Raw genomic sequence first — 57671 nt, forward strand, 5'->3', positions numbered from 1 at the left:
TGCTGCGGCAGGCCCGCGCGTACATCGACCTGGAGGACCTGCCGTCGGCGATCGCGGCGTTGGACGAGGCTGCCGAGGACGTGCCGGGGGACTGGCGGGTCAGCTGGTACCGGGGGCTGGTGGCGATCGCCCAGTCCAAGCCGAAGGAGGCCAAGGTCGCCTTCAACGCCGTGTACGACATCCTGCCCGGGGAGCCCGCCGCGAAGCTGGCGCTGGCCGTCAGCGCCGAGCTGTGCGGCGATCACGGCGCTGCCGCCCGGTATTACGAGCTGGTGTGGCGCACCGACCACGGTTACGTCAGCGCCGCGTTCGGGCTGGCGCGGACCCGGCTCGCGCAGGGACACCGGTCGTGGGCGGTGGAGATCCTCGACAGCGTGCCGGACAGTTCGAGCCAGTACCTGTCGGCGCAGATCGGGGCGCTGAAGGTGCGGATCCGGGACCGGCGGCCGGCCGAGCTGACCGTCGCCGACCTGATGGAGGCCGGCAACCGGCTCGACCACCTGACGCTGGACGTGCAGAAACGCACCAAGCTCACCGCCGACGTGCTCGGCGCCGCGTTCGACTGGGTGCTGGCCGGCAAGCCCGGCGGCGACCACGGCGTGACGACCGTGCTGGGGGCGGAGCTGACCGAGCGGGGGCTGCGGTTCGGGCTGGAGGAGTGCTACCGGACCCTGGCGCGGCTGGCCAGCAGCGTGACGGAGCGGGTGGCGTTGGTCGACCGCGCCAACGCCGTCCGCCCCCGCACTTTGCGCTAGCGTCTCAGGGGCTGCCCACCAGCATCGGGATGATCAAGGCGATCAGCACCGTGAAGACCCACATCGCCGGCGCGGCGCCGCGGATCTGCTCGCGGCGGGCCACGGTCCGCTCCGCCACCGCCTTGCTCCGCGTCTGCCACCACGGGTTGGCGCGCTTCTCGAGGAGGTGGTACACCGCCCCGAGCGCGGCTCCGTAGGCCAGATGTCCCACCAGCGAAGGGAATCCGGCGGCGATGCCGGCCGCGCTCCAGTCGATCGGGGTGCCGGTGAACAGCGGCAGCAGCGTGAGGTTGCCCAGCACCCACCACAAGAAGCCGTACGACAGGCCCCAGCCGATGCCGGAGGTCAGGTCGAAGCTGCGGCGGCGGAACAGCACCGCGTACGACACGCCGAGGAGTTGGGCGATCACCATGTGCACGACGAAGCCGGCGATCGCGGAGTGCGAGCCGATCATCTGCGCCACCAAGGAGAATTCCCCGACGGCCGCCATCACGACCGTGAACACCAAACCGCCGGCGATCCCCGACAGCGCGCCGTAGCCCAGCGCCCGCAGCCCGCGCTTGCCGGCCGCCTCGGTTCGTACCAATCGGATGTCGTCGGTGAACAGGACCTTCGCCAGCAACCCGAGCCACGTGTACAGCACCGCGATGCCCGCCCCGAGCAGCACGTACGCCGGCATCAGATGCGCGTCCGCGGCGGCGGCCTTCTGTGACCAGTCCAGGGTTACGTTGAACAGCAACGGTTCCACCGTCAGCGCCGCGAACACCCACCATGCGAAGCCGTACACCGTGCCGCGCACCAGCGCCGGGCCGGTGCTCTCCTCCGACGCCAGCAACGCGTACCCGGCCCCGGCCAGCAGCCCCTCCCACGGCAGCCCCAGCAGCAGTCCCAGGGCGAGCCCGGCGATCAGCCCACGCACGATCTCGCTACGAGAAGGCCGGCGCCACAACGGATCCGTGTCCTGCTGCAACACCACGAACGCGATGCCGGTCACGGCCCCGTACAGCAGATGCCCCATCAGGCTCGGCAACAACGCCTGTGCGCCGGCGAGATCCCACGCCACCGGCTTGCCCAGCAACAGCGGCAGCAGCGTCTGCGGCCCGAGGAACCACCAGAACGCCCCGTAGATCAGGCCCCAGAACACCGTCTCGCCGGCTCGCGCCCGCTGCCGGGAGATCAGCAGCCCGAAGCCGACCCCGAGGATCGTGGCGATCACCATGTGCACGGCCAGACCGGCGACCACGTTGTCGGTGTGCACAATGGACGCGACGGTGGCCAGCTGGCCCTGGATCGCCATGGTGGCGCCGAAGGCGGCGCCGCCCGCCAGCCCCGCCAACGCGCCGGAAACGGCGGCATCTCGCGCCTTCATCACGCCGACGCCGGTCGTGTCTTCGCCTTCCGTCATCGGCTTTTCACCTTCGACCTCCGGGGCGTCGGCGACGTGACCACGATGTCCCGTGGGAACACCAGATCCAGCGCCCAGTCGAACAACACCCGCAACCGCTTCTCCGCGCCCGGCAGCTTCGACAGGTAGATCCCCCGCCACAGCAGCCACGCCACCAGCCCGGCGAACCGCCGCCCACGGATCTCCGCCGCCGCGGTCCGGTGCCCCAGAGCCACCAGCACCCCGATGGTCCGGAACCGGAACTCGGCCGGAGCCCGGCCCGCGACCACGGCCGCGATGTTGTCGGCGGCGGCCTTGCCCTGGCGCAGGGCGTGCTGGGCCGTCGGTGGGTGGAACGTCCCGTCCGCCAAGGGGATTCGCGCGCAGTCGCCCACGGCCCACACGTCCTCCATGCCGACGGCGCGGAGCATCGGATCCGTGGTCAGGGAGCCGAGCAGCGGGGTGGGCCGGTTGCCGGCGGTCCACACGAAGGTGCGGGTGGGAATCAGCTCGTCGTTCTCCAGCCGCACGAGGTCCTCGGCCGCCTCGGTGACGCGCAGCTTCAACCGGTGCTCGATGCCGCGCGCCCGCAGGTGTTCCATCGCGTACGCGGCGAGCTCCGGCCCCAGCTCGGGCAGGATGCGCTCGCCGGCGTGCACGAGCACGAACCGAGGCTCGTCGGGCGCGATGCCGGGGTAGTAGTGCGAGACGCCGTGCACGAGGTCGAACAACTCGGCGATCATCTCGGTGCCGGCGAAACCGGCGCCCGCGACCACGAACGTCAGCAGCTCGCGCCGGGTCCGCGGATCGGCCTCCCGGTCGGCGGCCTCCAGCATGCGCAGCACGTGATTGCGCAGCGCGACGGCGTCGGCGAGATTCTTCAACGGGAACGAATGCTCGGCGATGCCGGGCAGCCCGAACGTGTGCGGCACGGAGCCGACGGCCAGCACGAGATGGTCGTAGACCAGCGTTTCCCCGGATTCCAGCACGACTTCGCGCACGATCGGATCGACGCGATCGACCCGGCCGTAGAGAAACGTGGTGTGCGGCGCGGCGGAACGGATCGGGGCGCTGATGTGCGCCGGCTCCAACGCCCCCGACGCCACCTCGGCCAGCATCGGCGTGAACAGCAGGAAGTTCGAATCGCTGACGAGAGTCACGTCCAGCTTCGCGCCCCGCAGCACCAACCGCTCGAATCGCTGCGCGGCGGCGACGCCGGCGAATCCGCCGCCCACCACGACAACTTTCGCCCGTGGCGACGGTCCGCGCTCAGGACGCTCCCTCGCCGCCCAGGAACCGGCGACAAAATGCAGGAGCAGCCCGGTTATCGCCCCGTGCAACACGTTGCCGACCAGTTCCGGATACGTCTTCGCGGCGGCCACCGCCGACCAGGTCGGCAGCGCGCCGTGCACCAGCGGTTCCAGCGTCAGCGAGAACACCAGCCAGCCCAGCGTCCCCAGCAGCACGCCCGCCGACGTCGTCATCGCCAGGCCCTGCCGGGTGCCGTGAGCCACCGCCGCCAACACCACGCCGATGATCAGCGCATACGCCGCGAACGCGAGCCAGCCGGGGAACGCGGTGACCATGTGCTGCGTGGCCATCAGGATCCCGACCGGCAGCGCGGCCGCCAGGCCGGCGACCGCGCCCCACCCCAGCTGCGCCATCAGCTCTGCGGAACCGGCTGGGTCGACGGCTTCGCCGACGAGCCGATCGTGACCAGCCCGATCCCGCCGCCCAGCAGCAGCGACACCGTGGACAGGTCGCCGCCGAGCGTGTTCTGGCCGCCGACGACCAGTTCGAACAGCTGGAACAGGGCCGCCACCAGCAGCCCGTAGCCGGCGATCAGCACCAGCGGCCGCCGCTCGTGCCAGCCACCGGTGATCGCCGCCGCGGCCAGCGCGAGCACCACGAGGTAGCCGGGGACGCCGAGGCCGATCATGTGCCACGGCAGGCCCTGCGGGATCGCCAGCAGCGTGGCCAGGGCGAGGCCGACGCCGATTCCGACGGCGAGTTTCATGCCCACTCCAAGGTGTACGCGAGGGAAATGCGAATGGTTCGGGGGAGCGCCGGGATTCAGGACGCCAGCAGCAGGAAGCGGCCCGGCCGGCTGCCACTGGCCTGCCAACGCGGGCGCAGCACGGCGTCCACCCCGCCGAATCGGCCGGCGGCGGTGGCCAGCACCGCGAAATGCGCGACGAACATCAGCGCGTAGGACCAGAACCATTCGCCGGGCACGTACAAAGCCGACAGGGTGATGACCAGGGTCTGGCCGATTCCGACCACGGCCCAGAACCGGGTCGCGAGCCCGACGGTCAGGAATGCGCCGAGCAGGATCTCCACGGCCAGCGCGAGGGCCCCGAACAGAGGAAACCCCGGCAGCACGACGTGCTGGACGAGCCAGGAGAAGGGCGGGAACACCGGATGGTCGACGGCGTCCCGGGTCCACATCCGCAAACCGCCGTAGTTCGGCGGCTGCGGAGTCTTCCACGAGACGTTCTGCACCCACAGCATTCCCGTGACCACCCGAACGCCCGTGATGACCCAGCGGACGCCGCGGGTGGACGCCTGAACTTCATGCGCCACCGATATCGCCATGGAAGAATTCCACCGCGCACCGGTGGCGCCGACAAGGCAATGGGTGCTTACGAACCGCGAACGGCCTTGGTCAGCAATTCGTAAGAACGGAGCCGGTCGTTGTGGTCGTGCACCATGGTGGTGACCATGAGCTCGTCGGCCTGGGTCGCCTCCAGCAGTTCGGCCACGCCCTTGGCCACGGTGTCCGGCCCGCCGATGATCATCGACCGGGCCCGGTCCTCGATGAACAGCCGCTCCAGGTCCGTGTACGGGTACGCGGCCGCCTCCTCCGGCGACGGGAACAGCCCCGGCCGGCCGCTGCGCAGCCGCAGGAACGACAGCCCGCTCGGCCCGGCCAGATACCGGGCGTGCTCGTCGTCGTCGGCGGCGACGACCGCGGCCGCGACCATCGCGTACGGCTTGTCCAGCACCGCCGACGGCCGGAACGCCTCGCGGTACAGCGCCAGCGCCGGCAGCGTGTTCTCGGCGCTGAAGTGGTGCGCGAAGGCGAACGGAATGCCCATCAGGCCGGCGACCTGGGCGCTGTAGCCGGAGGAACCCAGCAGCCACAGCGGCGGCTTGTTGCCGGGCGCGTTCACCGCGACGACCTTCTGGTCCGGCGTCGGCTCCTCGAAGTAGCGCAGCAGTTCCGCCAGCTGCTGCGGGAAGTCGTCCGCCGACAGCGGCCCCGTGCTGCGGCGCAGCGCCTGCGCGGTGACACCGTCCGTGCCCGGGGCGCGGCCGATGCCCAGGTCGATGCGGCCCGGGTGGAACGCCTCCAGCGTGCCGAACTGCTCGGCCACCACCAGCGGCGGGTGGTTCGGCAGCATCACGCCGCCCGAACCGACCCGGATCCGCTCCGTCGCCGCCGCCACGTGCCCGATCAGCACCGCCGGCGCCGAGCTGGCGATGCCCGGCATGTTGTGGTGCTCGGCCAGCCAATACCGGTGATAGCCGAGCCGTTCCACGTGCCGCGCGAGGTCCAGGGTGTTCTGCAGCGCCTGCGCGCTGGTCGAGCCCTGCGCCACCGGGGCGAGGTCGAGCACGGACAGGGGCACTTCGCGGGCATCGGTCACGTACCTGTGCAACGCGGCGGCAACTTCGCGGAATTCCCGCGCGTCGCACGTCACAGCCTGCTGTAATCCCGCCGTGTCCTCCAGACGCTGGGCCATCGCTGCCCTACTGACCGTGACAATGGGCGCGGTGCCGGTCGTGGCGCAGGCCGCACCGACAGCACCGACGCCCCATACGGCCTTACCGAGCCAGCCGACGCTGGCCGGCAAGTTCGTGCCGGTGAAGCCGGCCCGCCTGCTCGACACCCGCGACGGCACCGGCGCGCACGGCATCGTCGCGCCGCTCGGCCCGAACTCCGGGCTGCCGCTGGATGTCGCCGACATCACCGGCAATCCCTCGGTCACGCCGACCGCCGTGGTGCTCAACGTCACCGTCACCAACGGCTCCCAGGACAGCTTCCTGTCGGTGAGCCCGACGAGTTTCACGCCGCCCAGCTCCAACGTCAACTTCCGGGCCGGCCAGACCGTGCCGAACCTGGTCACCGTGCAGGTGGACAGCGACAGCCCGGTGTACCTGTTCAACCATGCCGGCACGGCCGACGTGATCGCCGACGTGTTCGGCTACTACACGCTCGACCGCGCCGGCAGCAGTTTCAACACAGTGTCGCCGACCCGCCTGCTGGACACCCGCGAGGGCACCGGAGCGATCGGGCCGGGGGCCACGCTGCCGCTTCAGGTGACCGGCCGGAACTCGATTCCGGCCAGCGGCGTCACGGCGGTGCAGCTCAACGTCACCGTCACCGATCCGACCGCGACCGGCTTCCTGTCGGTGTTCCCGAGCGGTACCCCGCTGCCGAACGTGTCGAACCTGAACTTCGCGGCGGGCGACACCGTCGCCAACTCGGTGCTGGTGCCGGTCGGCCCGGACGGCAGGATCGACCTGTACAACCGGTTCGGCCGGGTCGACGTGGTGGTGGACATCTCCGGCTACTACACCGGAAACCCGCCGGGCACGGTGCCGCAGGGCGGCGTCTACGAGTCGACGGACTCGCCGACCCGGGTGCTGGACACCCGCTCCGACGGCGGCCCGCTCGGCGTGGGCGAGTCGCGGGCGCTGACCGTCAGCGGCCTGCGCAGCATGGCCATCGGCCGCCCGATCGCCGTTGTGCTCAACGTGACGGTCGTCAACCCGACGGCGAGCGGCTTCGTCACCGTGTACCCGACCGGCTCGCCGGTGCCGACCGCGTCGAACATCGACTTCGGGCCGGGGCAGACGCTGTCCAACCTGGTCGTGGTGCCGGTCGGCGCGGACGGCAGGATCAACCTGTACAACCGGTTCGGCCAGGTCGACCTGGTGGTCGACATGTTCGGCTACTTCCAGGCCGGCCCCGACCTGTCCGTCGAGTCCGTCGGCTTCGCACAGTCCACAGTGGACGCCACTGCCGGCGGCGCCGCGGTCGACGTGAACTGGACCGTGGCCAACCGCAACACGAACGCGACCTACGTCGGCGGCAGCATCATCCTGCGCCGCCTCGGCGCCCAGCCCGACACCTACTTCGGCCAGCCGGTCATCGAGAGCTTCGGGCCGAACACCTGCTGCGGCTCCGCGACCAAGGTCTCCGGCGACGCGCACCGCTCCAGCTACACCTACCGGCTGCCTGTGCCGGCGGTGTCGAACTCGACGACCACACGCTGGGTCGTGTCGGCCGTCGAGTTCCGGGACGAGTTGGGCAACCTGCTCGTCGCCAGCGGCCACGATCTCGACGACTTCCACCCGGTGCTGACCGCCACCACCACGGTCGGCGGCAAGGCCCCCACCTACCAGCGCATCACCTACCAGACGCAGGGCCGGCCCTATCTCTACGCCGGCAGCACGACCTACGCCGTCTTCCAGTTCGACGCGCAGGACGAGTCCGAGGGGTTCTGGCAAGGGGCGATCACGCTGACCGGCCCGGCCGGACAGACGCTGACCCGGACCTTCGGCCAGGTCGCGGTCGACGGCAACGAGCTCTCCAGTCCGTGCCAGGGCTGGAAGACCTCGCAGCAGTGCTCGGTGCCGGTGGTGTTCCCCAAGGGCATCGGGACCGGGCAGTGGGCGGTGTCCAAGCTCGTGCTGACCAGCGACGCCGGCACCACCGCCGTCTACGACCACCTCAGCACCGCCGTGATCACGGTGACCGACAACAGTTCCGTGCAGGCCTCCGGGTTCGCTGTGACGCCCAATCCCGTGGACACCTGGCGGTCCGATGTGGACCTGACGTTGTGGACGCACATCAGCGGGGCCCGGCAGGGGGTCAGCCAGATCTTCGTGGACGCGGATTGCGCCGTGCTGACCAGCACGCCGACGGTCGGTCCCGACAGCTACTCCATCCCGCTCCGGATCTACCGGGGCAGCAGCTACTGCGGCGTCAACGGCATCGCCGTGGTCGACGGGGCCGGCAACGTGGCCCTGTACGGCAAGCGCTACCTCGGCGCGCCCGATCCCGGCCTGGTCGTCAACCGGGTCCCCGACACCACGCCGCCGTCGGTCAGCTCGGTGTCGGTCAGTCCCGCGACCGTCCCGGCCAGCCAGGTGGCCAGCACCCGCTGTTTCGTCACGGCCCACGCCGCCATCGGCATGGCCGCGATCAACGGCTACAGCCAGGCCGTCTACAACGCCACCGGCCAGATCGTCGGCCAGTCCTTCGGCGGCATCGGCCAAGCGGCCGACGGCACCGTGACGTTCGAGGTCTACCTGAACAGCCCGGCGCCGCCCGGCGTCTACACGATCGGCTTCTCGCTGACCGACGAGGGCCACCTGACCACGGCCTACGGTCCGCCCAACGGCCAGCCGATGCCCGGCGGCCCGCTGACGATCACCGTGACCGACGGTTAGCCCATGTGGTGGTGGTCGGTGTGCCCGCCAGCGTCGGGCGCGCCGCCCATCATCTTCAGCATGTCCCGGCCGCCGGTGCGGAAGAACCGGACCACCAGCACCAGGCCGATGACCAGGAACACGATGTTGAGCCAGGTGGTGTAGTTCCACGAGATGCCGGCCTCGACGACGCGGGCCGAGCGGTCGGTCGGGGTCAGGCCGGTGACGCCGAACAGCAGCTCCACCAGGTAGCCGGCGCCGACCGTGGCGGCGAAGAACGTGCCGAGGACGAACAGCGCCATCCGGGTGCCGTAGTACTTCCGGTAGATGGTCAGGATCGGCACGATCATCAGGTCGGCGAACACGAACGCGACCACGCCGCCGAAGCTGATGCCGCCGGTCCACAGCACGGCGGCCAGCGGCACGTTGCCGATCGAGCAGACGAAGCTGAGGACGGCCACGACCGGACCGACGATCGGCCCCCAGATGGCGCTCAGCACCGGGTGGTCGGCCAGGAAGAAGCCCTGCCAGAACGAGTCGGGCACCCAGGCGGCGACCGCGCCGGCGATCAGCAGGCCGATCACCAGGTCCCGGAGGATGGCCGCCCACTCCATCACGAACACGTGCGCGACGGCGGTGAAACCGTCGCGGGACAACAACTTCCGGCCGTTGAGAGACATGTCCATCGCGGCGTGGCCCTCCATCGAGCCGGCGATGCCCTTGTCCGCCTGCTCGCGGGCCTTGGCCACCAGCCGTTCACGCAGGAAGAGGCGGAACAGCAGCGCCAGCAGCACGATCATGATCGGTCCGCCGACGAACTCGGCCACGGTGAACTGCCAGCCCAGCAGCAGCGCCAGGATCACGCCGAGCTCCACCACCAGGTTGGTGGAGGCGATCTCGAAGGCCATCGCCGCGGTGAAGTTCGCGCCCTTGCGGAACAGCGCCCGGGCCAGCGCCACCGCCGCGTACGAACACGAGGAGGACGCGGCGCCGAGGCCGGCCGCGATGGTCAGCGAGCGGGGCGAGTCGGTGCCCAGCAGTCTGACCACTGTGGACCGTCGGACGACCGCCTGCACCACCGCCGACAGGGCAAAACCCAGGATCAGCGCCCAGAGGATCTCCCACGTCATCGAGCCCGCCATGGCCAACGCATCCACGATGAACATGGAGGGAGCATACCCCCTGGGGGTAATTCTGCCAGTCCGCTCACCCGTAGGGTGGCGTTCATGAACGATCCAGTGCTGCTGATCACCGGCGGCTCCAGCGGACTGGGCGCCGCCACCGCGGCCGCCGCCGCGCGGGCGGGCTACCGCCTGGTCCTGACCGCCCGCGGCGTCGATCGGCTGGCCGCGTTCGCCGCCGGCCTCGGCGGCCCCGAGCGGGTGCTCACGCTGCCGTGCGATGTCGGCGACTGGTCCCAGATCAGCGGCGTCGTCGCCAAGACGGAGGAGACCTTCGGGCGGCTGGACGCCGTTTTCGCCAACGCCGGCAGCAGCGTCGGCACCTCCTTCCTCGGCCGCTCCGGCGAGGATCCCGAGCTGTGGCGGGAGATGGTCGTCACCAACGTCTGCGGCCCCGCCTACACCGCCCGCGCCGCCTTGCCGGCGCTGATGCGATCCCGCGGCCACCTGGTGCTCACCGGCTCCGCCTCCGGCCGGGGCGTGCGGCCCGGCAGTCTCTACTCGGCGACGAAGTGGGCCGTCACCGGCCTGGCGCAGGCCATCCGCGCCGAATGCGTCGGCACCGGTGTCCGCGTGACGATCGTCCAGCCGGGACTGGTGGACACCGAGGCGATTCCCGCCGACCGCAAGGACGATCCCAAGCTGGATCCGGCGGACGTGGCCCGGGCGGTGCTGTACGCGCTGGAACAGCCGTCCACTGTGGACGTCAACGAGATCGTGATCCGGCCGGTGGGACAGGACGCCTACAAGTAGGGGCTGGCCGCCCGCTTCGCACTGAAGCTTCGCCGGTACGCCAGCGGCGCCACCCCGACCGCGGCGTTGAGGTGCTGCCGCAGCGACGCCGTTGTGCCGAAGCCGGCGTCGCGGGCGATGCGCTCCACCGACAGATCCGTCGACTCCAGCAGGTGCCGGGCTCGCTCCACTCGTTCCCGCAGCAGCCACTGGCCGGGGCTGAGGCCGGTCTCCTCGCGGAAGCGGCGGGTGAACGTCCGTACGCTCATCCGGGCGTGGGCGGCGAGCCGGCGCAGGTCGAGGGGCTGGTCGAGGCGCTCGGTCATCCACTGCCGGGTGGCGGAGGTGCCGGCGTCGGTGACCTCGGGCACGGGACGTTCGATGAACTGCCGCTGGCCGCCGTCCCGCCACGCCGGCACGACCACCCGTCGGGCGGCGTGGTTGGCGACCTCGCTGCCGTGGTCCGTGCGCACGATGTGCAGGCACAGGTCGATGCCGGCGGCAGCGCCGGCCGACGTCAGCACCTTGCCGTCGTCGACGAACAGCACATCCGGGGTCACCCGGACCTGGGGATGCAGCGCCGCCAGCTCGTCGGCGTGACACCAGTGGGTGGTGGCCTCGCGGCCGTCGAGCAGCCCGGCGGCGGCCAGCACGAACGCGCCCGTGCAGATCGACACCCAGCGGGCGTGGGCCGGCACCGTGTCCAAGGCGGCCTTGAGCTGCGGCGACAGCTCGGGTTCGGACATCAGCGGCCCCTCGTACGGGCCAGGAATGACGACAGTGTCCGCGGTGGCGAGGATCTCCGGCCCGTGGTCGGGCATCAGCCGGAAGCCGGCCGTCGTCCGCACCGGCCCGCCGTCGAGCGTGCAGGTCAGCGTCTCGTACAGCGGGCGACCGGCGGCCAACGATGCGGAGGTGAACACCCGGGAGGCGATGCTCAGGTCGAACGCCACCACGTTCTCCAGCGCCAGCACCACCACGCGATGAGCCACCTGCTTCATCGCCGCCACCTCCACCGCTCGGATCGCCGCCGCCTTGGCCCGATTCTTGCACATAGTGGCTTCCGGGCCACTCGTTCAAGCCGGCCACGCTTGTCAGGATCTCCGACGTGGTGAAGCTGCATCGGGCCTGGTGGGTGGCCGCCGTCACATTCGTCGCGCTGGTCGGCGCGGCCGGTTTCCGGGCGACGCCCGGTGTTCTGATGAACCCGTTGCACGCCGAGTTCGGCTGGTCGATGGGCACGATCTCGGCCGCCGTCTCCGTCAACCTCGCGCTCTACGGGCTGACCTCGCCGTTCGCCGCCGCGCTGATGGAACGCTTCGGCATCCGCCGGGTGGTGTCGGTGGCGCTGCTGGTGGTCGCCGCCGGCAGCGGATTGACGGTGTTCATGACCGCCAGCTGGGAGCTCATCCTCTGCTGGGGTGTGCTGGTCGGCCTCGGCACGGGATCGATGGCGCTGGCGTTCGTCGCCACCGTCACCAGTGCGTGGTTCGTCAAGCACCGCGGCATCGTCACCGGCGTGCTCACCGCCGGCGGCGCCGCCGGGCAGTTGGTGTTCCTGCCGGCGCTGGCATCCATCGCCGACTCCGTGGGCTGGCGGATCGCCGCGCTGACGGTCGCCGCCGCGGCATTGGTCGTCGTGCCGCTGGTGGCGTGGCTGCTGCGCGACCGTCCCGAGGACATCGGCCTGCTCGCCTACGGCGCGACCAAACCGCAGCCGCGACCCGTGATCACGGTCAGCGCCGGCCGGCGGGCGATCCAGGTCCTGGCGTCAGCCGCCCGTACCCGCAACTTCTGGCTGCTCGCCGCCGGGTTCGCCATCTGCGGCGCCACCACCAACGGCCTCGTCGGCACGCACTTCATCCCCGCCGCGATGGACCACGGCATGGGGGAGACTGCCGCCGCGAGCCTGCTGGCGCTGGTCGGCGTGTTCGACATCGCCGGCACGATCTTCTCCGGCTGGCTCACCGACCGCCTCGACTCCCGGGTGCTGCTCGGGGCCTACTACGGCCTGCGCGGGCTGTCCCTGTTCGCGCTGCCCAGCCTGTTCGCCGGCACCACCCAGCCCAGCATGCTGGTGTTCATCGTCTTCTACGGCCTGGACTGGGTCGCCACCGTGCCGCCGACCGTCGCCCTGTGCCGCCGCTACTACGGCACCGCCGGGCCCATCGTCTTCGGCTGGGTGTTCGCCTCCCACCAGGTCGGCGCCGCCTTCGCCGCGGTGGCCGCCGGCATCGTCCGCGACCAGCTCGGCAACTACGACCTGGCCTGGTACATCGCCGGCCTGCTCAGCTGCGCCGCCGCCGCGCTGTCCCTGCTCATGCTGGCCACCCGCCGCCGCGCCGCCACCCCCGAACCCGCCATGGCCGCTTGAACCCCCGCGAGTCCCGTTCTGCGGCATACCGAAATGTCAGATCCGGGCAGATCTTGGACTCGGTCCAAGATCTGCCGGAAACCGACATTCGGTGTGCCTGAGAGCGGGACTCGCGGGGGGAACAAGCTCAGGACTGGTGGCGGACCCGGTACGGCGGCACGGAGTTGCCGGCGAGGGCCTCGGCGTCGATGGAGACGGGGCGGTAGCCGAGACCGGGCAGCCGGGACTGCATCAGCGCCGTCGGGTCCGCGACTTCGTCGGCGCGGCCGAACAGGTACGCCCACTCGTGCTCGTCGGAGCCGTAGTACGCGGTGGTGGCGAAGACCTCGTTGAACCGCCGCCACGAGGTGAGCAAAGTCTGGTTGCGCCACATGGTCTGGCAGCCGGCCTGGGTGACGACAACTCCGCCGGGGGCGAGCACGGCCTTGCACATCGTCAGGAACTCGACGCCGTAGAGCCGGTTGTGCTGCGCCTCCTCCTCCCGCTCGTCGGGGAGGTCGACCAGCACGATGTCGTAGCGCTGGTCACCGTCGGCGGCGTCGACCAGGTACTGCCAGCCGTCGGCGTAGTGCACCTTCACCGGGCCCTCGCCGCGCTCGGCGCGGGCCAGCTCCTCGGGGGTGTAGCCGTACGGCAGGTGCTCGGCGCAGAGCTTGACGGCCTCGGTGTCGATGTCCACGTGGTCGACGCGGGTCGCGCCGGCGGCGACGGCCATCTGGCAGACGACGCCCTCGCTGGAGCCGACGACCAGCACCGACTCGATCCTGTCGGCCAGCAGCAGCGCCGGCACCATCAGCGCCTCGTGATAGGTCAGCTGGCTGAACTCGGTGCTCTGCCGGTCGTTGTCGCAGAACAGCGACACGCCCTGCTCGGTGCGGGCGATGACGACGTGCTGGAAGGCGGTGTCGCCCTCGTGGATCACCTCGTGCAGGTCCCAGATCCGGGTCAGGCCGTGGCCCACCGGCTCGTGGATCTGGGTGGTTCGTTCCAACGTGGTCACTTGCTTCTCACAATCTGCTTGGGTGGCAAGGGAAAGTCAGTCGTCCTTGCCGCGGCGGATGGTCTTCGCGTGCACGACGGGCGTGCGCAGCGCCTCGGCGAGCAGCTGCACGGCGACCTCCGGCTTGGCCCGGTGGCCACAGGTGAAGACGTCGACGAAGACCGACCCGATCTCTGGGTAGGTGTGCAGCGAGGCGTGCGACTCCGACAGCAGCGCCAGCACGGTGACACCCTGCGGCTCGAACCGCTTGGAGGTCACGTCCAACACGGTCGCCCCGGCCTGATCCAGCACGCTGGTCAGGATGTCGCGCAGCAACGCCTCGTCGTTGAGCAGATCGGCGTCGATGCCCTCCATCTCCGCGAGGACGTGCTGTCCGGTGAACGACCCGACGGTCTGCACCGAGCCCAGTACTCCGGTCATCTATCACTCCCTACTGTTCCAGGTGAAGACAGACCTCCGGTGAGGCCTGTGCGCAAAACTCGGGTGGAGTGCTCAGACGCAGTGCGTCGGGAGCGGTGCGAAACCGTTGAACGCTATGGAGGAGTAGCTCGCCGTGTAGGCGCCGGTATTGAGGAAGTCGACGTGGTCGCCGGCGCGCAGCTCCATCGGCAGCCGGTAGACGTTGTGCTGGTACAACACGTCGTCACCGTCGCAGGTGGGGCCCGCGAGACACACGGGTCCCGTCTCGCCGTCGCGGCCAGGCGTCGAGAGCAGGTACGTGATGTACTCGTTCTCGGTCTCGGCCAAGCCGTTGTACCGGCCCACGTCCAGGTAAACCCAGCGCTTGTCGTCCACAGTGGACTTACGGGAGACCAGGACGACCTCGGAGCGCAGCAGACCGGCGTCGGAGACCAGGAACCGGCCCGGTTCCAGCACCAGCCGCGGCTGGGCGGCGAAGTGCTTCGTCACGGAGGCCGTGATCGCCGCGGCGAAGTCGGCCAGCGGCGGCGCGGGACGGCTGTAGCGGCCGGGCAGTCCGCCGCCGATGTTGAGCATGGTCAGCTCAACGCCCTCGGCGGCGAGCTTGGCCGTGATCTCCCCGGCCTGTTCGATCGCCGCGTCCCAGGCCCGTGGGTCCAACTGCTGCGAGCCCACGTGGAAGGACACCCCGGCCGGCGTCAGGCCCAGCTCGGCGGCCTTGGCCAGCAGTTGGGTGGCCATGTCCGGGGCGCAGCCGAACTTGTGGCCGAACGGCGTCAGCGAACCGGTGTCGGCCAGCACGATCCGGCAGAACACCGTCGAGCCCGGCGCCGCCTCGGCGATGGCCTCCAGATCGGCGTCGCTGTCGGTGGTGAACAGCCGCACACCGCGCTGGTAGGCGTAGCCGATGTCGGCTCGTTTCTTGATCGTGTTGCCGTACGAGATCTGCTCCGGACGGGCGCCTTCGGCCAGGCACAGGTCGATCTCCGGCGGGCTCGCCACGTCGAAGTGCGCGCCCAGTTCGACCAGCAGGCGCACGACCTCGCGGGCCGGATTCGCCTTGACGGCGTAGTAGAGCTTCGCCCCGGCGAACGCCTGGGACAGCTCCTCGTAGCGCTCGCGGATCGTCGCCAGATCGACGACCAGGCAGGGGGTTGCGGGCTTGCACCGCTCGAGGTACTCGCGGATACGGGCTATCGCCCCGGTCAGCTCCACCGCTGTCGGCGGAGGTGTCGCCGTGTCGACTGTTTCCGTCGGCTGCGGCGCCATGACGGCGAGGCTCTGTCCCATTCCGCTACGTACCTACCATTCTCGGGTCAGTGTGTGCGTCGACCCGTTCGCCGCTTGGGTGGTCACGATGCGCTGCGCATCGCGGCGAGTCATGGTAAGGCCTCGATGGCCCTGTTGGCGACCATCACCCCCTGTTGGGGCAATCGGACCGGGGTGGCACCCCTCACACTCCGGGCCCGCTCGGTGAACGTCAGGTGTGCAGCTGTTGTGCCGCAAGGGAAATCGCGGCGTCCTGGATGGTCTCCTCGGACAACAGGACGGTGAGCGCCGCATCGCCGAGTGGAATGAAACTATCGTCGCTTGCCACCCTTTGGACGATCCCGGTGAAACTGTTGTCGGCCAGCGCGGTGATCACGCCCTCGGCGACGCCGCCGGTGCGGCGGGTCTCGTCGACGACGAGCACCCGGCCGGTGGCGGCGGCCTCGCAGAGCAGGTCGTCGACGGGCAGGGGAGCGAGCCAGCGCAGGTCCAGCACCCGGCAGGAGATGCCGACGTCCGCCAGCCGGCGGGCCACCCGCAGGCTCATCCGGACGCCGTTGCCGAAACTGACCAGGGTCAGGTCCGCGCCGTCGCCGTAGGTGCGTCCGCGTCCGATCGGCACGTGCTCCAGCGGCGCCGGGGCGAGCCAGCCGCCGTCGCCGTCGGAGTGCAGGTCCCGGGTGTGGTACAGGGCAATGGGTTCCAGGAACACCGACAGCGTGCCGTCGACATCGGCGGCGGCGACGCAGGTGCGCAGCATGGCGGCGGCGTCGTCGGGCCGTGCCGGCGAGGCGATCACCAGCCCGGGGATGTCCCGCAGCGCCCCGACGGCGTTGTCGTTGTGGAAGTGGCCGCCGAAGCCCTTCTGGTACCCGTAGCCGGCGATCCGCACGACCATCGGGTTGCGGTACTGGCCCTGGGAGAAGAACGGCAGCGTCGCGCCTTCGCCGCGGAGCTGGTCGGCGGCGTTGTGCAGGTAGGCCAGGTACTGGATCTCCGGCACCGGCAGCAGCCCGGACACGCCGAGTCCGAGCCCCAGTCCGAGGATGGACTGCTCGTCGAGCAGCGTGTCGAACACCCGCCCCGCGCCGGCCTGTTTCTGCAGCCCACGGGTCACGCCGTAGACGCCGCCCTTGCGCGCGACGTCCTCGCCGAACACGCACAGCCCCCGATACTGCTCCAGCAGCTGCGCCAGGGTCCGGTTGACCGACTGCGCGAACGTCAACGGCTCGTCCCAGTGCAACGGCTGCACACGCGCCTCGACCTGGGCCGGCCTTCGCGGCGCCAGCGGGGCGACGACCGCCTGCGCGCTGTCCAACTGGGGCCGTCGGGACGCCTCCTCGGCGAGCTCGCGCACCTCGGCGCGCTTGGCCTCGTACCGGTCGAGCACCTCGGCCGGCGTCAGGATCCCGGCGGCGATCAGGGTTTCCGCGGTGCCCAGCAGCGGATCCCGGGCCAGCCCGGCGGCGATGTCGGAACTGCTCCGGTACGCCACCTCGGCGTCCGAACCGGCGTGCCCCATCAGCCGCACGGTCGACAGGTGCAGGAACGCCGGCTTTCGGTGCCGCCGCACGTATTCCACGGCGGCGCCGGCGGTTTCCCGCGTCTGCACGAGATCGAAGCCGCTGGCGTGGAAGTACCGCAGGCCGTCCCGGCTGCCGTAGGCGCTCGCGATCCAGCCGTGTGGCGTCGGCACGCTGATGCCGATCCCGTTGTCCTCGCAGACGAACAGCAGCGGTAGCGGCAGGCCCTGATACGCCGTGTAGACGGCAGCGTTGATCGCACCGGCCGCCGTCGAGTGGTTGGCCGAGGCGTCGCCGAAGCTGCACACGGTGATCGCGTCGCCCGGCCAGGCCGACGGCACGCCGAGCTTGCGCGCCCGCTCGATCGCGAACGCCACGCCCAGCGCCCTCGGCAGGTGCGAGGCGATCGTCGACGTCTGCGGGATGATCGCGGCGTCGTGGTGGCCGAACACCTTGTGCCGGCCGCCGGCGATCGGCTCATCGGTGGCGGCCATCATGCCCAGCAGCACGTCCATCAGGCCGTTACGACCCAGCTGTCGCATCCGCTGCAGGTAGAACGCTCCGGAACGGTAGTGCAAGAGCGCCGGGTCCGTCGGCCGCAGCGCCGCCGCCACGGCCGCGTTTCCTTCGTGCCCGGACGAGCCGATCGTGTAGTAGCCCAGGCCGCGGGCCCGGAACTCGCGTGCGGCGAGGTCCAGGTGCCGGCTGCCCAGCTGGGCGTCGAACATCTCCAGCAGCCGCGGCCCGAGCGGGGCCGGCGGCCGCCGCCCGGGCGCCAGCGCCCGCACCGACGCGACGAAGTGCTCGTCGACCTGCTCGGTCAACGGTACGCACCGATCCCGGTGATCGCCTCGCCGAGCACCAGCGTGTGGATCTCGCTGGTGCCCTCGTAGGTCAGCACCGACTCCAGGTTGTTGGCGTGCCGCAGCACCGGGTACTCGGTGGTGATGCCGCTGGCGGCGAGGATGGTCCGGGCCTGCCGGGCGATCTCCAGCGCCGCCCGGACGTTGTTCAGCTTGCCGAAGCTGACGTGTGCGGTCTCGCACCGGCCGGCGTCCTTGAGTCGTCCGATGTGGACGGCGGTGAGGAACGCCTTCTCCAGCTCCAGTGCCATCTCCACCAGCTTCGACTGCGTCAGCTGGAAACCGGCGATGGGTCGGTCGAACTGCACCCGGGTCTTGGCGTAGTCCAGCGCCGTCGCGTAGCAGTCGCGGGCCGCGCCGACCGCGCCCCACAGGATGCCGAACCTGGCCTCGTTCAGGCACGACAACGGAGCTTTGAGGCCACGGCTTTCCGGCAGCACGGCGTCGGCCGGCAGGACGACGTCGTCCAGAACCAGCTCCGAGGTGATGGAGGCCCGCAGCGACAACTTGTCCTTGATGTCACGGGTGGTGAAACCCTTGGTGCCGCGGGGAACCAGGAAGCCGCGGACGCCGTCATCGGCGCGGGCCCAGACCACGGCGACGTCCGCGATGCCACCGTTGGTGATCCACAGCTTGCCGCCGTTGAGGACCCACTCGCCGTTGGTCAGTCTCGCTGTCGTGCGCATGCCGGCCGGGTTGCTGCCGAAATCCGGTTCCGTCAGGCCGAAGCAGCCGATCAGCTCGCCGGCGGCCATCTTCGGCAGCCACTGCTGCTTCTGCTCCTCGGAGCCGAACTTGTGGATCGCCGTCATGGCCAGGGATCCCTGCACGGACACGAAGCTGCGCAGGCCGCTGTCCACGGCCTCCAGCTCCATGCAGGCGATCCCGTACGCCGTCGCGCTGGCGCCGGCGCAGCCGTAGCCCTGCAGGTGCATGCCGAACAGGCCCAGCTCGCCCAGTTCCGGCGCCAGCTCCCGGGGGAAGGTGCCGTCGGCGAACCAGCGGCCCACGTTCGGCCGCACCTTCGCGTCCACGAACTGCCGCACCGTGTCCCGGATCAGCCGCTCCTCGTCGGAGAAGCCGTCGGCGACGCCGAGCAGGTCGATCGGGTCCATGTCAGTCCTCCAACCGGAACGCCAGGTCGGCCTGGGGCAGTTCGACCATGTCCATCTGGGCCTTCTGCAGCTTGCCGGCGTAGTCCCAGTTCATCGACTGCCAGCGGGTGAACTGGTCGAGCACCCACACGCCCGACTGCCGGCTTCCGTTGCCGGACAGGCCGTTCCCGCCGAACGGCAGGTGCGCCTCCGCGCCCGAGGTCGAGTTGTTCACGCTGATCATGCCGGCCCGGCAGCGCTCGCGGAACCGGAAAGCGTTGCTGGGATCGGTGGTGTAGATCGCGGCCGACAGGCCGTAGCCGTGGCCGTTGGCGAGGTCGACCGCCTCGTCGAATGTGTCGAAAGTGCCGACGCCGACCAGCGGACCGAAGGTTTCCGTGCGGTACAGGTCGTCCTGCGCGGTGACACCGTCCACGATGGTCGGGTGCACGAAGACGCCCCGCTCGGCATCGCCCACGAAACCCTTGCGGGGATTGGCATCGGTGATCCGACCGGTGCCGGTCGAGCCGTGCACCGTGTGGTGCGGCTGGACGAGGTCGAGGTACTGCTCGAAGCGTTCCGCGTAGCGGGTGTCGATCAACGGTCCGTAGAGGACGCCCTGGCTCGGGTCGCCGACGACCGCGTTCTCCACCGCCGTGACGAATCGGCTCAGGAACTCGTCGTGCACCTCGCGCTGCACGAAGACCGTGCCCAGCGACGTGCAGCGCTGGCCGGCCGAGCCGAAGCCGCTGAACAGGGCGCCTTCCACGGCCAGGTCCAGGTTCGCGTCCGCCATCACCACGAGCGGGTTCTTGCCGCCCAGTTCCAGGCACGGCGACTGCAGGTACCGCCCGCACAGCTCGCTGATCGCCCGGCCGACCTCCGTGGAGCCCGTGAAGCCGACCTTGTCGATCAGGCCGGCCCGGAGCGCCAGCTCCAGACCCGTGAAGGTCGCCTTGCCGTCGGCCTGAACCAGGTTCAGGACACCCTGGGGCACGCCCGCGTGCCAGGCCAGCTCCGCCAGCGCCTGGCCCACGGCCGCCGACAACTCCGCCGGCTTCCACACCACGGTGTTGCCGCACAGCAGCGCCGGCACCAGGTACCAGGACGGCACCGCCGCCGGGAAGTTCGCCGCCGTGACGATCGCCGTCACGCCGACCGGGACGCGGAAGGTGAACAGCTGCTTGTCCGGCATCTCGCTCGGCACCGTCTGGCCGTACAGGCGGCGGCCCTCGCCGAGGAAGAAGTCGCAGGTGTCGACGATCTCCTGCACCTCGCCCAGCGACTCCGCGTACGGCTTGCCGATCTCGCGGGTGATCAGCCGGGCCAGCGCCTCCTTGTTCGCCTCGACCAGCCGGCCCAGCCGGGCGATCACCTGGCCGCGGACCGGGGCCGGGATCTTCGCCCACTCCGGCTGCGCATCGCGGGCGGCCTGCGCGGCTGCCAGGACTGTTTCGGCCCCGGCCAGCTTCACCTCGGCGACGACGTCGTCGAGGTTCGCGGGGTTGCGGGAGAGGAGAACGCCGCCTTCGGCCTGCTGGTCGGGGACGCCGGCGACAACGGACGCGCACTTGTGCTGCATGGCTTCTACCTTGGCCAATCCGGTGTTCCACCGCCAACTCCGCGAGCCCTCGGGCTGGTGGGGTTAAGGTTCAGCAGCCCTGTAGCTCGGATCCCAGAGCCCTTTTCCTCCTGCATGTCGCTAGCGTGGGCCGCATGTTCGAGCTGATGGACGAGTGGGGCCCGGAGAAGGTCGTCTGCGTGTCCGACCCGCGGACCGGCATGAAGGGCGTGCTGGTCATCGACAACACCGCGCGCGGCATGGGCAAGGGCGGCACCCGGATGAGCCCGACGCTGTCCGTCGGCGAGGTCGCCCGGCTCGCCCGGGTCATGACCTGGAAATGGGCCGGCGTCGACCTGTTCTTCGGCGGCGCCAAGGCCGGCATCCGCTTCGACCCGTCGTCGCCCGACAAGGAAGCCGCCCTGCGGGCCTTCGTCCGACTCCTGTCCAACGAGATCCCTCGCGAGTACGTCATCGGCCTCGACATGGGGCTCACCGAGCGTGACGCCGCCATCGTGCAGGACGAGCTCCGGGATCGTGGGGCCGCCGTCGGCACCCCCGCCGAGCTGGGCGGTGTCCCTTACGACGAGCTCGGCGTCACCGGCTTCGGCGTAGCCGAAGCCACCGACGCCGTCTTCCCGCTTGCCGGTCAGCGGGTCGTCATCCAGGGCCTCGGCGCCGTCGGCCGCGCCGCCGCCCGGCGGTGTGCGGAGCTCGGCGCCACCATCGTCGCCGTCTCCTCGGCTCTTGGTGCCGTGCACGACCCGTCCGGCCTGGACCTGGATCGTTTGCTGGCCGTCCCCGGCGACGCCGCCGTCCTCGAATACTCCGGCGGGCAACGCCTACCCCTCGGCGCGGAGTTGCTGGTCCCCACCGACGTCCTGGCTCCTTGCGCCCTCCAGGACGTCATCGACGCGTCCCTCGCCTCCCGCCTGTCCTGCCGCTTCGTCGTCGAAGGCGCCAACATGCCCACCTCCGCCGACGCCCAGCAGGTCCTGGCCTCCCGTGGCATCCCCGTCCTCCCGGACTTCATCGCCAACGCCGGCGGGGTAGTGGCTGCCGCCTACGCCATGGACGCCCGCCACTCCGCCTTCCGCCCCGACCCCGCCGCCATCTACGCCACCATCTCGTCCAAGCTCCGCGCCAACGCCGCCACCGTCCTGGAGGCGGCTTCGACCACCGGCGCCACCCCGCACCAAGCCGCCCGCGCCCTGGCCGAGCAGCGGGTTCGCACCGCCATGGAACTCCGCGGCCGAACCCCCGTCACCCGGGATTAGCGGGACTTCGGGGCCTTGCCGGCCAAGGACCTCGCCGTGCTGCCGCTGATCGACCTCACGGTCCCGAGATCAGCGAACCCCAAACGCAGTGACTCACGCGGCTTCGACAGTGGTCGCGATGACAGTGCTCGGGCGGGGCATGGGTTCGCCGAGTTCGCGCATGACGTCAAGGTGGCCCTGGATGGCTTCCCGCATCTCCTGCAAGGTCTCCTCGGGGGTGTCGCCAAGGGCGACGCATCCGGGCAGGTCGGGAGACCACGCGCCGTAACCACCGTCCTCGGCGCGTTCGACGATGATCGCGAACGTGCTCACTGGGGCCTCCTGCCAAGTCCCGGTCGTTCGATGTAGCCGCCATCCGTCCGCCTCAATCAGCTTGATGATCTCGCTTAGTACGACAACGACAGGTCGTGATGTTGTCTCCGGTGGTGGCTAGCTCGGGCACGGGCCTGGCTAACCAACCGCCACCGTGACCAGTGCAGGATGTGATCGACGGTGTGGGCGGAACGGACCACGACCCGGTTCCATAACCGGCGAACCTCGTTGACCGACAACGGGATCACGGTCTGACCATCGCCAGCAACGGAGCCCCCTTTTCAACGGTTGGCCGTGTGATCACCAGGAACGCCAACGCCGTCATCGACAGCGTGACGTGCCGGTACCACGCCTGGTAACCCCGCGCCTGGTAGTGATCCAGACCGGTCTCGTTCTTCGCCGTCTGGAAACACTCCTCGATCGCCCAGCGGCTGCCCGCGACACGAACCAGCTCCGCCAAGCTGGTATCGGCAGGCCCGAAACACACGTAGTAGGCGATGTCGGTCGGATCGCTGACCGAACGCCGAGCCAGCAGCCAGTGCCCCCAACCCCGCCGGCGCAACGGCCGGATCTCCACCGCCGTCCAGTCCGACACCCGAGGGCCACGAACTCCGTCCCCGCAGCTGAGCCGCTGCCAATCTGCGTCCGCGACGTCCGCAATCATCCGCGCAACCCGGACCTTGGCCAAGTGCATCGACACCACCATCGCCGACTTGGGCACCGCCACCACATGCGGGACGTCCACGGTCTCCAACCACAGCCGGAACTTCGTGTCCTGCCCGTACAACTCGTCGGCGGTCACCCATCCGAACGGCACCTCCGTCGCGAGCGCACGCTCGATCATCCGGCGGGCCAGCACCTGTTTGGTCGCGAACTCCACCTCGTCATCAATGCCAGCCGCCCGGCACCGGTCACGATCATCGGTCCAGTCCTTGGGCAGATACAACTCCCGATCAATCAGCGCACGACCGCGTGGTGAGGCATACGCCAGAAATACCCCGATCTGCGAGTTCTCGATCCGGCCGGCAGTGCCCGAGTACTGCCGTGCGACTCCTGCGGAGTGGGCACCCTTCTTCAGAAAGCCGGTCTCGTCGACGATGAGCACCCCCTGCTCACCGTCACCGATGCGTTCCACAACCGCGGCACGCACGTCGTCACGCAAGCCATCGGTGTCCCACGCGTAGAAGTTCAGCAACCGCTGCATGCCTTCCGGCCCCGCATCCCCGGCGGCCTCGGCCAGCGTCCACCCGTTCTTCCGCTCGATCTCGGCGAGCAATCCCTTGACATACCAGCGCATCCGGCGCCGCGACTCCACTCGGGGGAACCTGCCGGCGAACCGGCCCAGAAACGCCTCGAAGCTCGCCGACCAGTCCGCCACCATCTCCGCCAACACAACAAGATCAACTACCAGAGTCCGGACCTAGATTACAACCTGTCGTTGTCGTATTAGAGGGTGTCTTACGTGGCGGCCTTGGCGAGCCTCTTGAAGCAAGTCAAGGCCGCCGCCAACGTCAGGAACGCGCAGAAGTGGTTCGCCTTGCGCTCGTACCGCATCGCGAGTCGGCGGTACCCGAACAACCAGGCGATCGTGCGTTCGATGACCCACCGGTGCCGACCCAGCCGCGCGCTGGACTCAGTGTCTTTGCGGGCGATCCGCACCGCGATCCCCTGCTCGCGTACCCACGCCCGTAACTCCTTGATGTCGTAGGCCTTGTCCGCGTGCAACTTCGCCGGCTTGCGCCGACGGGGACCACGCCGCGACTTCACTGCGGGGATCGCCCGCACCAACGGTTTGAGCCCGTAGGCGTCGTTGGTGTTGGCCGCCGACACCGCCACCGACAACGGCAGACCGGCCCGGTCGGACAGCGCGTGGATCTTCGAGCCCGGCTTGCCTCGATCGACCGGGCTCGGACCGGTCAACGATCCCCCTTTTTCGCCCGCACCGCCGCCGCGTCCACCACCACCCGCGACCAATCGATCAAGCCCTGGCCGCCCAACTCGTCCAAGACCGCCCGATGCACCCGTGGCCACAGGCCCGCTTTGGTCCACTCGGTGAACCTGCGGTGCGCGGTCGGCACTGTGACCCCGAACGACGGCGGTAGATGCCGCCAGGCGCAGCCGCTGGTCAACACGAACACGATCGCGGTGAACACCGCCCGGTCGTCCACCGGCGTCGTCCCACCGCCCTGCCGACGCGGCGTGAACTGTGGGACCAACGGCGCGACCAGTGCCCACAACTCGTCGGGCACCAGCCGCTGCGACAACGCATCCGTCACAACGTCTGATCATGGCAGCGGCCGAGCAAGATCCACGTGAGACGAGCTCTTACTTTCAACGGCACTGGTCAGCCCCGACGAGGTCCGCGGTCAGTAGCGCGAACACCAGCTGGTCCGCCTCGTCCGGCGTGAACACGACGATGACCTGCTGGTCGTCGGGCAGCAGCAGGTACAACTCCATGGGCAGGCGTTCGGCGTGCGGATTGACCCACCACTGGTGCGGGTGCACGCCGAGCAGCCAGTCGCCGTGTTCGGCGTGCCGGCAGGGGACGCCGAGGCTGTCGCCTTCGCGGAGGGCCTCGGCGAGCTCGTCGATGTGCCGGCCACGAACGGACACGGTGAACAGGGAAGTGCCGGTCAGGCGGATGGTGGCCATCCGGGAGCGGCGGTCGTGCCGGACGGTGGTGACGGTCGTGGTGCCGTCGGGAAGCCGGCAGGGAACTGTACGGGGAGCGAACATCGTTGCGCCTCAAGGGTTCGAATGCCATGGGCTGTTCGAACCCTTCGCGGGCCAACGCCTCGCCGCCCGTGCGCCGGGCTTGCCGCGATCCTAGCGGCTGGGCACCGGGTCGCGGTTGTCGATCACCCCGTCGGTTGACGCGACAACCTTCGAACGGCGTAGGTGCACCAGGGTGAAGACGGCGGTGACGAGGTAGGCGATCAGGTACTCGTTACGGGTGACGACGTCGCCGGACCAGTCGATCATCCAGATGCCGGTGCTGGCCCGCGCGCCGGGATCGTGCACGGGGAAGCTGACGGGCCACGCGAAGGCGGTGATGTACACGTACGCGGTCAGTACCCACATGGACGCCTTGCCGGTGGTCAGGGCCCGGTGCAGCGCGAACACGGCCAGCGGCACGAACCACACCCAGTGGTGCGACCACGAGTAGGGCGACACGGCGGTGGAGCAGAGCCCGATGACGCTGACGGCGAGCAGTTCCTCGCCACGCCGGTGCGCCAGCATGGCGGCGCCGAAGCCGAGGGCGCCGATGAGCAGCGCCAGCACGACCCACACGTTCTGGGTGGCCTCGGGCGGCGACACGAGCCGGGCCAGGAAACCACGCAGCGTCTGGTTGCCGGTCGACCACACGTCACCCACCCGGGCGACTTCGCTGAACTTCTGTCCCAGCCAGTAGCTGGAGGCGTCGTGCGGCTTGAGGACGAACCCCAGCGCGATGGTGCCGACGAAGCTGGCGAACGCCACGCCGGCGGCCTTGAACTGCCTGGTCAGCAGCAGGTACGGGATGAAGACCAGCGGCGTCAGCTTGATGCCGGCGGCGATGCCGACGCCGACGCCCATCCAGTTCGACTTGCGGGTGCGCAGCAGGTCGGCGACCACGATCGCCAGCAGCAGGACGTTGATCTGCCCCAGGTACAGCGTGGTCCGCACCGGCTCGAACATCAGCGCCAGCGCGGTGCCCAGCAGCACGATCCCGACGGCCGCCCGGTCCCGCCGGTAGCCCATCCAGCGCCAGCACCTCGCCACCGCGAACAGCAGCAGGAGCACCGTCACGACGGTGTACACGACCTCGGTGCCGACCAGCGGCAGCAGCGCCAGCGGGGCGAAGATGATCGCGGCGAACGGGGTGTAGGTGAACATCAGGCTGGCCACCAGCGGGTGGTCGTACAGCGGCCGCCCGTCCAGCACGGCCAGGCCGCCGGCCCGGTACACCTCCAGGTCGATCTGCATCCACATGCCGACCGGCCAGATGATCGTGCACACCACGAACCACGCCAGCACCGCCGCGATCAACCACGGCGTCGCCCGGCGCAGCCAGACCGGCACCGCCAGCGTCGGCGCGCCCTCGGTCGGCGTCCGCAGGAAAGAGTCGGCGACCCGGGTCCAGAATCCACGGGTGGTCTTCACGTCCGACACTGCGCTCCTTCGTGAAATGCCCACGATCGGGCGCTTGACCAGCCAGTTCGGGGATTGTCAACCACGGTAACACGGGCCGTCAGTACAGCGGCGAGTACCCCGGATCGACCCGGACATGCAGCACAGTGGGCCCGCTCGCCCCCACCGCCGCGGCCAGCGCCTCGTCCAGTTCCTCCGGGCGTTCCACCAGGCGTGATCGGCATCCCATGCCGGCCGCCAGCGCGCAGAAGTCCAGGCCACCGAGGTCGACGCCGGGCGCCTTGGCCACGCCGGCGCTCTCCGCCATCGACCGCAGCGCCGCGTACTGGGCGTTGTCCAGCACGACGAACGTGACCGAGGCGTGTTCCTTCGCGGCGGTCCACAGCGCCTGGATGCCGTACATCGCCGAGCCGTCGCCGACGACCGCGATCACCGGCCGCTCGGGGGCGGCCAGCGAGACGCCGACCGCGCCGGGCAACCCGTAGCCGAGCACACCGCTGGCGATCGTGAAGAAGCCACGGCCACGAGCCGTGATCGGGAGGTGTTCGCGCAGGTCGTTGCGGTGACTCGGCACCTCCTCGACGATCACGCCGTCGGCCGGCAGCGCCCGCCGGATCGCCGCCAGCACGTACGCGCCGGTCATCGGCACGGTCGCGGCGGGCGTCTCGGGCTTGAGCCGTTCGACCGACGCCGGCCGGTCCGTTTCCCGGACCAGCTCGTTCAGCGCGCGGATGGCTCGGCGCGGCGTGGACAGCAGCCCGGAGCCGGCCGGCGCCCAGGACAGGACGGTCGGATCGTCGTGCACGAGATGCAGCGGCGGCAGCTCCGGCCCGTCGGCCGGGGTTTCGACGTGGTAGACGAACGCGGGCGCGCCGATCACCAACACACAGTCGTACGCCCGCAACGTCTGCCGGAGCTGCCGGTCGGCCGGCGGCAGGAAGCCCGCGAACAACGGGTGGTCCTCGGGGAACGAGCAGCGCGACGACATCGGCGACGCCCACACGGCGGCCCGGGTGCGCTCCGCCAGCTCGATCGCGTCCTCGACGGCGTCGTCGGCGTCCACCGACGCCCCGACGACGATCGCCGGCCGCTCGGCCGCGTCCAAGGCCGTCGCGATCACCCGGATGGCCTCCGGGTCCGGGCCGAAGCCGGTGACCTGAGGACGTGACGGAACGTCAACTCCGGGCTGATCCCAGTCGTCCACCGGCACTGACACGAAAACCGGACCTTGTGGCGGCTGCGTCGCCATCTGCAGCCCTCGTGCCAGCGCCGCCGGCACGTCGGCGGCCCGCGCCGGCTGCGCGCTCCACTTCACGTACGGACGGGGGAACTGCGGCGCGTCGACCGCGCCCAGGAACGGCTCCCCGTTGAGCAGCGACCGCGCCTGCTGCCCGGCGATCACGAGCAGTGGCGACCGGTTGCGGAACGCGGTCACCAGACTGCCCAAACCGTGGCCGACACCGCCGGACGAGTGCAGGTTGACCACCGCCGGGCGGCCGCTGAACTGGGCGTATCCGTCGGCCATCGCGACCACCGACGATTCGTGCAGGCCGAGCACGTATCTGAAGTCGTCCGGCCAGTCGGCGAGAAACGGCAGCTCGGTCGAGCCGGGATTGCCGAACACCGTTGTGCAGCCCCAGCTTCGCAGCAGATCCCGCGTCAACTCCCGGACGGACGCCATGATCTTCAGTCTAACCTCGGGCGACTACCTTCAGTCACCGCGTGGACCCGCAGACGGATCGAGTTCATCCGGGAAGTCGTGTGGCGCGGTCGGCCGCGGTGAGCCAAGCTGATCACCGTGCTGGACTCGGCGACGCCCCGACGGATCCTGATTCTGTCCGCCGACATGGGTGAGGGCCACAACGCCACCGGCCGTGCGCTGCGCGCGGCCGCCGGTCGCCTGTGGCCCGAAGCCTCGACGCACTGGCTGGACACGCTCGACGTGATGGGCCGTGGCGTCGGACCCACGTTCCGGCGGATCTACGTCACCAACGTGGAGCGAACACCCTGGCTGTACGAGTTCTTCTACGACTCGGTCTGGCGCTACCGGTGGTTCGCGCGGGCGTCCAAGCGCTTCGTCGGCGAATGGGCCGGTAGGCGGCTGGCCGCGAAGATCGACCAGATCCAGCCCGACCTGATCCTGTCCACGTATCCGCTGGGCACGGCCGGTCTGGACTGGCTGCGCCGGCACCGCGGGCTGGAGACGCCGATCGGGGCGTGGGTCTCGGACTTCGCGCCGCACCCGTTCTGGGTGTACCAGGGCATCGACCTCAACCTGGTGATGCACGAGGTCGCCGTGCCGGTGGCGGCGCGCAGCGCGCCCGGCGCGACGGTGGCGATCTCCGCCCCGACCGCCGACGAGGTCTTCCATCCGGGTGACCGCGGCGCCGCCCGCGCCGAGTTGGAGCTGCCCCAGGACAAGTTCGTGTCGCTGGTGGCGTGTGGGTCGCTCGGCTTCGGCCGGTCCGAGGACACCGTCAAGGAGCTGCTGGTCGGCAATCCCGACGGCATCGTGGTGGTGGTCTGCGGCCGCAACGAGCGGCTGCGGGCCAGGATCCGCGCCGCCATCGGCGACGACCCGCGGGTGCGGGTGCTCGGCTGGACCGACCGGATGGCGACGCTGATGGTCGCCTCGGACGTGGTGGTGACCAACGCCGGCGGCGCCACGTCGCTGGAGGCCCTCGCGGTCGGCCGCCCCGTCCTGATGCACCGTCCGATCGCGGCCCACGGGCGGGCGAACGCGCGGCTGATGGAGGACGCCGGCATCGCCGTGGTGTGCCAGCGGGAGGGCGAGCTCGCCGACGCCGTGCGGGACCTGCCGCGGCTGGCCCAGATGGAGCGGCTGGCGCTGAAGCAGGCCGACGAGCGGCTGGTGGAGGAGGGGCTGCTGGCCCTGAACTCGTCGCGGCCGGAGCGGCTCGGACGGGTGCTGTCCGCCGAGGACGCCCTGTTCGTGCACATCGCGTCGCCGCGCGTGCCGCAGCACGTCGGCGCGATCCTGGAGATGTCGGCCGAGGTCAGCGTCGACGACGTTGCCGGCATGCTGGACGGCATGCACGGCGTGCGCGGGCACGTGGACCCGGGGACCTGGCTGCGGCGGCCGCGGTGGGAGCAGGACGAGTCGGTGGACACCAAGGCGCTGGTGTCCGAAGTGGACGGAGTGCCGCTGCAGCGCGCCGTGGACACCTTCTACGCCGAGCCCTTGCCGGTCGGCGCCACCGCCGCGGCGCTGATCGTGCACGGGTCCGAACCGGCCATTCTGTTCAAGCTGGATCACGCCCTCGGTGACGGTGTCGCCGTGCTGCGGGGGTTGCTGACCGGCACCGACGGCAAGGGCAAGGCGTGGGCGAATCCCGTCGGACACCAGATCAGCCACAAGCTGCCTCGGTTGCGACTCAAGGGTTTGCTGGCTCTGGCCCGCGCTGGTTCGGTGGCGCGGGGGCAGAAGTTCGGGGCCTCTCGGCGGTTCGGTCTGGCCAAGCTGCCCGGTGCCGAGGTCCGCGCTACCGCCCGTGCCCTCGGCGTGACCCCGACCGAGCTGCTCATTGCCATGTTCGCCTTTGCGTACCAAGGGGATCAGCTCCGAGTGATGGTCCCGTGGTCGCTGCGTGGCACCGACACTCTGCGCGCCGCCGGCAACTGGACCGGCGCGGTGTCCGTCGATCTGCCCGTGCGGGAGACGGATCCGTTGCGGTGCCTGGAGTTGGTTCGGGACGCCCTGCGCGCCGGCGTCGAGTCCGGCGCGCCCGAGGCGGCGAACTTCGTGGTGCGGCTGATCGGTTTGCTGCCGGCGCCGCTGCACCGGCTGCTGGCTCGGCTCGTCTACCAGTCACGGTGGTTCGGCGCCATCGCATCCGTGATTCCCGGGCCGCGGTGGAAGGTCTCGTTGGGTGGCGCGGAGATCGAGGCCGCCTACGCGGTGCTTCCGCTCGCCGAGGGCGTTCCCATCGCGTGGGGCGCGTTGACCTGGGGACGATACGTGACCGTCTGCGTGACCGGTGGCGGGGCGGTCGACGGTAAGCCGCTCGCTGCCCGGATGGTCGACGCGCTGAGGGAGTTCTCAGGCAGGACACCATGAATCTGCTCATCGCCGTGCCCGCTGCCGTAGGAGGCGCCGCCTTCTTCGGCCTGACCAGTGCGTTGCAGCACCGGGCCACGCAGCAGGTGCGGCGGCGGGACGCGTTGCAGCCGGGGCTCCTCGTCGACCTCGCGCAGCAACGCGTGTGGCTGCTTTCCTTGGTAGCCAACGCTTTCGGCGTGATCCTCCAGTGGGTCGCCCTCACCACCGGCCCGCTGGTCCTGGTTCAGCCCCTTCTCGTCACGGGCCTGTTGTTCGGCGTCCTCTTCTCCGGCTCCTTCGACCGGGTCGTGCTTCTCGGCGCCGGCCTCTGCGTCGCCGGCCTCGCCGCGTTCTTGCTGGTCGCGCAGCCGACCGGCGACAGCCAGGAGATGACGCTCGGCGCCGTGCTGCCGTTGGCCATCGGTCTTGCCGCCCTGTTGGCCATTTGCCTCGTCGTTGCCGCCCATCGGCCCGGCAACACCCGTGCCCTCGCCCTCGCTGTCGCCGCCGGTGTGCTCTACGGCGTCAGCGCCGGGTTGGCCAAGCTCGCCGCCGAGGAGCTCTCCCAGGGCATTCTCGTCATGCTCACCCACTGGCCCATCTACGCCGTCGCCGTGTGCGGTCCGCTCGGCTTCCTGTTGAGCCAGAACGCCTTCCAGGCCGAACGCGCCCTGGCGCCCGCGCTCGCCGTGATCACCATCCTCGATCCGCTCGTCGGCATCGGCATCGGCATCATGTGGCTCGACGAGTCCCTGCACAGCGGCGTCGGCCCCGTCATCGGCCAGGTCCTCGCCCTCGCGGCGCTGTCCGGCGGCGTTTTCGTCCTCAGCCGCCGCGCCCCGCAGACCGTCGCCAAGGAGCCCGAATGCCAGCGGTGACCGGCATGCGCGCCCTCGTCACCGGCGCGTCCTCCGGCATCGGCGCCGCCACCGCCGACGTCCTCGCCGCCAAGGGCGCGACTGTTCTCCGTACCAGCCGCACCATCACCGGGCCGTCGTCCTTCGCCTGCGATTTCGCCGTCGGCGTCGATCCGCTCGTGTCCTGGGCCGGCGACGTCGACCTGCTCGTCCTCAACGCCGGTCTCGGCCACGCCGGCCCCTTCGCCGACATGGCTCCCGGCAAGATCGCCGAGCTCTTCACCGTCAACGTGGTCGCCCAGTTGGAGCTCGCCCGCGCCCTTCTCCCCGGCATGATCGCCCGGGGCCGTGGGCACATCGTGCTGGTGTCCTCCATCGCCGGCGCCATGGGCGTCGCCGACGAGGCCGTCTACTCCGCCACCAAGGCCGCCCTTCGCTCCTTCGCCGACGCCCTCCGCCTGGAGGTCCGGTCCGTCGGCGTCACCGTCGTCCACCCCGGCGTCATCGACACCCCGTTCTTCGAGCGGCGCGGCACCCCTTACACCCGCCGCCGCCCGCGCCCCATCCCTCCCGTCGACGTCGCCGAAGCCCTCGTCGCCGCCGTCGAACACAACCGCACCGAGATCTTCGTCCCCTCCTGGCTGCGCTTCCCCGCCCGCCTCAACGGGGCAATTCCGGGGGTTGTCCGCGTCCTCCAACGCCGTTTCGGCTGATCCCGTTCGGATTGTCCGTGTCGGACCGGGAATTGCGCTGTTCGGCCGCTTCCCGGAGGTCACGCCGTCCGGCACCCTCTCGTCTGACTTGCGCCGGCACCGTGCGCAGGGGGGACCTCTTGACAGATGGAGTGCATCGTGGCTGCGCGCGTCCGCCGTTCCGCGGGAACGAACACGTACCTCAATATGTTGCTGTTCCGTAGATCCAGGCCGGAACTCGACCTCGAGAACTACCGCAACGGCGACACCTTCAAGGTGGCCTCTCTGCTGAGGAAGTTCTCCGTCATCGGCAATCCCGGCACTCTGCGCAACGGATTCCTGCACTTGGGCCAGGGACAGCCCGTCGCCTGGCACAGCCGGTCCGGCATGCTGCTGCTGGCCGGGCCCTTCGAGCTCAACGAGATCGGCGGCAAGGTCCCGCTGGGCCGCAACTTCACCCGCTGCCTGCTGTCCACCAGCAAGAACGACTACGAGCTCGCCGTGCCGACCTCCGACATGCCCCTCGTCCGCCTGGCCCTGGCCTCCGCCGCTGACACCCCCGTCCAGGCCCCGGCTGCCGCCGCTCCCGACCCCGGCCAGCCCTCCCGCAAGTTCCTGCGCACCGCCGCCAACCTCGCGATGCTCTTCCTCTTCTTCGGCATCTTCGGCATGTCCGCCCGCCAGCCTCTCGCCGTCGGCTGGACCGTCGCGCTCACGTTCGTTTGGGTCTGTCTCGTTTCCATGCAGGCCGCCCGCGTCGACCGCAGCCGCCTGCGGGGCATGATCTTCCGCGACCCCCGTGCCATCCGCGACACCCTGATATCCGTGATGTACATCGCCGGCCTCCTGCTCATGCCGTGGGTCCCCAGCTATGTGTCCAACTTCTGGGCCCTCGGCATCGTCGCCTGGCTGATCATTGCCCTGGTGACGTTCGTCGTGCGCTACGTCCAACGGACCCGTCCGTCCGCCGCCTGACGCGCCCTGGCCTTGGGCATTGATGCGAAGTAGACCGCCGCCACGCATAATGCCGTGCCCGCGTGGGGTATTGTCCGTTTTGTTCTGTGTGACACCCTGTGATCCGCTATTAGCCTGTTCAGCCCCTTTCTGAGGTCACGGTCTTGCGGCAGTCTCACTGAGGCTTTACGCGACGGTCAGGGTCGGCCGTCCTGATGCGCAGGGGGGAACCTGTGATGAGTACTGCGTTGCCGCGCGCCGTTCGCTCCAGACTCGGCGCCGCGCTCGGCGCCTTGGCGATCGGCTTGTCACTCACCAGTCCGATGATCGTGGCGCCGGTCGCGGCCGCCGCCCCGGCGGTGCCGGACGCTGTCGCCGATCCGGCCACCGCGCTGAAACTGGCCCACCAGGCCAACAAGCAGGTCCTCGTGACGTCGCAGACCACCGATGCGTCCGAGACCGTCGCGAATCCCGATGGCTCGTGGACTCTCACCGCCCACTCCGAGCCGGTTCGGATGCAACAGAACGGCGCCTGGGTCCCACTCGACGCGACATTGGTGAAGCGGCCCGACGGCGCCATCACGCCGAAGGCGCTCCCCCTCGACATCGTTCTCAATGCCGGTGGCACGGGTTCGACAGCTGCGCCGATCGTGCGAGTCGGCCTCGGCGACAAGCAGGCCGGCCTGACCTGGCCCACCGACCTGCCCGTGCCGCAGCTGAGCGGGGACGCCGCGACGTACGCCAACGTTTTTCCCGACGTCGACCTGCGCATCGAGGTCACAACTCGCGGCTACACCGAGAACATGGTGGTCAAATCGGCCGCCGCGGCGCGGTCGGCCGCCATCGCGGGCGTCACCTTCGGGCTGTACACGAGGAACACCACCGTGTCCGTGGGCGACGGCGGCATGCAGGTGAAGGACATGACCGGCAACGTGCTGTTCACCGGCGACGCGTCGAGCATGTGGGACTCCAGTGGCGCGGGCACCGAGGCCGAGAAGGTCCTGGGGCCTGGCGGAGGCAACAGGCACGCGAAGATGACCGTGTCCGCATCGGCGAATGCGGTGACCATCGCACCGGACCAGGCGTTCCTGGCCGACCCCAAGACGAAGTTCCCCGTCGTTCTCGATCCGGAGAGCTCGTGCGACAGCTGTGTCGCGCAGGCACATGTCGTCGTGCAGTCGGGCTTTCCGACGCAGAAGAACTACAACCAGACCACCCAGGACCTGTCGAACCTCAAGGCCGGCTACGAGACCGAGGACGCCGCGGCGATCTCGAGGTCCTACTTCGAGGTGAACACCAGCCAGTTGGCCGGCGCCGTCATCCACAGCGCGACAGTGAACACCACGCTGTTGCACAGCGCGGCGTGCTCGGTCTCGGACAACGACGCGACAGGACTCTGGCTGTCCGGGGGCATCACGCCGGACACCTCCTGGGCGCGCTCGGCAACGTCGGCCGGGCAACCACCACTGGTGCTGGGCATTTCCACCAGTAACGTGACGAACTGCCACGACGCGCCGGACGTCCTGATGCAGTTCGATGCGAAGGACGCCGCGAACTACGCGGTGTCGCACGGTGTCACGACGTCAACCTTCATGCTTGCGTCGACCGCGGACGTGGATCATGGGCAGCAGGACCTGAACAGCTGGCGGCGATTCGCGCTGAATCCGATTCTCCAGGTGAAGTACAACAAGCCACCGAACACGCCGACCAACCTGGCGATGGAGGATGGCGCGGTGCCCTGCGTCCAGGGTGAGGGCAGGCCGTGGATCGCCAATCCGACCCCTGAGCTCCAGGGCGTGCTGACCGACCCCGACGGCGGCAATGTGCTGGGCTACTTCGGTTTGGACCAGGGGACCACCGGCAATGTCGTGCCGAACACGCACTGGACCAACTACCCCAACGCCGCGTTCGTCGGCTCGGGCGGAACCGCCCAGGTCACCGTACCGTCCGGCGTGCTCGCGAAAGCGGGCAACTACTCGTGGCTGATGTCGGCGGCCGACGGGGATCCGAGCGCTGGGGGCCTCTCCTCCGGTGAAACAGCGAGGTGTGAGTTCACGGAGGACGCCATCGCGCCTCCGTCACCAACTGTGACGATGACCGGAACACCGCCGTCGACACAGGGCGAGACCGCGACCTTCGACGTCTCCGTCGGTTTGGCCACACCCGGCCTGTACGACATCGATCACTTCATCTACACGACCGACGGTACCGAGCCGGAGGTACAGACCTCGCCGACCGCACCGGCTACCCCGAACACGAGCCGGACCGGTGCGACCACGTCTTTGAGCGTCACCGCGCTCAGCAGCCTCCAGAACTACATCCACGTGCGAGCGGTCAACCGCGCCGGGAAGCCGAGCGATCAGGACGCGACCTGCGTGGCCAGCCTGACCCTGGACGCGCCCTCGTGCTCGTACAACGTGCCCAACGCGCTGATCCCGTCGACCGGACTCGTCGGCGCATGGGGCTTCGACGAAATGGGCGACCGGGTCGTTTCCGACTCGGTGACCTCGACGCCGAACAACGAGAGCGCGCTGGCACATGCGGGCACGCTGATCGGCGGCGGTGACTGGCGGCCCGGCCACGATCACGGCACGCCGTGGACGCATGCGGACACCAACGGCTACGCCGAGGGCACGGCCGGGTCGCTCACGTTCGACGGCGCCACCGGGTACGTGACGACCGGCGCCCCGGTCGTCGACACGAGCAAGTCCTTCACCGTGTCCGCCTGGGTGTATCTCAAGCAGACAGGCGCCTACCGAACCGCGGTCTCGGCCACCGGAAGCATGGCCAGCTCCTTCTATCTCCAGTACGCCAGGGACATCGACAACTGGGCGTTCACGTTGCCCAGCGACGACTCGTCCAGCCCAGCGGCCTACTACCGGGCCGCCGCGAAGTCGGGTAGTCAGGTGCAGCTCAACGCATGGACTCACTTGGTCGGCACCTATGACGCTTCCACGGGGACGATCGAACTTTACGTCAACGGCGTCAGACAGCAGTCGGCGGCAGGCAAGGCATGGCACGCGAGCGGTCCGCTGATCATCGGTGCTGCCGCGGGCGGCATCGGCGACTTCTTCCCGGGTGACATCGACAGTCCGCAGGTCTGGCAGCGGGTGTTGTCCGGCAAGGAGGTCCATGACCTGGCCAACACCGCGGCCCCGCTGGCCCAGTACAACCTCGGTGAGGGGTGCGGCCCAGACCTCACCGCCAAGACCTCGAACGTCACTTCGCGGGCCGCCTACTGGCCACTCGACGAAGGCAGCGGCACGACAGCGAACGACACAGGTCCGTACGCCGACAAGGCCACGTTGACCGGCGGTTACGGCTGGACCGATGGACCTTCGGGCGGCAAGGCCGTCCATTTCGACGGCGCATCGGCTTCGGCTGGCACCCAGTACTCCGTCGTGGACACCTCCCGCTCATTCACCGTGTCGGCGTGGGCGAAACCGGAGGATCTGAGCGGCTTCTACACCGTGGTGACCCAGCACGGCACCAACCAGGACGCGTTCCAGATCCGGTACTCGCCGGACGTCAACCGATGGATCTTCGGCATGACCACGTCCGACAACGCCAGCACCGACAACTACCAGTGGATCTACAAGGACCAGACACCGCAGGCGGGTAGGTGGACCTTGGTCACCGGCGTCTTCGACCGTGCTTCGATGCAGATCAAGCTCTACCTAGACGGCAAGTTCCAGGCCCAGCGTACGGTCACATCGGTGTGGCAGGCGACCGGAAGCCTGTACATCGGTTCGGCCGGCGGCCGGAGCAACTTCTTCAAGGGGGCGGTCGGTCAGGTCCAGATGTGGAACCAGGCTCTGACCGACGACCAGATCGCCGCGCTCGACAGTCTCGGCTACTTCGATACGGCCTCGAAGTCGCAGGCCACCGCGTCCGGCGGCATTGTTTTGGCTCGTGACGGCGACGGCTGTTCGGCCCAGGTCGACAACACCAACACCGGCAAGGTGCAGGCAGCGCGTCCGGCCAACCTCCGCACGGATCACTCCTACACCGTTGAGGCGTGGGTGAAGCACACCTGGACGGCGGCTGATGTCGCTTCTCAGGGAGCGGTCGACACCCGTTCACGCAGCGCGGCCTCGACCATGGACGGGCCGTATCTGCCGTTCGCGTTGGGCTATCGCGCGGTCGACGATGCCAGCGGTGCCCACCACGGCAAGTGGAGCCTCACCGTCAGCGCCTCACCCGACCATGGCGGTGGCTGGATCGTGTACAGCGACCAGGACGTGTCCGACAACACCTGGACGCACATCGAGGGCGTGTACGACGCGACAGCCAACACAGCTGTTCTGTACGTCAACGGCATTAAGCAGACCGCGGCAGTCGTGCGGGCCGGGAGCTCGACCGACACTGTCAGCGGATGGAACGGATCCGGCGGCATTCTCCTCGGTCAGGACAGCTGGGCCGGCCAGACGACGGACCAGTGGTACGGCGGAATCGCCGGTGTGCGGATCTACTCGGGAATCCTGACCAACGCGGAAACCCTGGCGGACAAGCGGGTCGACGATCCCGGACTGCTCTACGGCATCAGGCACTGAACCATGCCGGTCACCGCATTTCAGGCACACGAGGGGGATGGCGTGATAGGCGTGCGTCGTAGAACCTTTCTGACGAGAACAGCGGCCGCCGGCGTGGTGATCGCGCTGCTGGCAACCACGGCTCAGGCCGTAGCCGCGCCCAACACCAGCGGTTGGCACGGCCTTGGCTGGGATCTTCCTACGCTGCAACAGGTTGGTGCGGTCGCGGGTCAGGCTGTCGCCAACCGACCGGTCCTGGTGCCACCACCGTCCTCGGCCCCGGCCCCACAGGTCTCGTGGCCGGCCGCGGCCACCTACCACCTGGGTCTGCCACCGGATGCCGGCGTTCTACAGCCCGCAGGCAGTGTGTACATCGGTCGGGCCGTGAGCGCCACCCCGCACTCCAGCGGCCAGTTCGACGTCATCGCCGTCGACCATGCGGTCGCGTCCAGCGCCTCCGTGCAGGGGTCGCTGATCCAGGTGAAGCCGGTGTCCGGTGACACCAGCGGTCCGCTGACGCTACAACTGGACTACTCGGGCGCGGGCGGGGCGTACGGTGCCAACTACGGACGACGCCTGAGGTTCGTGCAGTACCCCGCATGCATTTTGACCACACCGGACCAGGACCAGTGCCACCTGGCCACGCCATTGGACTCGTCCAACGACCTCACCCACAAGACGGTCTCCACCGACGTGACGATGCCGTCGGCGACCGAAGGCGTTGTCGTCGCGGCGGTCGGCGGCACGAGCTCGGACAGCGGGGACTTCGCCGCGAGCAGCCTGTCCCCCTCAGGCTCGTGGACGTCGGGTGGCGCGGGTGGCGACTTCACGTACACCTACCCCATCGGCGTTCCGGCAGCCGTCGGCGGGCAGGCCCCGGGAGTCGCGCTGTCCTACTCCTCGGGCAGCGTGGACGGCTTGACGGCAGCCAGCAACGACCAGTCGTCGTTCGTCGGCGAAGGCTGGAACCTGACCACCGGCGGGTTCGTCGAGCGCGCCTACAAGCCTTGTGCCCAGGATCTCGGCGGCAACAACGGGCAGCGCAAGACCGGCGACGCCTGCTGGGCCACGGACAACGCGACGATCTCCTTCGGCGCGATGAGCGGCCAACTGGTCAAGAACGGCGATTCGTGGCACCCGAAGAACGACGACGGGTCGAAGGTCGAACGGCTGACCGGCGGCGCCAACGGCGACAACAACGGCGAGTACTGGAAGGTCACGACCAAGGACGGCACGCAGGCGTTTTTCGGGCTGAACCACCTGCCCGGCTGGCAGGGCGGCAACCCGGAGACCAACTCGACCTGGACCGAGCCGGTCTTCGGCAACAACAACCTGGAACCCTGCCACCAGACCGCCTTCGCGGACTCCGCGTGCGACCAGGCATGGCGCTGGAACCTCGACTACGTGGTCGACCCCCACGGCAACGCGACCGAGTACTTCTACAACAAGGAATCCAACTACTACAGCAAGAACCTCGGCACGACGGGGGTCCGCTACGACCGCGACGGCTACCTGGACCACATCGACTACGGCCTGAACACCAACATCGGCAGCCTGTTCACGGATTCTCCGCCGGCTCGGGTCAAGTTCGAGACGGCGCAACGGTGCGCCTCGAACGCGACGGGCAACTGCGATGTGCCCAACGACCTCGTCTGCACCGCAAACGCGCGCTGTGAAGGCATTTCGCCCGCGTTCTTCAGCACCAAGAAGCTCACGACCATCACCACACAGGTCAGCGACGGCAAGGGCGGCGAGACCCCGGTCAACCAGTGGGCGCTGAGCCAGTCCCTGCCCTTTACCGACGATGGCAACAGCCCGGCGCTCTGGTTGGACAGCATCACCCACACCGGCAAGGCCGGCGGTCATGACCTGGCGCTGCCGCCGACCACGTTCAGCCACAAGTTGATGGCCAACCGGGTCGACCTGACTCACAACTACACAGCGTTCAACCACAACCGCATCGAGACCATCGTCAACGAGCTGGGTGGCAAGACAACCGTCACGTACTCGGATCCGGACTGCTCGCCGTCGAGTCTACCCACACCGTCGAACAACGGCCGCCGGTGTTACCCCGTCTACTGGACGCCCGGCGGCGCGACCGAACCGGTGATGGACTGGTTCAACAAGTACGTCGTGACAGCCATCACCGACGACGGTGCAACCGCGCTGTCGCAGCCCATGCTCACTAGGTACGACTACGGCGAGGGACCGGACAGCGGTGCCTGGCACTTCGACGAGAACGTGTTGAGCGATAACAAGTACCGCACGTACTCGGAGTGGCGCGGCTACGACCAGGTGACCACCACGAAGGGGCAGGCCAACGATCCGGCCGGCCCACAGGTGGTGACCAAGGCCGTCTACATGCGTGGCATGGATGGCTTCTCCGTGCCGGCGACGCAGGGCGACATCCCGGGACCATCGATCACCGACAGCAAGCAGTTCGCCGGATACCCTCGTGAGACCGTCAGCTACAACAACGGCAGAGCGATCACCGCGACCATCAACGACCCGTGGAGCTCGCCCGCCACCGGCACCGACGAGAACGACGGCACCCAGTCGTTCATCACCGGCACCACGACGGCGACCGGGCTGACCTGGTTGGCGGCGAGCAATTCCTGGCGCACCACCAGGACGGCCACCACGTTCGACAGCCTCGGTCAGGCCCTGACGACCGAAAACGACGGCGACGTCAGCGATCCGAGCCAGGCGACCTGCACGACGTTCACCTACGCGCAGAACTCGGATGCGTGGATGATGAGCTACCCGCAGGAGACGCAGAAGATATCCGGCAAGTGCTCGGCGGACAATCCAGCCGGCAGCGGCAACATCATCACCGACGTGCGCACCCGTTTCGACGGGCAGGACTTCGGCGCGAGCCCGACCAAGGGCGAGGTGACCGAGGTCGACGGTCTCGACTCGTGGCCGGCCGGCGGAACGGAGAAGTTCCAGGCGCCGACCTCCACCAGCACCTACGACGTCTACGGCCGGTCGACCGCGGCAACCGACGCGCTCGGGCGCAAGACAACGATCAAGTACACGCCGGAGACCGGCGGACCGGTCACACAGATCGCGACCACGTCGCCGCCGATCAACGGGTCCACGCCCGGACTGGTCACGACGCGGATCTTCGACCCGGTGTCCAGCGTGCTCCTCACCGCGATCGACGGCAGCGGTCTGCGCACCGACGGCGCCTACGACGCGCTGGGCCGGCTGACCGCCGTGTGGAAGCCGGGTGAGAGCAAGGCCGCCAACCAGCCCGCCAACGTCACGTACAGCTACAACGACAATGTCGGCAAGCCGAGCACGGTCGTTACCAACTCCTTGCTGTCCAACGGGCAGTACGCGACGTCCTACGCCTTGGTCGACGGGCTCGGCAACACCGTGCAGACCCAGGCCCCGACGCCGCTTGGGGGTCGGTTGGTGTCCGACACGTACTTCGACTCGCAGGACCGGGCTTGGAAGTCGCACGCCGCGTATTGGAACAACGCGTCGACGCCCAGCGGTGATCTGCTTGTTGTGAAGGACAGTTCGGTGGCCACCACCACTGTGTCCAATTTCGACAGTGCCGGTCGGCCAATCGCCTCGATCTACGAGCTGAACGGCACCGAGCAGTGGCATACGACGTCCAGCTACGACGGCGACCGCGTGACGACGGTGCCGCCCAACGGCGGCACCGCGACGACTGTCATCTCCAACGGTCTCGGGCAGAAGACCAAGCTGTTGCAGTACAAGGATCCGACCAAGACCGGTCCGAACGACGCGGCTGACGTGACGAGCTACACCTACACCGCAGCCGGCCTTCCAGCCTCCGTCACAGATCCCACCGGCAAGAACACGTGGACGAGCACGTACGACCTGCACGGCCACAAGACGAGCTCCACCGACCCGGATGCCGGGACGTCGTCGACCACATACGACGCCATGGGGCAGGTTCTCACCACCACCGACAGCCGTGGCAAGACGCTCGCGTACGCCTACGACGGCATCGGTCGCAAGACCGGTGAGTACGCGGGCTCGACGTCCGGACCGCAGTTGGCGGGTTGGACCTACGACTCCCTGGTGAAGGGCTTGCCGACAAGTTCGACGCGGTACTACAACGGCAACGCGTACACGACGTCGGTGTACAAGTACGACGACGCCGGCCGGCCGCTCGGCGTGAAGTACACGATCCCCAGCTCTGAGGGCTTCCTCGCCGGGAACTACCTGTTCCAGGTGTTTTACGACAAGTACACGGGCGCGGTGACCAGCCAGTCCAGTCCGGCCGCCGGTGGCCTGGACGGCGTGAGCATCGAGCGTCGGTACGACTCGCTCGGTGACCCCACAACGCTGGACGAGGTGTCCAACGACGCGGACACGCCCCTGGTGTCGGAGACGGACTACAGCGCGTACGGCCAGGTTCTGCGCACCATGTTCGCCGACCCGAACCAGCCCAACCAGGTCGCGGTCACCAACGTCTTCGACGCCGGCACCGGTCGTTTGCAAAGCACCCTCGCCGAGCGGTCGGTCGCATCGAACTACATGATCACCAACCGGGCCTACAGCTACGACAACGCCGGGCACATCATGTCCATTGCGGACACTCCGCAGGGCACGGCCGCCGACGTGCAGTGCTTCACCACCGACTACCTCCAGCGGCTCACCGAGGCGTGGACACCCGCGTCCGGCAAGTGCTCCGACACGCCGTCGACGACCGGGCTCGGCGGGGCCGCGCCGTACTGGCTGTCGTGGAGCTACGACCAGACCGGCAACCGCCTTCAGCAGACCCAACACGCCGTCACCGGCGACACCGTCAGCAAGTACACCTATCCCGTTCCCGGCTCTCCGCAACCGCACACGCTGCTCAACGTCCAGACCACCGGGCCCACCGGGTCCAGTCAGAACTCCTATACCTACGACTCCGCCGGCAGTACCAAGACCCGTAACATCGCCGGCTCTACCCAGACCTTCGCCTACGACGACGAGGGCAGCCTCGCGTCGGCCCAGGACGCCAGCGGCGCCACCAGCACCTACGTCAACGACGCCGACGGCAACCGTCTCATCACTCGGGACGCCTCCGGCACCACCCTGTCCATCGGGGACATGGAGCTGTTCCTCGCGCCCGGCAGCCGGTTCCCCACCGGCACCCGCTACTACGACTTCAACGGACAGAAGGTCGCCGAGCGCGGTTCTGTCACCGGGCTCTGTTGGACGCTAAGCGACCACCAGGGCACCGCGTATGCGACCGTGAACGCCGACAACCTGGCCGTCAGCCAGCGTCGTCAGGACCCCTTCGGCAACTCCCGCGGCCCGGCCACCCTTTGGCCGGACCGCCATGGCTTCGTCGGTGGTCTCCAGGACACCACCGGCCTTACCCAGCTCGGCCCACGTGGCTACGACTCCACGACCGGCCGCTTCGCCCAGGCCGATCCCGTGGTCGACACTGGCGATCCGCAGCAGATGAACGGCTATTCCTACGCCAACGGATCGCCCATCAGCTCCGCCGACCCCTCCGGCATGACCCCCATGCCGTGCCCCAACGCAGGCGGAGCCACGAGCGTGCACCCCGCCTGCGGCATCAACAGCCCCGGCAATCCCGGTCAGGGAAACCACCCCGACCCGCCGAAGCCTTCCCCGACACAGAGCCAGCCTGCGCCGGCCCCGCCGCAACCCTCGCGGTCCAGTTGCAGTTGGTATGACGTCTTTTGCCAGGTCGAGGCGCACGCGACGGTGTTCATTGCCGTCGTGACCGTGGTCGCTGTAGCCGCGACGATCGCCTGCGCCGTCGCGACCGCTGGCACTTGCCTTGTAGCCGTCGCCGCTGGCGCAACTGAAGGCGCTCTATGGGGCGGTACCGGCATGTTGATCGGCGCCGCAGTCTCTGCCGGAGCCGAAGTAGTCGGCAGCATCGCACTCGCAGGGGCCGCTGGGCTCGTTGCGGCTGACGTAGCCGATGCGGCTGCCGGCGACGTCAGTTCTGTCGAGGGCGCAGGTGCCGCCGCCGTGGACAGCGGTGCCGCTAGCGATGGCGCAGCAGCGGATTCCGCCGCCGCCAAGCCTGTTGCACCTGAGCCCGTTACAGAGCCGGGGGCTGCCCCGGCGGGTTCCTCGAAGCCCGCGGGTTCCGATGATCCCCGCGAGAACGGAGTTGCGTGGGTGCATCTGGACCACGAAGCAGATCCTCGGCATGCGATGATTACAGTAAGCTCTGGCAACGAGACCATACACAGCGAGCAGTTTGGTGGGGTCAACTTTCCCACTGTTAATGGGGTGCGGACCATGATTACCGGCGAGATTCCTAACAGCGCTATTCATGTTCGCGTCGATCTGCCGGACGGTCCGGGTGCAATCAAGTTTATTGACGGCCGGCTTGAGGATACTGCCATGCAGGCCTATCCCCCTTACAGCTTGGGGCGGCAGAGTTGCGTATCGTATTGCGCGCAGGTTCTGCAAGCCGGTGGTGTTGATATTCCCAAGAACACGGTGCCGGCGCTTAAGTGGCTCCTGAAGAAGCATGGCTAACTGCGGTATTGTTCAGATTTGGAGATGGTTGCATGTCGGCATTTGAGTGGATTGACGAGATACCTGACGGATGGGAGCCGCCGGTTGATCTGTTGGGGCCGAGTCAAGATGTTGTAGCCAACCTTGCTATCAAGATGCTGACTTGCGACTACCTTGGACATCAGGTTCTTGTTCTGGTAGGGCGGTTCATTGCTGAGCATTCGTTGTTTACTATGTGGTTCCTTCGGGAGGGTAAGGCTGCGGTGGGCGCCAGGGAGGCGTTGCTTCTTACGCTTCTTCCCATGGAGCAGGTTCGGATCGTCTATGAGGCATGGCAGTACTTCGAACGTGTGCCGGTTGTTGCAAATTCGGATGAGGAAGCGGTGCGATTGGGAGAGCGGCGAGGTCAAGCCCGCTTGGGACTCGAAAATGCGCTTCAGTCGGCAATTGACGCATTTCGTTATGCGCCTGGAAGGAATGTGGACTAGATGTCATTGGTTACGGTGTGCGGCCAGTGAGATTGATTACTTGTCGGGTGTGGTGCGTGGGTAATAGGTTGTGTGGTGAAGTTCTAGTTGCTCTCAAGGTGTTCGTTGGGTTTATCGTTCATGTGCGGCCGCTGTTGAAATTCATTATGGCGATCGAGTGAGGGAATTGCCGGCTGGTGAGACGGCGGCTGACCTCTCATGTGTGTGGCAGTTCAGTGCGCATTCGAACCACGGCGCATGTGGCGATGATCGCGATCGGCGGGGTGTGGCGAAATGGGCGTTTCGGGCGGTCGAGATCGGAGCAGACCCTTGCGGTGTTCGGCGGGATAGACTGGCGGGATCCTGGTGTAGGGGAGGGCCCGAGTGTCGGACACGCCGTTGATCCGTAGCTTGCGCGCGGCGGTGGAGGCGGTGCCGGGGGACGTGACGTTGCGGTTGCACCTGGCGGAGCAGCTGCTGGCGGCGGGGGACGCCGAGGGGGCGGCGGAGCAGGCGGCGACGGCGTTGCAGCACGAGCCGACGTCGCAGGTGGCCCGTGAGGTGCTGCAAAGGGCGCTGGGTAAGCCGGGAGAGGCCGGGGCGAAGCCGGAAGTCGCGAAGGCGGAGGAGCCGGAGGCGGCACGGGCGAAGGCGGAGCCGAACCCCGAGTTGCGAAGGGCGGAGCCGGAGCGGCGGCAGGAGCCGAGGGCCGAGAAGGCGGAGCCGGAGCGGGTGGCGGAGCCGGTGTTCGACTGGGCGGCCGCCGAGGAGGAACTGGGGTTCCTCGACGTCGAAGAGGGCCGGATCACGTTGAAGGACGTGGGCGGCCTGAAGGCGGTGAAGGAGCGGCTGGAGGCAGCCTTCCTGGCCCCGATGAGGAACCCGGAACTCCGCCGGCTGTACGGGAAGAACATGCGAGGCGGGCTGATGCTGTACGGTCCGCCGGGGTGCGGGAAGACCTTCGTGGCCCGGGCGGTGGCGGGGGAGCTGGGGGCGAGGTTCATCTCCGTCACGTTGTCGGACGTGCTGAACATGTACATCGGCCAGTCGGAGCGCAACCTGCACGAGGTGTTCGAGACGGCCCGGAGGAACGCGCCCTGCGTGGTGTTCCTGGACGAGGTGGACGCGCTCGGGCAGAAGCGGAGCCAGCTGAGGTCGTCGGCGATGCGAGGCACGGTGAACCAGCTGCTGGTGGAGCTGGACAACGCCAGGGACAGCAACGAGGGCGTCTTCGTGCTGGCGGCGACGAACCACCCCTGGGACGTGGACACGGCGCTGCGCAGGCCGGGCCGGTTCGACCGGACGCTGCTGGTGTTACCGCCGGACACGCCGGCGCGAGAGGCGATCCTGCGCTACCACCTGACGGACCGGCACGCGGAAGGCATCGACATCCCGAGGCTGGCGAAGCGGACGGACGGCTACTCGGGCGCGGACCTGGCGCACGCCTGCGACGTGGCGGCGGAGAAGGCGCTGCTGGACTCGGTGCGCAACGGCCGGACCCGCATGATCGGGATGGCGGACCTGGAAGAGGCGCTGAAAGAGGTCAAGCCGTCGACGGGGCCGTGGTTCGCGGCGGCGCGCAACGTGGCGATGTTCGCGAACGAGGGCGGCGTGTACGACGAACTCCTCGCCTACCTGAAGAAGTACCGGCTGGCCTGAATGGACAGCATCGCCCGCGCCCGCACGCTGCTCGACCTCGGCCGCCACGAACAGGCCAAGGAAGAGCTGGCGAAGGCCATCGCGGACGACCCGGCCTCGACCGAGGCCTGGTGCCTGCTGTCCCAGTGCGAGCAGAAGTCGGGCGACCTGAACGGGATGCTGTACGCGGCGAGACAGGCGCTGGCGTCCACTCCGGACAGTGAGTGGGCGCACCGGCTGCAAGCGCTTGCGCTGCACAAGCTCGGCCGCCACGACGAGGCGATCCACGCGGCCCGGGAAGCCATCCGGCTGGCCCCGCACCAGTGGCAGCAGTACGTGGTGCTGGTGACGGCGATGATCCCACGGCTCGACCAGTACTACCTGGAGGCGGCGGGGGCGGCGGACCGGGCGGTGCAACTGGCGCCGCTGTACGCGGAGACGCACCTGACGCGCGGCATGCTCGCCGGCGCGAGGGGCAACCTCCCGGAGGCGGAGCGGAACTACCGCGAGGCGCTGCGGATCGACCCGGAAAACGCCGCCGCCCGCAACAACCTGGCGACGATCGAGCTGCGCGGCAACAACCTGAAGGCGGCGACGGCGGGCTTCGCCGCGGCGCTGGCGGAGAACCCGACGCTGCAGGTGGCCCGGGACAACATCGACATCATCTGCCGGCGCGTCCTCAGGGGCGCACGCCTGGCCGCGCAGACGGTTTTCATCGGCGCCGGCTTCATCACGATCGCGTACGAGGGCGGCCCGGCCTTTCCCGCGACGGTGGCCGGACTGCTGGCGATCCTCTGGCTGGTCATGGTGGCACGGCTGATCGGCCGCCTGGCCAAGCCGGTCCGGGCCCACCTGCGCAGCCTGATCCGCAACGACCGCCGCTACACCCCGACGGTTCTGTCCACAATGGTCTTCGTCGGCGCCGCACTGGCGGCCGCCTGGATGCCGATCTACGTGGTGACCGTCGGCATCCTGGCGACCATCGTCTACTTCGTCACCGACCGACTGCGGCGCGCAAGGACTCCTTGAGCGAACCGAGCGTGGCCAGCACGGCGGTGGGCTCGTAGCCGCAGTGCGCCATGCAGTTGGCGCAGCGCGGGTCCTTGCCCCGGCCGTAGGCGTCCCAGTCGGTCTCCTCGATGAGTTCCCGGTACGTCTTGGCGTACCCGTCGGACATCAGGTAGCACGGCTTCTGCCAGCCCAGCAGCGAGTAGGACGGAATGCCCCACGCGGTGCAGGAGAAGTCCACCTTGCCCTCGAGGAAGTCCAGGAACAGCGGGGAGTGGTTGAGGCGCCAGCGCTTGCGCCGCCCGTCGGCGAAGGCCTTGCGGAACAGCTCCCGGGTCTCCTGCACGCCGAGGAAGTGCTCCTGGTCGGGCGCCTTCTCGTAGGCGTACGCCGGCGAGATCATCATCTCGCTGACCTTGAGGTCGTCGTTGAGGTAGTCCAGCACCTCGATGACGGTCTGCGGCGTGTCGGTGTTGAAGAAGGTGGTGTTGGTGGTGACCCGGAACCCGCGCTTCTGCAGTTCCTTCACCGCCTCCACGGCCTCGTCGAACACGCCCTCCTTGTCCACCGAGGCGTCGTGGCGCTCGCGCAGCCCGTCGATGTGCACGGCGAACGCGAAGTACTTGGACGGCTTGAAGTCGAACTTGTCGATCCGCTTGCGCAGCAGCACCGCGTTGGTGCACAGGAACACGTACTTCTTGCGCTTGACCAGCTCGTTGACGATCTCGTCGATCTGCGGGTGCATCAGCGGCTCGCCGCCGGCGATCGAGACCATCGGGGCGCCGCACTCCTCGATGGCGTTGACCGCACGCTCGACCGGCATGCGCTGGCGCAGCAGGTCGTGCGGCTGCTGGATCTTGCCGCAGCCCGCGCATTTGAGGTTGCAGGCGAACAGCGGCTCCAGCTCCACGATGAGCGGGAACTTCTCGCGCCGGCGCAGCTTCTGCCCGAGCAGATAGCCGGCGATCCGCAGGCTCTGGTGCAACGGCATGTTCACTGTCGTACCTCTTTCACTTTCGTGTCCGCCCAGTGCCGCAGCACCGGGCCGATTGCGGCGAGCCGGCGCAGCGCCGTGATCCCGCCGCCGAGGGTCGCCGGTCCCAGCAGTGGCCGGGACGGCGTGTCGACGATCGCGCGCACCACGGCGTGCGGGCGATCGCCGGCGAGTGCGAGCACGCCGGCGGACTCCATGTCCACCGCCAGCGCACCGGTACGGGCGGCCAGCTCCGAGCGTTCGGCCGAGCCAACGACGTGGTCGCTGTCGGCGACGACACCGTGGTGCACGGTGAAACCGTTGCCACGCAACGACAACGCCAGCTCACGGTCATCGACGACGAGGTCGCCGGGGGCCAGCCCGTCGACGAGCGCCCCGGCGACACCGGCGACGACCAGCGCCGCGCCGGGCGGCAGCGCGAGCCGGGACGGGTGCCGGACACCCATCCCGACCGCGATCACCGGCACGCCGCGCAGCCCGCGCCGCAGCGCGAACCGCTCGATCCGCAGCGCGGTGGCGACGACGAGATCAGCCATCGAGATACCGACCGAGCGCCGTCAACGGGAAGACCAGGCGGTACAGGTGATAGTTGATGTAGAAGTCGCCGGGGAAGCCGGTGCCGGTGAACTGCGGCTCGTCCCACGTCCCGTCGGGACGCTGCGTCGCGACGAGCCAGCGGATGCCCCGCTCGGTCGCGGCGCCGCGCTCGCCGGCCGCCAGCAGCGCGAGCAGCGCCCACGCCGTCTGCGACGCGGTCGAGTCGCCCCGCCCGATCCACGACTTGTCCCGATAGGACCGAAGGTCCTCGCCCCACCCGCCGTCGGCGTTCTGGTGCTGCTCCAACCACTTCACGGCCCGCCGGATCGCCGGGTGCACGGTCGGGATGCCGGCGGCGATCAACGCCGGCACCACGGCCCCGGTGCCGTAGATGTGGTTCGCGCCCCACCGGCCGAACCACGAGCCGTCGGCCTCCTGGTTGTCCAGCAGCCACTTGATGCCCCGCCGGGCCGGCTGCAGCCCGGTGAGTCCTTCCGCCGCCAGCATTTCCACCACGTGCGCGGTGACGTCCGCCGACGGCGGATCGATGACGGCGCCGAAGTCGCAGAACGGCAGCTTCTCGGCCAGCCGCCGGGTGTTGTCGGCGTCGAACGCGCCCCAGCCGCCGTCCTTGGACTGCATGCCGATGGTCCACTCGACGGCCCGGCGCACCGCCGGCTCGTCGGCCGGCAGCATGCGCCGCAGCGCCAGCACGATCTCGGCGGTGTCGTCGACGTCCGGGTAGTTGTCGTTCTCGAACTCGAACGCCCAACCACCCGGCGGCAGCGAGGGCCGGCGCACGGCCCAGTCGCCGCGGACCGTGACCTCCTCGTTCAGCAGCCAGTTCCCGGCGCCCTTGAGCACCGGGTCGTCCGGCGGCATGCCGGCGTCCAACAACGCCGTGACCGCCAACGCCGTGTCCCACACCGGGGACTGGCACGCCTCCAACCGGCGGACTCCGTTCTCCTTGATGGTGAACGACTCCAGGCCGTCGAAGGCCTTGCGCAGCACCGGGTGGTCCAGCGGGTAGCCGCGCAGGTGCAGGGCCAGGATGGAATACACCCACGGCGGTTGGATGCCGCCCCACCCGCCGTCCGCCTCCTGCCGCTCCAGGATCCACTTGACGCCCTTGCGGATGGAGTACTCGCGCAGCGGTTTGACCGGCAGCTTCGCGTGCAGGTGCAGCACCTTGTCCAGGCGCTGGAAGAAGCCGGCCCAGCTCAGCGCCGGCTCGAACGGCTTGTCGGGGCGGCCGGTCCTCAGCTCCGCCACGGAGACGCCCATCGGCCGGGACGGCCGCATCGAGCCGACGATGGTCAGCGGCACCACGGTCTGCCGGGCCCAGCAGCCCCAGTCGTAGATGTTGAGCGGGAACCACTTGGGCAGCAGGATCATCTCCGGCGGCAGCACCGGCAGCCGGTCCCACGACCATTCGCCGACCATCGCCAGCCAGATGCGGGTGAACACCCGGCTGTTCTCGATGCCGCCGTTGTCCAGCACGAACTGCCGGGCCCTGACCATGTGGTCGGCGTCGGCGGGATCGCCGGCCAGCTTCAGCGCGGTGTACGCCTCGACCGTGGTGGACAGCTCGCCGGGACCGCCGTAGAAGGTGGCCCAGGTGCCGTCCTCGCGCTGCTGGGAGCGGATCCAGTTGGCGGTCTCCGCGGTGCCGACCGGCTCCCGGATACCGAGGAACTGCCGCATCAGCATGTCCTCGGCGTCCATCGTGACGTTCGTTTCCAGCTCGCCCTTCCACCAGCCGTCGCCGTCCTGCAGCGACACCAGGTGGTCGATGGCCTTCCGCCGGGCCAGGTCGATGACATCGTCGCTCACCGATCGCGCCTTCATTGATCCCTGTTGGCTACGAAGTGCGTGATCTGCCACAGAGCCTCCCGAATATCCGAGGGAGCGCCGACGGCGTCCAGACACTCGCCGGCGGCGCGCACCTGCCGGTCGGCCTCGGCCTCGGCCCAGGCCAGGCCGCCGGCCTGCTCGATGAGCCGGGCGAACTCGGGCAGCTCCTCGTCGTCGGGCGGGCCGTCGACCAGGTACCGCCGGGCGAGCTCGTCGCCGGCCGCGGTGCCGGACGTCAGTGCGGCGACGACCGGCAGGGACTTCTTGCGCACCTTCAGGTCCGCGAGCACCGCCTTGCCGGTCACCTCCGGCGCGCCCCAGATCCCGAGCAGGTCGTCCACCAGTTGGAACGCCAGCCCGAGGTGCATGCCGAAGTCGGCGAGCCGGTCGACCACCTCCGGCGAGGCGCCGGCCAGGATGGCGCCGATGGAGGCGGCGCAGCGCATCAGCGCGCTGGTCTTGCCGTTGGCCATGTCGATGCACTCGTGCAACGTCACGTCCCGGCGCCGCTCGAACTCCAGGTCCGCGCTCTGCCCGGCGATCAGGTCCTGCACCGCCAGCGTGACGCTGTCGGTGGCCGCCGGCGACGCGGCCGGCTGCAGCACCTCCACGGCCAGCGTGAGCAGCGCGTCGCCGGCCAGGATCGCCGCCGGCACACCGAACAGCTTCCACGCCGTCGGCCGGTGCCGGCGCTCCACATCGCCGTCCATGACGTCGTCGTGCAGCAGCGAGAAGTCGTGCACGAACTGCACGGCAACGGCGCCGGGAACGCCCTGCTCGGCGGTGCCGCCGGCGGCCTGGGCCGACAGCAGGGCCAGCGCAGGCCGCAAAGCCTTGCCGCCACTGCTGTTCGTGGGCTTGCCGTCCGGGTCGATCCAGCCGAGGTGGTAGCTCACCACGTGCCGCACGGACGGGTTGAGCGTGTCGACCGCGCGCCGCATCGCCGGCTGCACCAGGTCGGCCGCGGTGGTCACGGGACGGGGCAGCGTCGAGGTCATCGGGCCACCTCGCTCACCGGGGCGGGAAGCTGTTCCAGCAACAACCTTGCCGCGTTCTGTCCGCTGCGCACGGCGCCCTCCATAGTGTCTGGCCACCCCGTCGCGGTCCACGCGCCCGCCAGCACCAGACCGGGCGTGCCGGTCCGCTGCTGCGCACGCCGGCGGCCGCTGCCCGGCTGCTGCCGGAAGGTGGCCGTCCGCTCCTTGGTGACGAAAAAATCGGTGGGAACCTGCCCGGCGGCGCCGGGCAGCACCCGGCTGATCTCCGGCAGGAACAGCTCCCGCAGCTGCTGCACGGGCTGGTCGATCCAGTCGCCGGCGGCGGAGACCGACACGGCCAGGTACTGGCCCTGCGTCAGGCCCGACACCGCGGTCCGGTCGAACGCCCACTGCACCGGCGAGCCGACCACCGCGACGAAGGGCAGGTCGGTGACGCGCCGCGGGAAGACCACGTGCACGTTGAAGATCGGCGAGTGGCCCAGGTCCTCGGTGACGACATCGGGCAGCAGCTTGGCGGCGGCGTCGGCCGGAGTGGCCACTACCACCGCGTCCGCGGCCACCGTATCCTCGGCGGTCACGACCTCGAAACCGCTGCCGTCACGGCGGATCTCCTTCACCGCGGCGCGCAGCCGTACCTGTGTGCCGTGTGCACGCAGGTACGCCATGGCGGGTTCGCCGTGCAGCTCCGATAGCGGCACCGCCGGGACGCCGATGTCGCAGTTCTCGCTGCGGTCGAGCAGCCCGGTGCGGAACACCTTGGCCGCCAACGCCAGCGAGGCCTCGTCGGCGTCACAGTTCAACGCCGCCACCGTGATCAGGTTCCACAACGCGGCAATCGTCGCATCGTTCTGACCGTGCTCGCGCAGCCAATCACCGAGACTCTGCTCGTCGAGCCGGGGATCGGCCGGATCGAGCCGCCGCATGGCGGGCACCACCCGCGCGGCGCGCAGCCGGTCCGCCGGGGACAGCAGCTTGTACGTGGCCAGCGACCCGAGCAGGTGCAGCGGAGCCGGCAAAGCCGTGCGGGACAAGGAACCCAGCGTGCCGTCCACGCCCTGCACCGGGATGTGCATCCTCGGCTGCATGTCGATGTGGTGGGCGACGCCGATCCTGCGCAGGAAGTCCAGGTAGGCGGTGTAGCAGCGGAGCAGCACGTGCTGCCCGTTGTCGACGACGAGATCGCCGCGGGTGAAGGAGAAGGTCACGCCGCCGAGCCGGGCGCGTGCCTCCAGCAGGGTCACATTCAGGCCGCGGTCGGCCAGTTCGCAGGCGGCGGTGAGGCCGGCCAAGCCGCCGCCCACGACAACCACCCGCGCGGTCACGGCCGCGACCCGGCCAGCGATCGCGCCGCCACCAGGACCTTCTCCCAGTCCGGCAACGAGGTCCGGGAACTTCGCACCAGCCACGGGCGGGTCATCATGCGGGCCAGCAGGCGGTGGTAGATGCCGGCCATGGCGGCGCAGCAGGCCCGGCTGCGACCGTCCAACCGGGGCAGCAGCCGCAGGCCGATCGTGTACCACTCCTCGGCCCGCGCGCCCTCGTACGCCAGCAGCGCCGACAGCGCATCCTCGTCGTCGACCAGGTTGCCGTGCGCGTCGAGTTCCAGCGTGCAGCCGAACCGGCGCAGATCCTCGGCCGGCAGGTAGATCCGGCCGTTGCGGCGGTCCTCCAACACGTCCCGCAGGATGTTGGTCAGCTGCAGGGCGACGCCGAGCGCGTCGGCCAGCTGCGCGTCGCGGGCCTGGTCCGGGCTGCCGAACACGGCCAGCGACAACCGTCCGATCGAGCCGGCGACGCAACGGCAGTAGTGGCGCAGGTCCTCGAAGTTCTCGTACGTCGCGCCGAGCACGTCGGCCTGGCAGCCGTCGATCAGCTCGTCGAACGCGCCCAGCGGCAGGCCGAACCGCAGCGTGGCGTCGTTCAACGCCACGGCGACCGGATCGTCCTTGCGGTCCGCGAGATTGTGCAACCTTTCACGAACTTCGTTCAGGCCGGCCAGGCGTTCCGCGGTCGGCGCGTCGCCGTCGCCGATGTCGTCCACGAGCCGGGCGAACGCGTACACGGCGCTGAGCGCGCGGCGCTTCAGCGGCGGCAGCAGGCGGATTCCGTAGGAGAAGTTCTTGGCCTGCTCACCGGTGACCCGCTCGCAGTAGTCGTATGCGGCGTCGACGGTCAACTGCGTCTGGGTCACCGGCCACCGCCGAGCGACCGCGCGAGTTCGGCGATCGTGCGGGATTTACGTGGTCGTGGCGTCGTTGTCAGCACGTCGAAACGCGCGTTGACTATGGCGGCCGCGGTGGCCCGCCCGCCCGCGACGTAACCGGCGACGGCCAGCCGGGCCACTCCGCTCAACGTGCCCACGAGGGCCGCTCCCTCGTCCAGCAGCCGCAACGTGCGCTGGGTCTCGAACGCGATCAGCGCCCGCACCTCCCGATTCGCCTTGGTGGCGGCCAGATCCTCCTCCTTCACGCCGAACCGGTCGAGGTCGTCGGCCGGCAGGTAGATCCGGTCGTTGCGGTAGTCCTCGGCCACGTCCTGGAGGTGCTCCAGCACCTGCAGCGCGGAGCACACCTTGTCCGACAGCGCCGCGCGCTCCGATGACATCGCGTCGAACACGTGCAGCACAAGGTGGCCAACGGGGTTGGCCGACAGCTCGCAGTAGCCGAGCAGGTCGTCGAAGCTGCGGTACCGCTTGATCTGTTGGTCGCGGCGGTTGGCCTGCACCAAACGGTCGAGCGGGGTACGCGGGATGCCGCACTCGTGCACCGTGACCGTCAGGTCCGCCCACAGCTCGTCGGTCGCGACGTAGCCGGCGTAGATCCGGTCGATGTCGCGTTCGACCTTGTCCAGCAGGGCGTTCCGGTCTCCGGGCGCCTCGTCGCCGATGTCGTCGACGAGACGGGCGAAGGCGTAGATCGACATCAGCCTGCGGCGGAACCGCGGCGGCAGCAGCAGGCTCGCGACGGTGAAGTTCTCGCCGCCCGCCCGCCGGTGCAGTGCGGCGACGTCGGGGCCGGCAGGGGTGGGCAGTTGCGGCAGGGGTGTAGTCCAACTCGGCCGAGCAGGCGTGTCGACCACGGGGTCCTCCGGTGGTGCTTGCGGAGTAGCAGTGTCGAGCGCCGGTCGTGGTGCGCCGAATCCCGGTGCCCCGGTGGGCCCGCCGACGGCCGGTGTCCCCATACGGTGATCCACACAGGAGATCTTCGCAACCTGAATCAACACCATGGGACCTTTTCGGGCCATCGATCACGCGGCTGGCCCCGCCCGGGCGCTGTGAACCGCGCCACGCTCTTGAGGTCAGACCAACCAGTCGGTATGTTGTTGCGCCAGCAACAGCCGTATCCGATCAGTGAGGATGTGGTTGACATGGCGGCCCTCAACGTCGATGGCACCTGCGACCCGGCATTTGCCCCCGTCCGGGACGTTCTGGCAGCTCAGCTGGCCGACGGCCGGCAGATCGGCGCCGCGGTCGCGGTGCGCGCCGGTGATCGCGACGTGGTGGACATCTGGGGCGGGCACGCCGACCCCGAACGGTCCAGACCCTGGGCGGCCGACACCGTCGTCAACGTCTGGTCGACCACCAAAGGCGTGGTCGCGCTGGCGTTCCACATGCTGGTCGACCGCGGCCTGCTCGACCCCGACCAGCCCGTCCGCAAGTACTGGCCGGAGTTCACGAACGACACGGTGCTCGTCCGGCACCTGCTCTCCCACCGTGCCGGACTGGCCGCGTTCCGTGAGCCGACCACGGCCGAGGACCTCGCCGACTGGAAATTGATGATCACTCGGCTGGCGGACACCCGGCCGTGGTGGGAGCCGGGGACCGCATCCGGCTACCACGCGCTCACCTACGGTTTCCTTGTCGGTGAACTGATCCGCCGGACGACCGGTTCGTCGGTGCGAGATTTCCTCCACCGCGAGGTGGCCGATCGGGCAGGCGCCGACTTCCGGATCGGACTGTCGCCGGCGGACCACCACCGGGCCGCCACCCTCGTGCAGCCGCCGCCCGAGGACCCGGCCGCGTTCCAGGCGATGTTCGCGCAGCTCAATCCCGTGGCGCTGGCCGTGCTGACCAACCCGGTGGTGGGTCCGGCGGAAGGCAATGCGGCCTTCTGGCGGGCCGCGGAGATCCCGGCCGCCAACGGTCACGCGACGGCCCGCGCGGTGGCCGCCCTGTACGGGGCGTTCGCCTTCGGCGGTGTCACCGGCGGACAACGGCTGCTCGGGGCGGCGCAGGCCGACCGCGCCCGTGAAGGCCAGGGGCGCTGCGTCGATCTGGTGATCGGGGACGCGGGCCTCGGCGGGCGGGCCACGGAGTTGGGATTGGGCCTGTGGTTGTCGGGCGACGACGGCCATTACGGACCGAATCCGCGCGCCGTCGGCCACGACGGCTTCGGCGGCTCGTTCGGCCTCGCCGATCCCGAGGCCGGTCTGGCCATCGGTCACGTGATGAACCTGATGGGCAACGTCATCGCCGACGACCCGCGCAAGATGGAGCTCATCGAGGCGGTCTACTCCTGCCTGTAGAAAACCGGTCGCAGCGAGTGGTCGTCGGCTGACATGCTCGCCCGGTGTTCGGCGACCTGTTGCGGCATCGCGACTTCTGCTGGCTGACGGTCGGTCGAACCGTCAGCCTCGTCGGCAACGGCATGGCCCCTATCGCGCTGGCGTTCGCCGTGCTCGACCTCACCGGCTCGGCCGCCGACCTCGGCGTCGTGGTGGCCGGGCGGTCGGTGGCGATGGTGGTGGTGCTGCTGGCGGGTGGCGTGATCGCGGACCGGCTGCCGCGGGCAGCGGTGCTGCAGGGCTCCAGCATCGCGGCGGGAACAACCCAGGCGCTCGTGGCGTCACTCGTGTTGACGGGGACGGCATCCGTGCCGCTGTTGGTCGTGCTGAGCGCGGTCAACGGCGCGCTGGGTGCTGTCTTCAGTCCCGCGTCCAGTGCGCTCACACCGCAGACGGTGCCGGCCGATGCCCTGCGCGCCGCCAACGCGGCGACCCGGATCCTCAACAACTTCGCCATGATCGTCGGTGGTTCCGTCGCCGGCGGGCTGGTCGTCGTGATCGGTCCCGGCTGGTGCATCGCGGTGGACGCCGTGAGCTTCGCGCTGGCGGCGTTCTGCTACGTGCGGGTCCGCGTGCCGCAGCCCGCCCGGGAGCCGTCCCATGTGCTGGCCGATCTGCGGGAGGGCTGGACGGAGTTCACCGGCCGGACCTGGCTGTGGGTCATCGTCGCGCAGTTCCTGTTCGTCAACGCGGTCAACGCGGGCGGGATCCAGGTGCTCGGCCCGAGCATCGCCGACGCGACGTTCGGCCGGGCCGGCTGGGGTCTCGCCCTGGCCGCCGAGACCGTCGGGGCGTTGGCCGGCGGCCTCCTCGCCGCTCGGTTCCAGCCGCGGCGGGCGCTGTTCTACGGCGTGACCCTGGTCCTGCTGGAGGCCGTGCCGTTGATCACCCTGGCGGTCGCGCCCGGCACCATCGCCATGATGGTCGCGCTGGCGTTGACCGGGTTCACCATGGAGCAGGCCGGCATCGCCTGGGACGTCTCGCTGCAGGAGAACATTCCCGCCGACCGGTTGGCCCGGGTGTACTCGTACGACGCCGTCGGCTCCTTCGTCGCCATTCCGTTGGGACAGGTCATCGCCGGCCCGGTCGCCGCCGCCTTCGGGGCCCGGCCGGTGCTGCTGGCCGGCGCCGCGGTGGTTGTCGTCGCGACCGTCGCCGCCCTGTCCAGCCGCTCGGTGCGTACCGTCGAGACGGGCCGGCGAGTCACGCCCACGGTGTGAGCGCGACTCGCCGGAGTTGGTTCACGCGCAGGTGATCTGGGCGTTGGCCCAGTCGGCGTGGTCGTTGGTGTTGCCGTCGCCGCCGTCGGTGACGATGAGCCGGAGCAGGCTCGCGCCGGTGGCGTCGGCGGTGAGGGTCTGCGCGGGGTCGCCGCGCTTGATCAGGCCGGAGTCGGCGACCTTCTTGCCGTCGGCCCAGATCTCGAACGTCACTGAGCCAGCGCCGGTCTTCTCGTCGTCGAGACCGACGGTGCTGCTGATCGTGGAGCAGCGGCCGCCGAGGTAGTAGGTGATGGTGCTGGGCGCGTTGGTGCCGAGGCCCTTGGCGTACGTGACGCCGCCGAGCTTGATGGGGTGCCCGTCGCCGGCCTTGGACTCGCCGTTGCTGGTGTTGCGTTCCACCGGCCCGTAACCGTTGTCGGCGGACAGCCAGGGGTCGTCACCGAGCCCGGTCGTGCCAACGGCCAGCGGAGTGGCAACCGACACCGTCATGTCGTAGTCCA

The 57671-nt window shown here is 69.3% G+C and carries 43 protein-coding genes (2 of these 43 running past the window's edge); 16 read left to right on the forward strand and 27 right to left on the reverse strand.

The genetic code is table 11. The features are described 5' to 3' along the window. Positions 1 to 755, forward strand: partial view of a serine/threonine-protein kinase gene (locus BJ998_RS32080; protein WP_184867061.1) — the end only. Its footprint begins 1387 nt before the window's first position; the window shows 755 of its 2142 coding nt (coding positions 1388-2142); its start codon lies off the left edge, out of view; it ends in the stop codon at positions 753 to 755. A 4-nt stretch (positions 756 to 759) separates the two neighbouring features. Here the strand turns inward: BJ998_RS32080 and BJ998_RS32085 are convergent, their stop codons facing one another. Genes BJ998_RS32085 through BJ998_RS32105 form a run of 5 tightly spaced genes read right to left on the reverse strand, consistent with a single transcriptional unit; the run spans position 760 to position 5801 of the window. Beyond that, positions 760 to 2160: a hypothetical protein gene (locus BJ998_RS32085; RefSeq protein ID WP_184867062.1), complete on the reverse strand. Its 1401-nt coding sequence runs from the start codon at positions 2158 to 2160 to the stop codon at positions 760 to 762. Beyond that, a complete protein-coding gene (locus BJ998_RS32090; RefSeq protein WP_184867063.1) occupies positions 2157 to 3803 on the reverse strand; it encodes an NAD(P)/FAD-dependent oxidoreductase in 1647 nt (548 codons plus the stop codon). The genes BJ998_RS32085 and BJ998_RS32090 overlap by 4 nt, the downstream gene beginning before the upstream one ends. Continuing rightward, positions 3803 to 4156: an Rv1678 family membrane protein gene (locus tag BJ998_RS32095; protein WP_184867064.1), complete on the reverse strand. Its 354-nt coding sequence runs from the start codon at positions 4154 to 4156 to the stop codon at positions 3803 to 3805. The genes BJ998_RS32090 and BJ998_RS32095 overlap by 1 nt, the downstream gene beginning before the upstream one ends. 56 nt (positions 4157 to 4212) lie before the next feature. Continuing rightward, complete coding sequence (locus BJ998_RS32100) at positions 4213 to 4734, reverse strand: DoxX family protein (RefSeq protein WP_184867065.1); 522 nt, start codon at positions 4732 to 4734, stop codon at positions 4213 to 4215. A 47-nt stretch (positions 4735 to 4781) separates the two neighbouring features. Next, positions 4782 to 5801 (reverse strand): LLM class flavin-dependent oxidoreductase, encoded by a 1020-nt coding sequence (locus tag BJ998_RS32105; protein WP_246489724.1) that lies wholly within the window; start codon positions 5799 to 5801, stop codon positions 4782 to 4784. 61 nt (positions 5802 to 5862) lie between these two features. On the opposite strand from BJ998_RS32105, the gene BJ998_RS32110 reads away from it, so the two are divergent. Next, a complete protein-coding gene (locus BJ998_RS32110; protein ID WP_184867067.1) occupies positions 5863 to 8601 on the forward strand; it encodes a hypothetical protein in 2739 nt (912 codons plus the stop codon). Here BJ998_RS32110 and BJ998_RS32115 read toward each other — a convergent pair. After that, a complete protein-coding gene (locus BJ998_RS32115; RefSeq protein WP_184867068.1) occupies positions 8598 to 9746 on the reverse strand; it encodes a permease in 1149 nt (382 codons plus the stop codon). The two genes, BJ998_RS32110 and BJ998_RS32115, sit on opposite strands and share 4 nt — an antisense overlap. Positions 9747 to 9806: 60 nt before the next feature. Here BJ998_RS32115 and BJ998_RS32120 point away from each other — a divergent pair, with 60 nt between their 5' ends. Next, entirely contained in the window at positions 9807 to 10514 is a 708-nt protein-coding gene (locus BJ998_RS32120; protein WP_184867069.1) for an SDR family oxidoreductase, read from the forward strand. On the opposite strand, the gene BJ998_RS32125 is transcribed toward BJ998_RS32120, so the two are convergent. Further along, positions 10505 to 11548, reverse strand: coding sequence for a GlxA family transcriptional regulator (locus BJ998_RS32125; RefSeq protein WP_446685010.1), 1044 nt, complete (start codon positions 11546 to 11548; stop codon positions 10505 to 10507). The two genes, BJ998_RS32120 and BJ998_RS32125, sit on opposite strands and share 10 nt — an antisense overlap. 62 nt (positions 11549 to 11610) lie before the next feature. On the opposite strand from BJ998_RS32125, the gene BJ998_RS32130 reads away from it, so the two are divergent. Further along, on the forward strand, positions 11611 to 12867 hold the full coding sequence (locus tag BJ998_RS32130; protein ID WP_221339379.1) for an MFS transporter: 1257 nt from the start codon (positions 11611 to 11613) through the stop codon (positions 12865 to 12867). A 127-nt stretch (positions 12868 to 12994) separates the two neighbouring features. Here the strand turns inward: BJ998_RS32130 and BJ998_RS32135 are convergent, their stop codons facing one another. From BJ998_RS32135 to BJ998_RS32160, 6 genes are all read right to left on the reverse strand, one after another. Further along, complete coding sequence (locus BJ998_RS32135; RefSeq protein WP_345030483.1) at positions 12995 to 13867, reverse strand: spermidine synthase; 873 nt, start codon at positions 13865 to 13867, stop codon at positions 12995 to 12997. Positions 13868 to 13903: 36 nt separating this feature from the next. Continuing rightward, a complete protein-coding gene (gene speD / locus BJ998_RS47825) occupies positions 13904 to 14287 on the reverse strand; it encodes an adenosylmethionine decarboxylase (RefSeq protein ID WP_116176774.1) in 384 nt (127 codons plus the stop codon). 72 nt (positions 14288 to 14359) lie between these two features. After that, on the reverse strand, positions 14360 to 15556 hold the full coding sequence (locus BJ998_RS32145) for a type III PLP-dependent enzyme (RefSeq protein ID WP_184867071.1): 1197 nt from the start codon (positions 15554 to 15556) through the stop codon (positions 14360 to 14362). Positions 15557 to 15767: 211 nt separating this feature from the next. Beyond that, on the reverse strand, positions 15768 to 17903 hold the full coding sequence (locus BJ998_RS32150) for a thiamine pyrophosphate-dependent enzyme (protein WP_184867072.1): 2136 nt from the start codon (positions 17901 to 17903) through the stop codon (positions 15768 to 15770). Continuing rightward, on the reverse strand, positions 17900 to 19057 hold the full coding sequence (locus BJ998_RS32155) for an acyl-CoA dehydrogenase family protein (RefSeq protein WP_184867073.1): 1158 nt from the start codon (positions 19055 to 19057) through the stop codon (positions 17900 to 17902). The genes BJ998_RS32150 and BJ998_RS32155 overlap by 4 nt, the downstream gene beginning before the upstream one ends. Before the next feature lies 1 nt (position 19058). Next, complete coding sequence (locus tag BJ998_RS32160) at positions 19059 to 20618, reverse strand: aldehyde dehydrogenase family protein (RefSeq protein WP_184867074.1); 1560 nt, start codon at positions 20616 to 20618, stop codon at positions 19059 to 19061. A 134-nt stretch (positions 20619 to 20752) separates the two neighbouring features. On the opposite strand from BJ998_RS32160, the gene BJ998_RS32165 reads away from it, so the two are divergent. Further along, complete coding sequence (locus tag BJ998_RS32165; protein WP_184867075.1) at positions 20753 to 21874, forward strand: Glu/Leu/Phe/Val family dehydrogenase; 1122 nt, start codon at positions 20753 to 20755, stop codon at positions 21872 to 21874. 93 nt (positions 21875 to 21967) lie between these two features. Here BJ998_RS32165 and BJ998_RS48745 read toward each other — a convergent pair whose 3' ends face one another. The 6 genes from BJ998_RS48745 to mdlC all read right to left on the reverse strand — a co-directional run bounded on the left by BJ998_RS48745 (position 21968) and on the right by mdlC (position 27998). Further along, positions 21968 to 22186, reverse strand: coding sequence for a type II toxin-antitoxin system HicB family antitoxin (locus BJ998_RS48745; RefSeq protein WP_184867076.1), 219 nt, complete (start codon positions 22184 to 22186; stop codon positions 21968 to 21970). Positions 22187 to 22430: 244 nt separating this feature from the next. Further along, positions 22431 to 23567 (reverse strand): IS701 family transposase, encoded by a 1137-nt coding sequence (locus BJ998_RS32175; protein ID WP_425558910.1) that lies wholly within the window; start codon positions 23565 to 23567, stop codon positions 22431 to 22433. Positions 23568 to 23644: 77 nt separating this feature from the next. Beyond that, positions 23645 to 24462, reverse strand: a protein-coding gene (locus BJ998_RS32180) for an IS5 family transposase (RefSeq protein ID WP_184857770.1) whose coding sequence is annotated in 2 segments (ribosomal slippage) — positions 23645 to 24120 and positions 24120 to 24462 — 819 coding nt in all. Because the reading frame shifts where the segments join, the coding sequence is not laid out codon by codon here. A gap of 55 nt (positions 24463 to 24517) precedes the next feature. Then, complete coding sequence (locus tag BJ998_RS32185) at positions 24518 to 24922, reverse strand: hypothetical protein (protein ID WP_184867077.1); 405 nt, start codon at positions 24920 to 24922, stop codon at positions 24518 to 24520. A 90-nt stretch (positions 24923 to 25012) separates the two neighbouring features. Then, a complete protein-coding gene (locus tag BJ998_RS32190; protein ID WP_184867078.1) occupies positions 25013 to 26329 on the reverse strand; it encodes a glycosyltransferase 87 family protein in 1317 nt (438 codons plus the stop codon). 88 nt (positions 26330 to 26417) lie between these two features. Beyond that, positions 26418 to 27998 (reverse strand): benzoylformate decarboxylase, encoded by a 1581-nt coding sequence (mdlC, locus tag BJ998_RS32195; protein WP_184867079.1) that lies wholly within the window; start codon positions 27996 to 27998, stop codon positions 26418 to 26420. A gap of 117 nt (positions 27999 to 28115) precedes the next feature. On the opposite strand from mdlC, the gene BJ998_RS32200 reads away from it, so the two are divergent. From BJ998_RS32200 to BJ998_RS32240, 9 genes are all read left to right on the forward strand, one after another. Next, positions 28116 to 30395, forward strand: coding sequence for a WS/DGAT domain-containing protein (locus tag BJ998_RS32200; protein ID WP_184867080.1), 2280 nt, complete (start codon positions 28116 to 28118; stop codon positions 30393 to 30395). Next, entirely contained in the window at positions 30392 to 31255 is an 864-nt protein-coding gene (locus BJ998_RS32205) for a DMT family transporter (protein WP_184867081.1), read from the forward strand. The genes BJ998_RS32200 and BJ998_RS32205 overlap by 4 nt, the downstream gene beginning before the upstream one ends. Beyond that, the gene (locus BJ998_RS32210; RefSeq protein ID WP_184867082.1) at positions 31243 to 31947 is read left to right on the forward strand and encodes an SDR family NAD(P)-dependent oxidoreductase; all 705 of its coding nucleotides are present in this window, start codon (positions 31243 to 31245) and stop codon (positions 31945 to 31947) included. Before BJ998_RS32205 ends, BJ998_RS32210 begins: the two co-directional genes overlap by 13 nt. A 138-nt stretch (positions 31948 to 32085) precedes the next feature. Beyond that, positions 32086 to 32901 (forward strand): hypothetical protein, encoded by an 816-nt coding sequence (locus BJ998_RS32215; protein WP_184867083.1) that lies wholly within the window; start codon positions 32086 to 32088, stop codon positions 32899 to 32901. Between the two features lie 215 nt (positions 32902 to 33116). Further along, positions 33117 to 37433, forward strand: a complete 4317-nt coding sequence (locus BJ998_RS32220) for a LamG domain-containing protein (RefSeq protein ID WP_184867084.1) — start codon at positions 33117 to 33119, stop codon at positions 37431 to 37433. Positions 37434 to 37796: 363 nt separating this feature from the next. Next, positions 37797 to 43910, forward strand: a complete 6114-nt coding sequence (locus BJ998_RS49290) for an RHS repeat domain-containing protein (protein ID WP_184867085.1) — start codon at positions 37797 to 37799, stop codon at positions 43908 to 43910. 32 nt (positions 43911 to 43942) lie between these two features. Then, entirely contained in the window at positions 43943 to 44377 is a 435-nt protein-coding gene (locus tag BJ998_RS32230; protein ID WP_184867086.1) for a hypothetical protein, read from the forward strand. 378 nt (positions 44378 to 44755) lie between these two features. Then, positions 44756 to 46015 carry an ATP-binding protein gene (locus BJ998_RS32235; protein ID WP_184867087.1) on the forward strand — a complete coding sequence of 420 codons (1260 nt, stop codon included), beginning with the start codon at positions 44756 to 44758 and terminating at the stop codon, positions 46013 to 46015. After that, positions 46016 to 47023: a tetratricopeptide repeat protein gene (locus BJ998_RS32240; RefSeq protein ID WP_184867088.1), complete on the forward strand. Its 1008-nt coding sequence runs from the start codon at positions 46016 to 46018 to the stop codon at positions 47021 to 47023. Here the strand turns inward: BJ998_RS32240 and hpnH are convergent. Genes hpnH through hpnC form a run of 7 tightly spaced genes read right to left on the reverse strand, consistent with a single transcriptional unit; the run spans position 46989 to position 54463 of the window. Beyond that, entirely contained in the window at positions 46989 to 47999 is a 1011-nt protein-coding gene (gene hpnH, locus BJ998_RS32245) for an adenosyl-hopene transferase HpnH (RefSeq protein ID WP_184867089.1), read from the reverse strand. The two genes, BJ998_RS32240 and hpnH, sit on opposite strands and share 35 nt — an antisense overlap. Continuing rightward, positions 47996 to 48532 (reverse strand): nucleoside phosphorylase-I family protein, encoded by a 537-nt coding sequence (locus BJ998_RS32250; RefSeq protein ID WP_184867090.1) that lies wholly within the window; start codon positions 48530 to 48532, stop codon positions 47996 to 47998. Before BJ998_RS32250 ends, hpnH begins: the two co-directional genes overlap by 4 nt. Then, positions 48525 to 50366, reverse strand: coding sequence for a squalene--hopene cyclase (gene shc / locus BJ998_RS32255; RefSeq protein WP_312890428.1), 1842 nt, complete (start codon positions 50364 to 50366; stop codon positions 48525 to 48527). Before shc ends, BJ998_RS32250 begins: the two co-directional genes overlap by 8 nt. Positions 50367 to 50377: 11 nt before the next feature. Then, positions 50378 to 51385: a polyprenyl synthetase family protein gene (locus BJ998_RS32260; RefSeq protein ID WP_184867092.1), complete on the reverse strand. Its 1008-nt coding sequence runs from the start codon at positions 51383 to 51385 to the stop codon at positions 50378 to 50380. Continuing rightward, complete coding sequence (gene hpnE / locus BJ998_RS32265) at positions 51382 to 52707, reverse strand: hydroxysqualene dehydroxylase HpnE (protein ID WP_312890429.1); 1326 nt, start codon at positions 52705 to 52707, stop codon at positions 51382 to 51384. The genes BJ998_RS32260 and hpnE overlap by 4 nt, the downstream gene beginning before the upstream one ends. Next, positions 52704 to 53576 carry a presqualene diphosphate synthase HpnD gene (hpnD, locus tag BJ998_RS32270; RefSeq protein WP_376775945.1) on the reverse strand — a complete coding sequence of 291 codons (873 nt, stop codon included), beginning with the start codon at positions 53574 to 53576 and terminating at the stop codon, positions 52704 to 52706. The genes hpnE and hpnD overlap by 4 nt, the downstream gene beginning before the upstream one ends. Further along, entirely contained in the window at positions 53573 to 54463 is an 891-nt protein-coding gene (gene hpnC, locus BJ998_RS32275) for a squalene synthase HpnC (protein ID WP_312890430.1), read from the reverse strand. Before hpnC ends, hpnD begins: the two co-directional genes overlap by 4 nt. Before the next feature lie 288 nt (positions 54464 to 54751). On the opposite strand from hpnC, the gene BJ998_RS32280 reads away from it, so the two are divergent. Together BJ998_RS32280 and BJ998_RS32285 are read left to right on the forward strand one after the other, a co-directional pair. After that, positions 54752 to 55909 (forward strand): serine hydrolase domain-containing protein, encoded by a 1158-nt coding sequence (locus BJ998_RS32280; RefSeq protein WP_184867094.1) that lies wholly within the window; start codon positions 54752 to 54754, stop codon positions 55907 to 55909. Between the two features lie 44 nt (positions 55910 to 55953). After that, a complete protein-coding gene (locus BJ998_RS32285) occupies positions 55954 to 57168 on the forward strand; it encodes an MFS transporter (protein ID WP_184867095.1) in 1215 nt (404 codons plus the stop codon). Positions 57169 to 57189: 21 nt separating this feature from the next. Here BJ998_RS32285 and BJ998_RS32290 read toward each other — a convergent pair whose 3' ends face one another. After that, a protein-coding gene (locus tag BJ998_RS32290) for an NPCBM/NEW2 domain-containing protein (RefSeq protein WP_184867096.1) crosses the window boundary here: on the reverse strand, positions 57190 to 57671 show its 3' end. It continues 1519 nt past the right edge of the window; 482 of the gene's 2001 nt are visible here — the last part of the coding sequence; its start codon lies off the right edge, out of view; it ends in the stop codon at positions 57190 to 57192.

It is taken from the genome of Kutzneria kofuensis, assembly GCF_014203355.1.
GTDB lineage: Bacteria > Actinomycetota > Actinomycetes > Mycobacteriales > Pseudonocardiaceae > Kutzneria > Kutzneria kofuensis.

Excerpts from the sequence above, each read along its gene's own strand:
- BJ998_RS32090 (WP_184867063.1), bottom strand. The coding sequence starts at position 3,803 with ATGGCGCAGCTGGGGTGGGGCGCGGTCGCCGGCCTGGCGGCCGCGCTG.
- BJ998_RS32120 (WP_184867069.1), top strand. The coding sequence starts at position 9,807 with ATGAACGATCCAGTGCTGCTGATCACCGGCGGCTCCAGCGGACTGGGC.
- BJ998_RS32145 (WP_184867071.1), bottom strand. The coding sequence starts at position 15,556 with ATGGCGCCGCAGCCGACGGAAACAGTCGACACGGCGACACCTCCGCCG.
- BJ998_RS32210 (WP_184867082.1), top strand. The coding sequence starts at position 31,243 with ATGCCAGCGGTGACCGGCATGCGCGCCCTCGTCACCGGCGCGTCCTCC.
- BJ998_RS32250 (WP_184867090.1), bottom strand. The coding sequence starts at position 48,532 with ATGGCTGATCTCGTCGTCGCCACCGCGCTGCGGATCGAGCGGTTCGCG.
- mdlC (WP_184867079.1), bottom strand. The coding sequence starts at position 27,998 with ATGGCGTCCGTCCGGGAGTTGACGCGGGATCTGCTGCGAAGCTGGGGC.
- BJ998_RS32095 (WP_184867064.1), bottom strand. The coding sequence starts at position 4,156 with ATGAAACTCGCCGTCGGAATCGGCGTCGGCCTCGCCCTGGCCACGCTG.
- BJ998_RS32085 (WP_184867062.1), bottom strand. The coding sequence starts at position 2,160 with ATGACGGAAGGCGAAGACACGACCGGCGTCGGCGTGATGAAGGCGCGA.
- BJ998_RS32230 (WP_184867086.1), top strand. The coding sequence starts at position 43,943 with ATGTCGGCATTTGAGTGGATTGACGAGATACCTGACGGATGGGAGCCG.
- BJ998_RS32280 (WP_184867094.1), top strand. The coding sequence starts at position 54,752 with ATGGCGGCCCTCAACGTCGATGGCACCTGCGACCCGGCATTTGCCCCC.
- BJ998_RS32220 (WP_184867084.1), top strand. The coding sequence starts at position 33,117 with ATGAGTACTGCGTTGCCGCGCGCCGTTCGCTCCAGACTCGGCGCCGCG.
- BJ998_RS32205 (WP_184867081.1), top strand. The coding sequence starts at position 30,392 with ATGAATCTGCTCATCGCCGTGCCCGCTGCCGTAGGAGGCGCCGCCTTC.
- BJ998_RS32175 (WP_425558910.1), bottom strand. The coding sequence starts at position 23,567 with ATGGTGGCGGACTGGTCGGCGAGCTTCGAGGCGTTTCTGGGCCGGTTC.
- BJ998_RS32100 (WP_184867065.1), bottom strand. The coding sequence starts at position 4,734 with ATGGCGATATCGGTGGCGCATGAAGTTCAGGCGTCCACCCGCGGCGTC.
- BJ998_RS32260 (WP_184867092.1), bottom strand. The coding sequence starts at position 51,385 with ATGACCTCGACGCTGCCCCGTCCCGTGACCACCGCGGCCGACCTGGTG.
- BJ998_RS32165 (WP_184867075.1), top strand. The coding sequence starts at position 20,753 with ATGTTCGAGCTGATGGACGAGTGGGGCCCGGAGAAGGTCGTCTGCGTG.
- BJ998_RS32115 (WP_184867068.1), bottom strand. The coding sequence starts at position 9,746 with ATGTTCATCGTGGATGCGTTGGCCATGGCGGGCTCGATGACGTGGGAG.
- BJ998_RS32125 (WP_446685010.1), bottom strand. The coding sequence starts at position 11,548 with ATGTGCAAGAATCGGGCCAAGGCGGCGGCGATCCGAGCGGTGGAGGTG.
- speD (WP_116176774.1), bottom strand. The coding sequence starts at position 14,287 with ATGACCGGAGTACTGGGCTCGGTGCAGACCGTCGGGTCGTTCACCGGA.
- BJ998_RS32160 (WP_184867074.1), bottom strand. The coding sequence starts at position 20,618 with ATGCAGCACAAGTGCGCGTCCGTTGTCGCCGGCGTCCCCGACCAGCAG.
- BJ998_RS32240 (WP_184867088.1), top strand. The coding sequence starts at position 46,016 with ATGGACAGCATCGCCCGCGCCCGCACGCTGCTCGACCTCGGCCGCCAC.
- BJ998_RS32155 (WP_184867073.1), bottom strand. The coding sequence starts at position 19,057 with ATGGACCCGATCGACCTGCTCGGCGTCGCCGACGGCTTCTCCGACGAG.
- BJ998_RS32185 (WP_184867077.1), bottom strand. The coding sequence starts at position 24,922 with ATGTTCGCTCCCCGTACAGTTCCCTGCCGGCTTCCCGACGGCACCACG.